Below are 57,671 nucleotides of genomic sequence, written 5' to 3'. Positions count from 1 at the left end.
CCTGGCTTTTCCCCGGGCGGCTTCGCGGCGTAACTGGATGCTCTCCTCGCCGCGCAGCAGTGGGCGACACTGTTCCTCGAGGCACAGGGCGCCGAAGCGCTCCATGTCTACCCGCAGGTAACCCCGGGCTACCAGTTGCCGGTATACGGAGCGCCACTGATTGGCATCCAGGTCCCTGCCGACCCCGTAGGTCGGCAAGCGGTGGTGCTCGAACTGGTAGATTTTCTCCGCCTCGCTACCGCGCAGCACATCCACCAGGTGGTTGACCCCAAAACGCTGGCCCGTGCGGTACACCGCCGACAGCGCCTTGCGGGCCGCCTCGGTGCCGTCCCAGGTGTCCACCGGCTCCAGGCAGCTGTCGCAATTGCCGCAGGGCTGCCGCAGCTGTTCACCAAAGTACTTGAGCAGGCTCTGCCGCCGGCAGGAGGTGATCTCGCACAGGCCCAGCATGGCGTTGAGCCGGTGCTGTTCCGCGCGCTTGTACTCCTCGTTGCCCTCGGAGGCGCTGAGCATCTGCCGGAGCTTGATCACATCCTGCAGGCCGTAAATCATCCAGGCATCGGCGGGTCCGCCGTCGCGGCCGGCGCGGCCGGTTTCCTGATAGTACGACTCTACCGTTTTGGGCATATCCAGGTGCGCCACAAAGCGCACGTCCGGCTTGTCGATACCCATGCCGAAGGCCACGGTGGCCACCATGATGGCGGCATCCTCGCGCAGGAAGCGGGACTGGTAATCAGCCCTGATGCCGGCATCGAGGCCGGCGTGATAGGGCAGGGCATTGAAGCCCTGCTGCTGCAGCCAGAAGGCAATGTCCTCAGTCTTTTTCCGTGACAGGCAGTAGACGATGCCCGCGTCCCGCGGGTGTTCATCCTGCAGGAAACGCAGCAGCTGCTGTTTTGCGTTCTGCTTGAGGCCGATGCGGTAGCGGATATTGGGACGGTCAAAGCCGGCGATGAATTGCCGCGCCCCGCTCAGGTCCAGGCGCTGGATGATTTCGCCGCGGGTACGCTCGTCGGCGGTGGCGGTCAGTGCAACCCGCGGTACATCCGGGTGGCGCTCGTGCAGTACACTCAATTGCAGGTAATCGGCGCGGAAATCGTGCCCCCACTGGGACACGCAGTGGGCCTCGTCAATCGCGAACAGGGCAATGGGGGAGCGCTGCAGCAGATTGTGGGTGCGCTCCTGGGCCAGACGCTCGGGGGCGATGTACAGCAGGTCCAGCTGCCCGTGCAGCAGGTCTTCCTCCACCTGCCTGGCCTGGCCCGGGTCCAGGGTGGAATTGAGGAATGCGGCGCGCACACCCAGCTGTCGCAGGGCGCTGACCTGGTCCTGCATCAGGGCGATAAGCGGTGATATCACCACCCCGCAGCCGGGCCGGGCGATGGCCGGGACCTGATAGCAGAGGGACTTGCCGCCGCCCGTGGGCATCAGCACCAGCGCATCGCCGCCGTCGATGAGGGTGGCGATAATCTCGTCCTGGGGCGGGCGAAAGCGGTCGTAGCCAAAGGTGTGCTGGAGAATGTTCAGGGCGCTGGTCATGGTCGGCCAGTATAAACCATCACCGGGCCGGGTACGGCATCATTTGTCGCGGGGTGGCTGGATGAGGCAGCAAATCCGTCTGGATTACCGCTCGCTGGAAGCGGGTCCGCTAACCGGGCTGCGGCGATCAGCAGGGCGGGGCGGTCAGGTCCTGGGGAGGATCGACGGCAAGACTGCCCAGCGCCAGCACCGCCTGGGTGCGCGAGTGTACGCCCAGCTTGCGGAAAATTTCCGTCATGTGGGCCTTGATGGTCGCTTCCTTGACCTCGAGTTCGTAGGCAATCTGCTTGTTGAGCAGGCCCTCGACGAGCATGGAGGCGACCCGGAACTGTTGCGGGGTCAGGCTGGCCAGGGCATCCGCCACATCCAGCGACTGCAGGCTCGCGCCGGCGGCCCCGGCGTCCAGCCCGGGGTGCAGCCCCCGCTCTCCCGCCATGACCCGGCCAATACAGTCCGCCATTGCCTCGACGCCGGTCGACTTGGACAGGAACCCCGCGGCGCCGTGATCAATCGCGCGGCGCACCGTTTCCGGGTGGAAATTGGCAGATACCATGATGGCCGGTGTATCCGGGTGCTGGCCGATAAACCACGACAGGGCGGAAAAGCCCAGGGCCCCGGGCATGTGCAGGTCGAGCAGGAGCAGGGACAGGGCGGGGTGCTGCTCGACCTGCTGCTGCAACTCGGCCACGCTGGCGGCCTGGTAAAGCTCGGCGTCGGGATAAATCTGGCTGAGCACCTGCTGCAGTGCGGCGCGAAAAAGCGGATGGTCGTCTGCAACCAGGATGCAAGGTGTATTAGAGCTCAAGGGATAAAGTCCGCTGTTATTATGCGGCCATTGTCGCGGAGCGGGGCTGGCCTGTAAAGCGCGGCAAAAAAACCGGGCACAAGGCCCGGCGAACACAGTGACCGCGATGGCCCGCTGTGGGGGGTAAACAGTGACAGGATTGAGTCTAGGCACAGCCGCACGATCCGGCATTAGACTTTAGTCGGGAAATGGGCGTGGACTGGACTAATGTCTAATAATTTTCCGGCCGGCAGGTTACATTATGTCGGCACCCCTCTGTCGAAAGGACCGAATAATGAAAACATCGCTTTCTGCGGCCGTGGCGCTGGGCACTGCCCTGGCGTCATCGCCACTGGCTGCCGCCAGCCTCACCATTCCCCTGTCTTTTGAATTCATTGCCCTCAATGGCCAGATGATCGAGCGCAGCCTGGTCTTTCACCAGGACGAGCTGCAGTTTGATGCAGGTCACCACGAGATCGCGCTGCGCTATGCGGACATGATGGAATCCGACTTCAACGACACCATGGAGTCGGTCAAGTCAGCAGCGTTTATTGTCACCCTGGACGCGTCCGATGACGCCGCCTACACACTGGCGCCGGCGGGAGGCGAGCCGGTCAGGGATCCGCAGGAATTCGCCCGTACGCCGGAGGTAGTGATCACCCGCGAGGACGGCAGCAGGGCGCAGTTCACCCTGACCCGGACAGAGGTAAGGCGTGATTTCGCCGCCAAGCTGTATGGCAGCGAGCAGGTAGCGTCGGCAGTGCCAGTCGCGCCGGCCCCCTCCGCGTCGGCGGACGTGGCCGAAGCGGTGTCCGGCAACGCCCCCGCGGCAGCCCCGGCGCCGATAGAAACTTCAGGGGCCTCCCCGGCGGAGATGCTGCAGCTGTGGTGGCAACGGGCTGACCAGCAAACCCGCAAGGAATTCCTGGGCTGGGCGATCGACCAGCTGTAACAGCGGCCGGTACCGGTTTATCCGCGCCGGAAGAGACAGCAACACAAAAAAGGGGCTGGCCCGCCGGGCCAGCCCCTCGCGCTTGCAGCGCGTTAGATGCCGAACTTGAAGGACACCTGGAAGTAGTTGGAGTCGCCGGTTTCGCCGAGGTCATCATCGACCGAGAACTGGCCCAGCTCGCCGCCTACTGACAGCGCGGGAGTCAGCTGGCGGATGAGGTTGACACCCCAGTGGGAGCGATCGAGTTCAAGCACATCGGTGGTCGCTTCACCGTAGTACAGGGTGCTGCGCCATTTGTCGCTCCACAGGTGGCGGTAGGCGATGGTGAAGGCCGTGGTGTCTTCGACTTCCTTGTCACCCGTTACCGGGTCAAGGACGATGTCGTTGACCATGCCCGCACCGACGTAGCGGCCGGATTCACCGACGTTGACCTGGAAGCGAATATCGTCCTTGCCGATATTGATCCGCCCGCCAACGTTACCGGCGATCGCCGTCTCGTCGACACCACCCTGCTCCAGTTTGCGCGCGAGCACCCCCGCCTGGACTTCACCCCAGTCGCCCTTGAAGGCGTAGGTGGCGATCAGGTCCGGAATGTCCTCGTCGTTATCGATGCCGGTAGAGCCGCCGCCGTTGGAGTTAACGCCGGTGGGGGTGTCGCCGCCCCAGGTTTCCGGGTTTTCCACGGCGATGCTGAACCCGCCGGTAGAGTAGCGAATCATCGGCTGGCGGATGAACACCTCACCGACAATCGGGCCACCGAAATCCAGGGCGTCAGGGAATGCCTTCAGTGGGGTGAAGGTTGACCAGAACTGGCCCGCGCGCCATCCCTTGTAGTCGATGAAGGCGTGGCGCAGGCGGGGGTTGGTGCCGTTGGTGGCCACCTCATTGCCGTCGCCGCCGTAGAAGTCCATCTCGATAAACGCGGTCACATCACCGTGGGTGTACTTGGTGTTGAAGCGTGTCTCTTTCACGTTGAAGTGGGTTTTTGAGGTGTCAGCAAAGCCCGGGTTGTTGCCGCGCCAGTAGTCCTGGTAGCCGACATCACCGTCTACATAGCGGACGTCGGCCTTGATGTAGCCGCCGAAGGTGAGCTGGTTACCGTCGCCGAGGTCGAATGTGTAGCCTGAGAATGCCTGCGGTGCGGCACAGAGTGCGACAGCGGCGGTGAGAGCTTTAATTTTTATGTGAGACATAACGTTCTCCGTGTGTGGTCGATTGACTGCGACAGAGTCCGCCGATTTCAGTCCAAAACCAATTGGACTTTGGTCGATGGGACCTTGGTCGGAAGGCGCTGCAGCCCGTAGACCAAGGTCTAATTTATCCGCGGGCAAGCGAAGTGTGACTATAAGCGGGTAAGTCGTCCGTGGTCTGGATAGACCAAGGTCTAAGGGTAAGAACAGGCGGCCGGGAGTACCATCCCGGTGGCAATAATCGATAACAACACCTGAAGGAGGTGTGTAATGTCCCCACTAAACGCAGAGCAGGCGAAGGCTTACTGGCGCCGCAACTTGTCCCTGATGGTCAAGTTGCTGGTGATCTGGTTCGTCGTCAGCTATGGCTTCGGCATTATCCTCGTGGATGTGCTCAACCAGATCCAGATAGGCGGCTACAAGCTCGGCTTCTGGTTTGCCCAGCAGGGCTCCATCTATGTTTTCGTGGTGTTGATTTTTTACTACGCCAAAAAAATGGGCGACCTGGACCGTGAGTTCGGCGTCGAAGAAGACGAATAGGGAGCTCTGAACATGGATCTGCAAACATTAACGTATATCGTAGTGGGCCTGACCTTCGCCCTCTACATCGGCATCGCCATCTGGGCCCGAGCGGGATCCACCAAGGATTTCTACGTGGCTGGCGGCGGTATTCACCCGGTACAGAACGGCATGGCAACGGCGGCTGACTGGATGTCAGCGGCATCCTTCATTTCCATGGCAGGCTTGATCGCCCTCAGCTACGGCGGCTACGGCGGTTCGGTGTTCCTGATGGGATGGACCGGTGGTTATGTGATTCTCGCCATGTTGCTGGCGCCCTACCTGCGCAAGTACGGCAAGTTCACCGTGCCCGAGTTTATCGGTGACCGCTTCTACTCAAAATCGGCGCGCGCGGTGGCGGTGATCTGTCTCATCATCTGTTCGGTGACCTACGTGATCGGCCAGATGAAAGGGGTGGGCGTAGCCTTCTCCCGCTTCCTGGAAGTGGATTACGACACCGGTCTCTACGTGGGCATGACCATCGTGTTCTTCTATGCGGTGCTCGGCGGCATGAAGGGTATTACCTACACCCAGATTGCCCAGTACTGCGTGCTGATCCTGGCCTACACCATTCCGGCTATCTTCATCAGCCTGCAGTTGACCGGCAACCCGCTGCCCCAGCTGGGCCTGGGTAGCAAACTGATCGGTACGGACATCTACCTGCTGGACAAGCTGGATATGGTGGTCACTGACCTGGGCTTCAAGGAGTACACCACGAATGTGCGCCTGAGCGGCATCAACATGTTCGCCTACACCCTGTCGCTGATGATCGGTACTGCGGGCCTGCCGCACGTGATCATCCGCTTCTTTACCGTACCCAAGGTGAAGGACGCCCGCTCCTCAGCGGGGTGGGCACTGGTGTTCATCGCCATCCTCTACACCACTGCCCCTGCGGTGGCTGGCATGGCTCGCCTGAACCTGATGCAGACTCTGGAACCCTCACCCGGTGAATACCTGGCGATCGAGGAACGTCCCCAGTGGTTCAAAAACTGGGAGACTACCGGTCTGCTGGCCTTCGAGGACAAGAACGGTGACGGCCGTATCCAGTACTCGGCGGATAAAGACATCAACGAGATGGTCAAGATCGACAACGACATCATGGTGCTGGCCAACCCCGAAATCGCCAAGCTCCCCAACTGGGTGATTGCCCTGGTGGCAGCGGGCGGCCTGGCGGCAGCGCTGTCCACTGCGGCCGGCCTGCTGTTGGCGATATCCTCGGCCATTTCCCATGACCTGATGAAGGGCATTTTCACGCCCAACATTTCGGAGAAGAGCGAGCTTATGGCGAGCCGTATCGCCATGGCGGTGGCGATTCTGGGCGCCGGTTACCTGGGGCTGAATCCACCGGGATTCGCCGCGGGTACGGTGGCACTGGCCTTCGGCCTGGCCGCTTCCTCGATCTTCCCGGCACTGATGATGGGTATCTTCTCCAAGGGTGTGACCAAGGAGGGCGCGATTGCGGGCATGGTAGCCGGTATCGGCGTTACCCTTTACTACGTGTTCCAGCACAAGGGCATCATGTTCATCCCCGGAACGGCCTGGGTCCAGCCCGGTGGCGACAACTGGTTCATGGGTATCGAGCCCAACGCCTTCGGCTGCGTGGGTGCGGTGGTGAACTTTGCGGTGGCCTTCGCGGTGTCCAAGGTGACAGCTGAACCGCCTGAGCATGTGCAGGAAATGGTTGAGCACATCCGGGTACCGGTGGGATCAGGAGAGGCCACTGGCCACTGAACCATCCAGCTTGTTATGCAGGAGGTGCCGTCATGCGGCGCCTCCTTTTTCGTTGTGACTTTTGCCCAATCTGTATTTTGCGGTCTTTTCGCTGCGTGCAGATTGTGCAACAGTCAGACGGCCGGAGACGCCGGCCGACAACCGTTTCGCTACAGGGGTGGCAGCGCTGCCATGGCAGACCCGGGAGTAACCCAGGCATATGTTCAAGAACAAACACGTGATTATCGCCATGATTGTGGCGCCCATTCTGTCCGTACTGGCCTGGTTCGCCGTTGGCCAGTTCCTGGGTGAGCAACCGCAAGCCGCCAAACCGGGGCAGTCCTACCCGCTGGTGGAGCAGAGTAACTGCCGCTACCGCAGTGGCGCCTGTGACCTCGAGAACGAGGACTTCAGGCTGCGCCTGACCCTGCAGCAGGGCGTGACCGGCCCTGAGTTCCTGTTGAGTTCCTCCCACCCGCTGGAGGGTGCGGTGCTGGCGGTTGTGGAAGGCGGGGCTGATGCCACGCCCGCGGCCATGCGGGCCAGTGATGGCCAGGGGCTGGCCTGGCGCATTGTGCTGGCGGAGGTGCCGGCGCCGGCAGATCGTATCCGTCTGGTGGCCCGGGCGGGGGGCAGCAGCTACTTCGCCGACGCGTCCACGGCTTTTTTACAGCCCGGAGATGATTGAGACAGATGAATTCCGACATGTCCCCAGCGACCGGCGCTGACGGCCACCGCGGGCAATATCCCGGGCTGGATACCCCCGAACTGGTTACCATTGCCGAATTCATCGGCCAGACGCTGCCATTCAATGAACTGGCGCCGGAAGTCTTGCACCCGGTGATCGCCAAAGTCCTGGTTCAGTACCATTGCAAAGGAGAGAGCTTCGATGCCAATACGGAAGCCAGCGGTTTGCGCATCCTGCGCAGCGGTGCGGTGGAACTCAGGGACAGTGACAATAAATTGCTCGACCGCCTCGGCGAGGGCGAAAACTTCCACATCGCCGGACTGAATGCCGAGCGGGGCGAGGTGATCGCCACCGTCATCGAAGACGCGTTGATCTATTTCATTCCCGACGAGGTGTACCGCTCCCTGCGGGACCAGGACCGGCATTTCGACCGCTATTTTTCCGGCCAGCGCAATCGTCGCCTGCGTCGTGCCGCGCGCTACCAGCCTGAACCCAATATCATGATGCAGGAGGTGCGCACGGTCATGAGCACCGATCTGCTGACGGTGCAGCCCGCTGACAGTGTGCAGTCGGTGGCCCAGGCGATGGCGGGGCGCCGGGTGTCCTCCGCCTTTGTCGTAGAGAACGAGCAGCTGCTGGGCATTGTGACCGACCGGGATTTACGGGTTCGTTTTGTTGCCACCGGCCTGCCCTCCGCGACCCCGGTGAGCGAGATCATGACCCCGGATATCGAGTGGGTGGAGGGCTCGGAAACCATCTTTGCCACTACCCTGCTGATGACCCAGCGGCGCTTTCATCACCTGCCGGTCAAAATCAACGGCGCGACCTGTGGCATTGTCACTACCTCTGACCTGATTCTCGCCAAGCAGGACGACCCGGTTTACCTGGTCCAGCATATTTCCCGCCAACATGATGTGCAGAGCATCAAGGAACTGGTGTCGGGCATGGCCAACCTGATGGTGCAGTGGGTGAATGCCGGCATGCGCGCACAGCAGGTCAGCCAGGTGCTGACCGCCATCTCCGACGCTATTACGGTGCGCCTGATTCAGCTGGCTGAAGAGCGACTGGGGCCGGCCCCGGTGCCCTGGTGCTGGACAGGTTTTGGTTCCCAGGCGCGCGCCGAGCAGCTCCTTGGTGCGGATCAGGACAACGGGCTGGTTATCGCTGACGCGGTGACTGCAGAGCAACTGCCCTGGTTTGCGCAGCTCGCCGACTTTGTCTGTGATGGTCTCGATGAGGTGGGGTATGTGTACTGCCCCGGCGGCATCATGGCGAAAACCGCGGAATGGCGCCAGCCGCTGGCGACCTGGCAGGAAACCGTGCGCAAGTGGGCTCGTGCGCCGACCCCGGACGCGGTGATGCGGGTCAGTATCTTCTTTGATATCCGCTGTATTTACGGCGACTGCAAACTCGCCAAGGCGCTGCAGCACACCATGCTGGAGCAGGCCTCGCGCAATTCCATTTTCCTTGCCGCGCTGGCAGCCAATGCCCTGGACAGCAAGCCGCCGCTGGGCATTTTTCGCCGTTTTGTGGTCGACCGGGACGGTGAACATCGCTCTGAGCTGGACCTGAAGAAGCGGGGCGTACTGCCGGTAACCGAAATTGTTCGCCTGCACGCCCTGGCCCACAAAATAAGCGCGGTGAACACCGACGAGCGCCTGAAGGCGCTGGCGGCCGACCGGCACCTGACAATCGCTGGCAGCCGCAACCTCGCCGATGCCCTGCATTTTATCCAGCAGTTGCGCATCAAGCACCAGTGCGAACAAATCGTCAAAGGCGAGACAGTGTCCAACTTCCTCAACCCCAGGGATCTGCCGAAAATGGCCAAGGAGCAATTGCGCGATGCCTTTACCATCATTGACGAAGCACAAGCATCAATCCGCCAGACCTACCGGGCGGGAATGGGATGATGTGGCGGCTGCAGCTGCGCCGGCTTCCCTACCGCAAGCGGGTGTCCGGCACAGCGCTGCGGGCCTGCTGGCAGGCGCCCTTGCCGTCCACTTCGAGCGACTGGCGGGAAGTGTCTTTCCTGGTGGTGGACGGGGAAATGTCGTCACTGGACGTAAGCGTCGGTGAATTACTCAGCGTCGGCTGGGTCGTTGTCGAGCGGGGTGCCATCTCCCTGGCCAGCGCTGAACATCACCTGATCCGGGCGGAGAGTTCGGTGGGCCAGAGCGCCACCATCCACAACCTGCGTGACCATGACCTGGTTGACGCCCACGAGCGGGAACAGGTGCTGTCCCATTTTCTCGAGGTCGCCGCGGGCAAGGTACTGGTGTTTCACAACGCGGCGCTGGACCTGGCCTTTCTCAACAAGATCTGCCGCCGCTATTTTCACGCCCCCATACTGATGCCGGTGGTCGATACGCTGCTGCAGGAAGAGACGCTGTTGCGGCGCCGGGGCCAGTCCCTCAAGCCCGGCGTCCTGCGTTTGCAGGCCTGCAGGGAGCGCTATAACCTGCCGCATTTCCACGGGCACAACGCCCTGGTGGATGCCCTGGCCACCGCCGAACTATTGCTGGCGATGGCCACGCATCGAGCCGCAGGCAAGGAACTATCGCTGGGCCAGTTGCTCTAAAACGGAGGAATGTGCGCCCCGCTGTCACCCAAGCGGGCCGTTCTTGCGTAACATAGTCATCCCCAAGTTGTTTGAACCTGCACAGGTGCTTATGTCCCGGTTGTTGAAAACTGTAGTGCTGCCGCTTTTGGTGCTGGCGATAGCCGCCGCCCTGTCGGTGGCGATGATCTCCTCCCGGCCGGAGCTGCCCCGGCGGCAAAGTAACGAGGTGGCACCGCTGGTGGAGGTGGTGACCGTGCAGCCCGGCGCTGTCGCAGTCAGCATCGAATCCCGCGGCCTGGTGACGCCCCGGCGCAGTATAGAGCTGGTCAGCGAGGTTTCCGGCCGCGTGGTCTGGGTAGATCCGGGCTTCCTGCAGGGCGAGGAGGTCAGCAAAGGCCAGTTGCTGCTGCGCATCGATCCCATTGATTACGAAGTGGCGGTCTCCGCCGCCGAGGCCTCCCTGGCCAGTGCCGAGCTGGCTCTCGCCGAGGTCAGGGCGCTGGTCAAGAAAGCGGCAATAGCGGAAGCGGAGGCGGGGGTTGCCGCCGCCCGTGACCGGCTGCGACAGGCACAGGTCGACCTGGCCAATACCGGAATCAGGGCGCCGTTCAACGCGGTGGTGGATATCAAGCGGGTGGACATCGGCCAGTACATTACCGCGGGCAGCTCGCTGATGAAGTTGCTCAGTACCGATATGGCGGAGGTTCGCCTGCCGCTGCTGGCAGCGGATGTGCCCTTCGTCGACTACGGCCAGCGCGATGACGGCAGCTGGCCCCAGCTCACCCTGTCTGCCACCTTTGGCAATGTACAACACAGTTGGCAGGCCCGTCTCGCCCGGTTGGAGCGGCGGGTCGACGAGGAGACCCGGGTGTTCTTTCTGGTGGCCCAGGTTGATGAGCCCTATAACCCGTCCCTGCACAGTCATGTTCTCGCCATGGGCCTGTTTGTTGAAGCCAGCTTCGCCGGCAAGCCGGTGCAGAATGCGGTGAAAATGCCGCGCTCCGCCCTGCATCAGTCCGCTTTCGTTTATGTACTGGAAGATGGCCGGCTGCAACGGCGCGCGGTGTCGCTGCTACGCCGTGAGGGTGACAGCGTGATTGTCTCCGGCCTGCGGCCCGGTGAGCAACTGGTGCTCACCCGGCTGGACCTGATGGTCGAGGGTATGTCGGTCAGGGCGCTCGACTGATATGGGGCAGGAAAAAGGCGCAATTGCATGGATGGCCAACAACCCGGTCGCAGCGAATCTGTTGATGATCGTGGTCATGATTGGCGGACTGGCGGCGATCACCGACCTCACCAAGGAAGTTTTTCCCACCTTCCCCACCGAGCGGGTGACGATTACCGTGCCCTATCCGGGCAGTTCGCCGGAAGAGGTAGAAGCCGGCATTGTCCGTATCATTGAGGAAGAGTTGCTGGACCTGGTGGGGGTGAAGGAAATTTCATCCATTTCAACCGAAGGCTCGGGTACGGTGACGGTGCAGATGGAGGCCGGCACACCCATGTCTCGCGCCCTGGTGCAAATCAAGACCCGGGTAGACGGGATATCCTCGTTTCCGGCCAATGCGGAAGAGCCGATTGTCGATGAGTTGTTGTTCCGCACCCGGACCATGAACGTCAGTGCCTACGGCGATCTCAACGAGTTCCAGCTGAAAGAACTGGCCGACACCCTGCGCGACGAGCTGCTGATGATTCCCGGGATTACCCAGGTATCCACCCGCGGGGTGCGCGACTACGAGATTTCGATAGAAGTCTCCGATACCGCCCTGCAGCGTTACGGGCTCAGTTTTGACGACGTGGTCAGCGCCATCCAGCTGCGCTCCCGGGACCTGCCTGGCGGTAAGCTGCGCACCAGTGATGGTTCCATCACCCTGCGGTCGGTGGGCCAGGCTTACACCGCTGCGGAATTTGCCGAGCTGAGCCTGGTCAATCGCAGTGACGGCACCTCACTGCGGCTGCGGGACGTTGCTACCGTGCGCGACGGATTCGAGGACCAGCCGGTACTGGCCCGGCTTAACGGCAAGCCAGCGGTCACCCTGGTGGTGGACCGGGTAGGGGAGCAGGACGTGCTGGCCATGACCGACCAGCTCAAGGCCTACGTCGAGCGCAAGCGGGCGGAGCTGCCGCCGGGGGTGGAAATCACTGCCTGGGCTGACCGCAGTGTCATCCTCAAGGGGAGGATCAACCTTATGCTCAAGAGCGCCGCCCAGGGGGCGGTGCTGGTGATGATTTTCCTGGCCCTGTTCCTCAACACCTCGCTGGCGTTCTGGGTGATTCTTGGCGTCCCCTTTTCCTTTCTCGGGGCCCTGCTGGTGCTGGATCTTTTCAACCTCGGGGTCACGATCAATATCTTTTCCGTATTCGGCTTCATCCTGGTCCTGGGTATGCTGGTGGACGACGGTATTGTCACCGCCGAGAGCGCCTATGCCCAGCTGGAAGACGAGCACAAGGGAGTAGACAGCATCGTCCGCGGCGTGCGCAGGGTGGCCGTGGCGACAATCTTCGGCGCATTGACGACGATGATTGCCTTCGCCCCCGCGGCCTTGCTGACCGAGGGGATAGGCCGGCTGGTGTCGGTGATTGTCCCGGTCGTGGTGCTCAGCCTGCTGTTTTCGCTGATTGAAACCAAGTTGATCCTGCCGGCCCACCTGCGCCATATCCGGATCGATCACAGCCCGCCCCGCAGAACGCCGCTGGGCTTCCTGAGTAGCCTCCAGCAGCGCTGTTCCGGAGGCCTGCTGCGCTTCAGCGAGGAAGTATACAAGCCCCTGCTGGCCCGGGCGGTTGAATATCGCTACCTCAGCCTGGCCATCTTCCTCGGCGGGCTGATGCTGTGCCTGGCGCTGGTCCCGGCCGGTATCGTCCGTTTCGTTTTCTTCCCTTCGGTGCCTTCGGACTCGATACAGGTTGAGCTGAAGATGCCCAACGGAACGGCCTGGCAAAAAACCCATGATTACGCGCTGCGGATCGAGCAGGCGGCCCGGGCCATGGACGAGCGCTATCGTGAGGAAACCGGCAGCGAGCAGGGAGTGATCCGGGAAATGCTGACCCTGTCCACCAGCGACACCGAATCCGAGTTGTGGCTGGACCTGCTGCCCAGCGAACAGCGCACGATATCCTCCGTGAAGATGGCCGGCTGGCTGCGCGAGGCCCTGGGCGAACTCAGCGGCATCCAGTCGCTGATTGTCGATGCCAACGCCGGCCCCGGCGGGTCGCCGGTGGACGTGGAGCTGTCCGGCAGCAATCTGCAGCAGTTGCGGGGCGCGGCCCAGGAGTTGAAGCTGGCGCTCACCCGCTTTGATGGCCTCTCCGACATTCGCGACACTTTTGATGCCGGTGGCCCCGAGCTCGATATCCAGGTGACGGCGGAGGGTGAGGCCCTTGGCCTGGGCCAGGTCGAACTGGCGCGGCAGGTGCGCCAGGCCTTCTTCGGTGCCGAGGTGCAGCGGGTACAGCGCGGTCGACATGAGGTGCGGGTTTATGTGCGTCTCCCGGCAGAGCAGCGCCAGTCGCTGGATGCCCTGCATTCCCTGTGGATCGATGTACCGGGCAGGGGCAAGGTGCCCTTCGATGTGGTGGGCAGCGCCCGGGAGCGCTCCGGGGTGAGCGTCATCAACCGCTTCAACCGCCAGCGGGTGGTGAACGTGTTGTCCGACCTCGACAAGTCCCGTCTGGAGCCGGGTGAGGTGAACGGCCAGATCGTGCGTGAGGTGCTGCCGCCGATTCTCGCCCGCTACCCGGCGGTCAGCCATCGGCTGGGCGGCCAGGCCGAACAGCAGGCGGAGTCCACCAGTTCCCTGGGGCTGGGATTTGTGGCGATCCTGGTGATGATATACGCGGCGCTCGCCGTACCCCTGCGCAGCTATGGCCAGCCGCTCATTATCATGGCGGTGATACCCTTTGGTCTCACCGGCGCGGTGCTGGGACACTTCCTCCTGGGCAGTGATGTGAGTATTCTGTCGATGATCGGGATGATCGGTTTGACTGGCATCGTGGTCAATGACAGCCTGGTGCTGGTCGACCACATCAATCATCGCCTGGAGAAAGCCAGCGAAACCTGGCAGCAGGCGGTAGTCAACGGCGCGGTGAGGCGCTTCAGGCCGGTGGTACTGACCTCCGTCACCACCTTTATCGGCCTGGCCCCGATTCAGCTGGAGACCGCGATCCAGGCCCAGTTTGTCAAACCCATGGCGATTTCAGTGGCCTTTGGTGTCCTGTTCGCCACCGTCGTCACCCTGGTGCTGGTGCCGGTCCTGTATTTTGTCGGTCACGACATCAAGCGCCTGTTTGTCAGGGAGGAGTAGCCGTGCTGACGCCATTTCACATCGCCGTTGCGGTGCGCGACATCGAGGAGGCCCGGGCGTTCTATGGCGCCGGGCTGGGCTTCGCCGAAGGCCGCAGCAGTGAACAGTGGGTTGACTTCAATATGTTCGGGCACCAGTTCGTGACCCATCTGGATCCGCGCCTGGGTCCCCGGGGCTCGGTGGCGTCCATTGCCAACGCGGTGGACGGGCATGGCGTGCCCGTGCCCCACTGCGGTGTGATCATGGAGTTCGAGCCCTGGCGGGAATTTGCCGAGCGGGCCAGGACTGTTGTCAGCCAGTTTATTATCGAGCCCTATATCCGTTTCAAGGGCCAGGCGGGCGAGCAGGGGACGATGTTTTTTGCCGATCCCTCGGGGAATGCCCTGGAATTCAAGGCCTTTCGCGATATCGACGCCGGGCTCTTTGCCACTCAGGGTCAGTCGCTGTAGACAAACGGCGCGCGCTGGAACCAGGTGGGGTCTGCCAGCTGGTCCAGCAGGAATTCAGCCAGTTCGCCGGCCTGCAAGCGAAAGCCTGCCGGTGTCCGCAGCGCGGCCCCTGCAGGTGCAGTGGCAGCGCCGGATTCAATCAGCGGGCAACGGGCGATGGTCCAGTTGATGTCTGTTGCGGCGAGCAGGGCGTACTCCCGCTGCCGGTCGCGCAGCAGTGTGGGGTAACGCAGCCGCGCCAGTTGCCGGATGCTCCAGCCGATGAAGTCTCGGCGGTCGTCTGGCGTTACCACGCCAGCACCGGAGACCACCAGGTAGCGATTGATGCCCTGTGCCCGCATGGCGGTCACAATATTGCGGCTGACCGCGGTGGTGAGGTCAGCGGGGGCCTGTTTGCCGGGCCCGATGGCGCTGATAACCACCTCGGCGCTGTCCAGCAGGTCGGCGATGACATCCGGATCCCTGGCGTCTCCCGCAACGACGGTAATCCGCTCACCCAGGTAGGCGAGTTTCTCCGGTGAACGCGCCAGCACGCGCAGCGGGTAGCCGCGCGCCAGCGCCTGCTGCAATATGTGGCCTCCGACCATGCCGGTGCCCCCCAGCAGGGCGATGGTGGTGGGCTGCGAGACGGGCGCAATGGCGGCGGCGATTTGCTGCGGTGGGAGCTTTTGCTGGCTGGCGCAGGCGGCCAGCAGCAGGCTCAATAACAGGGCAGCGCTGAATCGCGCCAGGCGTCTCATTGCGGCGGGGCGCACAGTTCCCGCCAGAACATACTCGCCGCCTGTTCGCAGACCGGATCCATCGCTTCCGGCTCCAGGTAAATGCCGTCGATCAGCAGGCGGCTGAGGCCGTGCAGGGTACTCCAGGTCACCTGGGCATAGCGCAGTGCATCCAGTTCCGGGTTGACCAGGCCCTGGTCCTGCCAGCACCTCGCCTGCTTGAGATAAAAGCGAAAGGCGCCGTGGGCTTCCGCCTGCAGGGCCGCGGTGATGTGGGGCGATTTCCACAGCTGGCTGCCGAACATCAGGTCGTAATATTCGGCATTCTCCACCGCAAACTGCAGGTAGTCGCGAATAAAGCGTGCCAGCCGGTCCCGCGACAGCTCCGCGCCGTCGATGGTGAGGATCCCGACGAAGCGGCTGAAACCCTCGGCCGCAATGGCGCAGAGCAGATCCTGCTTGTCCCTGAAGTGATGGTAGGGCGCGGTGCGGGATACCCCGGCCCTCGCCGCCAGGCGGCGCATGGACAGGCCCTGCTCGCCCTCCTCACGGAGCAGCAGGGCGGCCTCGTCCAGCAGCGTCTGCCGCAGGTCACCGTGGTGGTAGGTGGTTTTTGCGCTCATGGCGATAAGCTAGCAAGCTATCTTGACAGTGTCAAAATTGAGCGATACATTGCCGGCCCAAACTTGACATTGTCCAGATTCTGCCGGAGCCATTCATGAGCCAGTACCCGAACCTGTTACAGCCGCTTGACCTGGGTTTTACCACCCTCAAAAACCGTGTCCTCATGGGCTCCATGCACACCGGGCTGGAGGAGGCGCCCAATGGCCACCAGCGCATGGCGGCTTTTTTTGCCGAGCGCGCCCGCGGCGGCGTCGGCCTGATCGTGACCGGGGGCTTCGGTCCCAACAAGCGCGCCGCCACCCACGAACACACGAAAATGTTGTGGAGTGAGGCGGACTGCGCCGATCACCGGGTGATCACCGATGCGGTGCACGCAGAGGGCGGCAAGATCTGTATGCAAATCCTCCACACCGGGCGCTATGCTTTCAACGAGAATCCCATTGCGCCCTCGGCCATCCAGGCGCCGATCAATATGTTCAAGCCCAGTGCGGCGACCGGGGAAGAAATCGGGGAGCAGATCGAGGACTTTGTCCGTACCTCGGTACTGGCGCAAAAAGCCGGCTACGACGGGGTCGAAATCATGGGTTCCGAGGGTTACTTCCTCAACCAGTTCCTGGCCCGGCGCACCAATCACCGCGATGATGACTGGGGCGGCAGCTATGAAAACCGGATGCGCCTCCCGGTGGAGGTGGTAAGACGGGTGCGGGAAGCGGTGGGCGAGGCGTTCATTATCATCTACCGGCTGTCAATGCTGGACCTGGTGGAAGGGGGCAGTAGCGCAGCAGAGATCATCCAGCTGGGCAAGGCGGTGGAGAGCGCCGGCGCGAGCATCATCAACACCGGCATCGGCTGGCATGAAGCGCGCATTCCCACCATCGCCACCAAGGTGCCGCGGGCCGCCTTTACCTGGGTTACCGCGCGGTTCCGCAAGGAGCTCTCGGTACCGGTGGTCACCTCCAACCGGATAAATACCCCCGAGGTTGCCGAAGCAGTGTTGCAGCGCGGCGATGCCGACATGGTGTCCATGGCCCGGCCGTTCCTGGCGGATCCGGATTTTGTGCGCAAGGCCCGGGACGGCAGGGCGGACGAGATCAACACCTGCATCGGCTGTAACCAGGCCTGCCTGGACCATGTGTTTACCGGCAGGATGACCAGCTGCCTGGTGAACCCCCGCGCCTGTCACGAAACCGAACTGCTCATCCGGCCTGCCGCCGAGCGCAAGAGGCTCGCTGTAGTGGGCGCAGGGCCCGCGGGGCTGGCCTTTGCGACCACCGCCGCCGGCCGCGGCCACGAAGTCACCCTGTTCGATGCCGCGGATGAAATCGGTGGCCAGTTCAATATCGCCAAGCAGATTCCCGGCAAAGAGGAGTTTTACGAGACCCTGCGCTACTTCGCCCGGCAAATAGAATTGACCGGGGTGAAGCTGCAGCTGGGTCAGCGGGTCTCAGCAGCCGAGCTTGGTGGCGCCGATTTCGACGAGGTTGTGCTGGCGACCGGTATTGTTCCGCGGCGTCCTGACATTGAAGGGGTGGATCACCCCAGCGTGCTGACTTACCTCGATGTGCTGCAGGACAAGCTGCCGGTGGGCGACAGGGTGGCCATTATCGGCGCCGGCGGTATTGGCTTTGATGTCGCCGAGTACCTGACTCACGGAGAGGAATCGCTGTCCACCGACATCCGCCAGTTTATGGATGCCTGGGGCGTGGACATGAACCTGCAGGCCCGCGGTGGTATCGAGGGTGTGGAGCCGCAATTTCCGCCCTCGCCGCGGGAGGTCAGTCTGTTGCAGCGCAAGGCGAGCAAGGTCGGCGGCGGGCTGGGCAAAACCACCGGCTGGATTCACCGCGCCGGCCTGGAAAAGAAGGGAGTGCAGATGATTTCCGACTGCCAGTACCGGCGTATCGACGATGCCGGGCTGCACATCTCGGTCGGGGGGGTGGAAAAGCTGCTGGCGGTGGACAACGTGGTACTGTGCGCGGGGCAGGAGCCACGGCGCGAGCTGGCCGACGCGCTGGGTGGCATGCCCGTGCACCTGATCGGTGGCGCCGATGTGGCCGCCGAGCTGGACGCCAAGCGCGCCATCGACCAGGGTACCCGGCTGGCGGCCGCTATCTGACTATTCCGGGCCATGGCCTGTTTCGCGATGCAATTTTTTGCACAAAGAGTAACACCGTCTATGCTGTTATGACCTTGAAACGGCGGAACAGGCTATGGCACTTGCCCACGCAATCATGACATCACTGCTCGATGCCGACCTCTCCGGCTCCGAGCTGGCGCGGGATTTCGAGAAGTCCATGGGCTTCTTCTGGCAGGCCTCGCACCAGCAGATCTACCAGGAGCTGCGCAAGCTGGCGGGTAAGGGCTGGCTCAATAAACGCGAGGTCAACCAGTCGGGGAAGCCCAACAAGATTGTCTACGGCCTGACCCTCGCGGGCAGAGAGGCCCTCGCCGGGTGGGTGTACGGGCCAACCAGGGTACAGTCCGCCAAGGACGAATTGCTGCTCAAGCTCTATAACCTGGATGAGAACAACGCAGAGCACATCATCGCTGAGGTTAGCGCCCGCCGGGAAGAGGTGATGCAACGCCTGTACCTGTACGAGGCCGTTCGTCGCCGCCACTACCAGGATCCGGCGGCCCTGCCGGTGCGACACAAGGGCGTCTATCTGGCCCTGAAATCGGGTATTCACCAGGGGGAGCAGTTTCTCGCCTGGTGTGATGAGTCCCTGGCCCTGCTGGCCACCGTTCCCGGGGGCAAGAGCTGAGTCGCTTCAGTTCCCCCTGGGGCAGGTCAGTCAGTATGAGCTGGCGCCAAGAAGCCCAGTCCCGGCTCGGACATGTCCCGTACCGGGGGGCAGGACCGGGGGATGGTGTACAGCAGGCGCGGCAACGCAGCCAGGTGGCTGCCGAGCACGGGCTTGCCACTATTGAGAATGGCTACCGATATGTCGCGCTGGGGGTCAGCCCAGGCAAACACGTTGGATAAGCCCAGGTGGCCATAGGCATAATGACTGTCCCTGCCGTAAATCCCCGCGGGGCTGCCACCGAGCATAAATCCGGGGCTGTAGCGCATGGGGATCTTCAGAGAGGCGTCAATGCTGGCTTTGCCCGCCTCCTGGGTGGCCCGATGGACCGTTAGTGGGTGCATGATTGTAGTGTCGCCGTAGCGGCCATAGTCCAACAGCATCTGGAAAAACCGGCTGGTCTCCTCGGCGGTGGCATAGATGTTGCCCGCGGGCAGCACCGCCTGCTTGAACTCGGCGTCATTGATGAGGTCGATCACCGCCATGTACTCCATGCCCAGGGCATTTTTCAGTGTCGTGCCCACCAGTTTTCCCGGAACAAGCCCGGTGAAGCGATTTTGCGCCGCCCGCTCCAGGTCCCTGCTGGTGAGGCCGTAGCGGAAGAAGCGCATGCCCATGGGCTTGCGAATATAGCGCGCGAGATACTGCTGGATGGTCAATCCGGTGGTACGACGAATGAGTTCATCGATAAGAAAGCCACCGGTAATGGCATGGTAGGCGGAGGTGCGGCCCAGGTGATCGATTGGATCGGCAGCGCAGATGCGCGCCACGGCCTCTTCCCGCTCGAACAGCAATCGGGGATCGATGTTTTCGCCCAGCCCCGGAACCCCCGCCCGGTGTGCGAGCAACTGGTAAATAGTGATATAGCCCTTGCCATTGGCGGCGAATTCGGGGATGTAATAGCTCAGCGGGTCCATCAGGTGAATCTTGCCCTGCTCCGCCAGCAGGTGCACCAGCATGGCGCTGATCGCCTTGGAGGCGGAAAACAGGCAGACAGGCGTATCCAGGTCAGCAGTCTCGGCGTCCTCGCTGTTGGCGTCTCCGCGCCGGTAACCGATACTGCGATTGAGTAGCAGCTGGCCGCCACGCCGGACACAGAGGCTGAGCATGGGGTGCATCCCGGTGCGGTAGAGCCTGAGTGCGGCGTCCCAGATGAGCTCAACCGAGCGCTCAGTCAGCCCGCACTGTTCGGCAGGCACCTCGGCGGGATCAATGCGGATAATTTCGTCCAGATCCCTGGGAATCGCGATTCGGTTGAGCGTGTTATCAATCCTGTTTTGGAGTAATCGCAGGGTCACTGTTTTCTCCCGGGGCATTGCCCGCAGCGGCAAGGAATACCGCCAGTGTGAAGAAAGCCGCCGCCGGTAGCAACTGTAGAGCGACCCGGTTAAGGGAGGTAAAGTTAACCGCGCCGTGGGCATTGTCGGTAAAGAGATACAGGATGAGATAGAGGCTGATCGCCGCGAGCACCACGATGGCCAGCGGTATCAGCGTCCGCCCCCTGAACGGCACCAGCACCAGGGCGATGGTGAGCAGGTAAATCGCCAGGTGCCAGTTGTCATGAACCAGGCCGCTGAGGTAAATCGCAAGCCAGCTCTCGGGGCGGTAACCGAACGCCATGGAGGCCAGTGTATGGCCAGCGATGGCAAGCTCCGCCGGCAGCAGGTACAGCGTTAACAACAGGGCCAGCGCCAGCGCCGCCAGTAACGCGAACCCCCTGCGCAGCCCGGCAACTGCCAGCAGGATGCCGGGGGCCAGGCTCAGCAGCCAGTAAAAGCCCTCGTTTTTCACCAGCAGGCCACCGGCGGCGCTCACCAGCGCCAGCGCCAGTTGCCACTGCGCCCGCGACAGCAACCAGTTGCCGAAGGCAGCCACCGCGCCCAGGTAGGCCAGGGCCAGTAACAGGTCAGCGTAACCGGCCAGGGCCACCTGGGTGTTCAGGTAGGGCAGCGATAGCACCATATAGCAGGCGGCCAGGGCGACCGCGGCGTTGGCGCCGGCCTGGCGGGCCTGGGCGTAGAATACCAGCCCGATGCCCAGCCACATCAGCAGCCAGGGCGCGTTGACCAGGCTGTTGTCCCAGTAACCCAGGGCCACCGCCATCCAGGCCTGTAGCAGAGGCGTTGCAATGGGGTAGTCCGGGTGCATGTTGGTGAATACACCGGTACCGGCCGTCGCCAGCCATTGCTCGGGATCGACGTAGGGCACAGTGCTTTTCAGTTCGAAAAAAACTTTTGCCTGCCGGGCCCAGTGCTGCTTGGCGTCCCAGGCTGTCATTGGCCGGGTGAGCAGTTCCAGCCCCAGGGCAATAAGGCGGCTGGCGAGCAGGGCCAGGCACAGGACGACCAGAATGTGTTGCAGCCGCGTCAGGGGCAGCGACTGGCCGCCGTACCCGGAAGGCAGATAGCCTGGCCGCGCCGGGTATGCCAATGCCAGGGCACTGATACACAGGCTGCCGAGTGCCAGGCCGGCAAACGACCAGTCGATGCCGAGCAGGCTGTACAGGCGCATCAGTAGCGTTGTTGCCAGCAGGCCGAGCAGGCAGGCGTAGCCGCTGATCAGCGCCCACCGGGCAGGGGTGGCGGCGGGAATGAACCGCGTCAGCCAGGAGGCCGCGGGCAGCCAGCTGACGGCGAGGGCAAGCGCAACCATAAGCAGGCTCACGGCATGACCTCCAGCAGCAGGCCGCTGTTGTCCTGGTAGCGAATGGCGACTGGCAGCTGTTCGCCCTGGCGGTTCAGCAGCAGGGTTTCCCCGGCGTCCAGGCGCAGCGCGGAGGGAGGCAACAGCAGGATGAAATGACCCGGGGCCAGCCTGTCCAGGTCGGGCAACTCGGGACCGTGGCGATGCCAGTAGACATTGAGCGGGGCCAGGTAATAGGCCGCAAGCATGCCGGCCGTATCGGAACGCGTGGCGACGAATACCACTGCCCGGGGATCAGCGATGCGTTGTTGCGCCTCCCGGGCCAGGCTGCTGATCGCGGCATCTCCCGAGCGCGCGAGTTTTTCCTCATTGCCAGCACCGGCAAATGTCGTTGTGGTCAACTCCACCTGCCGCCACAGTCGCAGCTGCCAGAGACTATCCAGCGCCAGCCAGCCACAGAATACGAGCAGCCCGGCACCGGTCCAGCTGGCATTGCGGCGGGCCAGTAGCAGGTAGGCCAGCATCGCGACCAGCACCAGGGTGGCGAAAACCGGGGCGGGGTAGGGACCGGTACTGAATTCACGGGTGCCGGTATAGACGTTGATGTCGGCGGGTTTCCAGCCCCTGAAGGCCGCCCAGTTTTGCCACAGGTCCCGCAGATAATCCGCGATCCCGGGCTGCTGGATTGTCATTCCGCGAAAATTGATCGCCTGGCCGGGAGGGCCGCGGAACCCCAGTTGCAGCAACCGGGCCTCGCCCTGCCAGTGGCGATGGCCGGACATATCGATCACGGCGCGTGCATTGGCGCCGGGAACGTATTTGAACTGGCGCAGCCGGGTAGTGTCGATGCTGTTGCGCCATATAAGGAAAACCTGCAGCGGCGGCGCGCCATCAAAGTCGATCACTACACGGGGGTTTTCGGCCAACGGTAATTCCCGGTGCGGGAACTCCAGCAGGATTTGCCCGGCGGCGTTCGGCTGCAGCAGCATGCTGCCGTCCTGCTGCGTTGCCGTGCCCATAAGTGGTCGGGCCAGTTCTGGCGGCCATGTGTCAGCGCATACGCCGTGTGCCGTGCTGCCCAGGGCGAGCAGGATAAAGATTCGGCCAAATTGTTGCAGCACGCCTCGTATCCCCAAGCCCCGCCATTCATCATGCAGGAGCGTGAACGCCCCCGGGTCGAACTCAGGGTAACATTCAGGCCACGGGGAGTGTAGCGGGGGCTAGAACCGGTAACGGCCTATATCGATGCCGAAGGCCCCGGGTTCCAGGCTTCGGGCGATGGAGATGGGCTTGTCCTGGTAGCGCCCCTGGGTGTCCTGCAGGTCCACCAGTTTGGGCTTGGGGTAGTGCTGCTTGCTGCGATTGAGCACCAGGATGACCTTGGGTAGCAAGCGGCGGGTGCGGCTTTCCGCCACCACAATGCCCACCTCACCAGTGGTCAGCTCGACAATGGTTCCCGCGGGGTAAATGCCCACCGCCTGGATGAAGGCTTCCACCAGCTCCGCCTGGAACTCCTTGTCGCGGGCCTGGTAGAGCACTTTGATGGCATCGGCAGGCGCCTTGGCGTTGGCGTAGGACCGCTGCGAGGTAATGGCGTCGTAGGTGTCGACGATGGCGGCAATGCGGGCAAAAGCCGGTATTTCGTCGCCGCGCAGGCCCCGGGGATAGCCGCTGCCGTTATAGCGCTCATGGTGGAAAGCCACCATATCCAGCACGTCCTGGTTGATTATCCCGCTCTTTTTCACCAGGTGCAGGCCATGGGCCACGTGGTGGCGCATTTCCCGGGTTTCTTCCTGGGTCAATTCCCGGTCCGCCTGCAGTAATTCCGGATCCACCAGCAGCTTACCCACATCCATCAGCATGCCGCCGATCGCCAGCGAGCGCAGGTCGCGTTTGTGCAGGCCGATCTGTCGGCCCAGCGCCACTGCCCAGATGGCCACGCTCAGGGAGTGCTGGTAACTGTAGGCATCGTGTTGTTTCAGGCGCCCCAGCCAGAGGCAGGCATCGGGATTACGGCTGATACTGCCGATAATGGGGTCGGCCGCGGTTTTCAGGCGCAGTGCGTCCAGCTTGCCGGCATTGGCTACCTGGTCGAATATATCGGTGATGTCGTCGAGCAGGGTGTCCAGGGCGCGGCTGGCCCGGGGATGCTCTTCTTTCCACTCCGCCTGGTCGGAATAGGCCTTCAGCTCGCGGCCGCGGAATATCTCGGGCAGGGGGATGCGCCGCCGTTCACCATTGGCGTGGCGCGCAAGCTTGGCGCTGATGTAGACGCATTTATGCACGTCGACCCAGACGTGTTCGCAAAAATCGCGCACGCGCTGGATGTCGTCATCGGTTTCCAGCAGGAAACCCTGGGTAACAAAGGGGGTGCCCAGCCATTCCCGGTCCAGGCCGCTGATGAACATGCCCTTGGTGAGGTCCGTGGTGGGGACCTTCACTGTCTGCAGCATACTGCAAATCCCCCGTCTTGTTTTTGTCTAAATCAGAAAAATACCGGAAAGCCCAGCCAGGCGCTGTAAAAAAGTCAACTTTTCTGCAGATTTTCACAAACTGCGATGCCGGTCACGGATTGCCTCTGCCAGTGGCTGTATGCCCGCCCGTGCCGACGGGTCCCCGGGCCAGGTAAACCGTGAGCAAGCCGCCAACAATGACCAGCGCACTGCCGGACACCGACCAGACATCTGGCACCTGGCCCCAGATCAGCCAGCCCCAGAAGGCCCCCAGCACCACCGCCAGGTAGTTGATCGGCGCGATAGCGTGCGCCGGGGCGATGGCGTAGGCGCGGGTATAGAGGCGCAGGGTGATGTATATCGCCACGCCTACATAGAGCATGGCTGCCCAGTCCAGCCAGTGCAGCTTGTCGTAGTCAGAGGCGCTGAATGGCGCCACGCATGCCAGTGACAGCAGGAAGTAGTACAGGAGGATGCGTGAGGCAGGCTCGGTGCTTGCCAGCTTGTGGGTCGCGACCATGGAAATGGATAAGCAGAGGGCGGATACAAATCCGCCCGCATGCCACCAGTTGAGTCCCTCCGGACCCGGGCGAAGTATCATCAGGATGCCGGCGAAACCAATGAGCAGAGGACCCCAGGCGCTGGCGGCTATGCGCTCCCGGCTCCACACGTAGGCCACCAGCGGAACTGTCAGTGGAGCGCTCTGCCGCAACAGCACGGCGTCAACCATGGGGATGTGGGCCAGGGCGCCATAGAACAGGTAAAAACCCAGCACGCCGGCAGCCCCGCGAAAGAAATGCAGCCCCATACGGCCGGTTTTCAGGTTGGCCAGCCCGGGCCGCAGGGTGATGGGCAGGCACAGCAGCAGACAGACCAGATACTGCACAGTGACAATGGCCTCAATGCTTACCCGCGCAGAGGCGAAGCGGGTGGCCACAGCGGCGGTGCTGGCAATGACCACCATTAGCAGAGACAGCCACAGCGCCCGCCGGGTTTGGTTGTATGCTGTCATTGCCCGGAGGCGTAGCGCTCGCGGCGGACGTACTTCAGTTCCCGTTGCGCTGTTACCGGCGCCGTCTCCTCCAGCCCGTTGACCGCGGCGGTAAACGCCGGGGACCAGCTGCTGCCCACTCTTCGCGACCAGTCAGTGAGCGATTCGCCTGCGTTTATGCTGGCGATTCGCAGGCGCAGGCCGCCAATCGTGGCTGCCTGGGCGCTCGACAGGGGCGCGATGCCCATCACCGAGGTCTGCAGTGATTGCCGATGGGGCTCCCTGCCCATGGCCATGAAGGTGAAGCTGTGACTGCCGGAGTTCAGGAAGACGTAATACAGGCTCACCAGCCCGGCTTCGCCGTCGTCATCATAGCGCACCAGGTGAGCTGGCCACTGGCCGATCCTGAAGTCTCTGCTTGCCACCGGTTGCAGGCCGGTTCTATCGCGCATGCGGTTAATCAGTGCGGTCGCATAGGTGTCGGGGCTGAATTCACCGGGGTTCAGGCCCAGGGCCAGGTAGGCCTCGCCGTCTGGCTCCATGGCGCCGACAAAGCGCGGGGTGTTCACGGTCTGCCAGCCGGCGGGGAAGCTGACTGCCAGCCCGAGGTCGGCGCTCAGGAAAAGGTTGTCCCGGAATATTCCCTGTTGCGGGTTCTGTGGGCCCCACCAAAGGCCATCGAGATAGCGGTACAAAAGCTTCCTGTCGGCAAGGGCTTGGGCTGGAACCGTGTGCAGCTCCCGGGCCAGCCTGTCGATTTCCGCGACCCGCCTGGGCGTGGTCGGGTGGGTATCGAGGTAGGTGGCCTGGTGGTGCTCCCCGGTGAGCAGGAACAGGCTGTTTTCAATGCCCTCCAGGGCGTCCGCGAGAGCCAGTGGCTCGTAGCCGGCGGCACTCGCCAGACGCATACCGTAAGCGTCGGCCTCGCTTTCCTGGGCCCGTGAGTAGGAGGAGAGATAGAGCTTGCCCGCGTGTTCAATCGGCGCATTGATCATCTGGCCCAGGTCGCTGCTGACCACACCCACGGCGCGTCCGGGCAGGGTCAACAGCCCGGCGCCAAGGCTGCGACCGGCCTGGCGGACGTGGTGCCTGCGGGTCACGTGGCTGATTTCGTGGGCCAGTACCCCAGCCAGTTCAGCTTCATCGTTTATCTGTGCCATCAGGCCCCGGGAGACATAGATGAACCCGCCGGGCGAGGCAAAGGCGTTGGGCTCGGCCTGATCCACCAGGGCGAACTGAAACTGGTAGGGCGTGTCCTCCAGTGCATCCACCAGCCGTTGGCCCACCATGTCCAGGTAGCGCTCCAGTTCCGGGTCCATGTACAGGCCTATCTGGTCAGCCACCTGTTGCGACATCGAGTTTCCCGCCCGGGTTTCCAGCTCCGGGGTGATGACCGACGTCACGCACGCCGACTGCAACAGCAGCGCGCTAACAACAGCGAGCCGGGCGCTGAACCGGCGAGAAAGACCGGTGCCGGCGGCTCTGTCCAGCGTAAGTTCCCTGTGCAACTGTCGAAGCTTGCCCATATCAGCGCCCCATGCGGAACTGGTTATTGAGGAAGGGCCAGCCCAGGGACAGGTAAAGCGCATCCTGTGAGTCCTCGCTGCGACCGTAGGCGAGATACAGTGGCCCTAATGGCGAATCCAGCGCCAGGTAAATGCTGCCGCCAGTCATGAAATCGCCAGCATTGACATCGGGCCGCCGGGACCAGACCTCGCCGCCCTCGATGGATACGCCCAGATAAGCGGGGGCGTCAAAGGGCAGCACCGAGGTGCCTGACAGCCTGCGCTGGTACTGGGCCATGGCAAATGCCATCTGCCGGCCGGACAGCTGGTTCTGTGGCAGTCCCGACAGATTGAACAGGCCGCCGAGCTGAAAGTAGTTCGCGGGTGTATTCGGCGCATCCAGCGACTGGCCCGTGCGCCCGGTGAAGATCAGGGTATTGCGGTGGTTGGCGCCGAAGCTGAACGCGCCCTGGGCAATTGCCTGCCAGCGCTCGAAATTGGCGTCGGCGCCCAGTTCATCGCGCAGCAGCTGGTACTCGGCATACATGAAGCCACCGCGGGTCGGAAAGTAGGGGTTGTCCAGCCGGTCGTAGCGCAGGCTGGCGGCGATGCCGCCCTCGTGAAAACGGTCCTCTGGCAGGTCGCCGCCGATCTCCACATCGCTGCGGTATTCACCGACGTTGCGGAACAGGCCGAGGCGGAGCTGGGAGTTTTTGAACACGTTCCAGCCGGCATCCAGCTGGCTGGCCAGCCGACGCACCCGCCAGATGCCCACCGGGTCCCCGGAGCCGTACTCCGGGCCCAGGGTGGTGGTGTCATGGTCGCGATAGCCGAGGTAGGGAGCGATAAAGTAGCGGCCCCGCACCTCCAGCGGCTGGTAGAACTCCGTTTCCAGGATCATCAAGTCGCCGACCTGGCCGCGGGCATACAGTTCGCCCCCCAGGTCGGTAATGCCCTTCCACAGGTAGCTGGCGCCAATATTGATTTCACTGCTGCCATCCAGGGATGTCACCAGGTTGAGCCCGAACTTGAGATCGTTGTCGCCCCAGGTCTTGGCCGTGGCGTGAATTTCCAGCACGTTGCCGTCGCTCCCGGCGCTCACCACGTCGTAGTCAATAATCTGCCAGTGATCCAGCGCGTAAATATTTTCGATGTCGGCGCGCAGCTGTTGCCGGTCGAGCCGCTGGCCCACCTGCTGGGAAAGCTGCACCCGGATGACATCGCTGCGCAGGTGACTGTCATCAAAAATGTCGATACGGTCGATCACCGGCTCCCCAGGCGTGGCCATGTTGCGGTTCGCCAGATAGCGAGCCCAGGCCTCGCTGCCCAGGGCGAGGGGGCGCAGGGCGTCCTGCATGGCCATGGTCGCATCGTAGCCGCGCTGGTATATCTCGCTGCTTAACTCGAAGTCCAGCATGCCGATGCCGCTCAGGTCGGGGTTGATCAACAGGTCCCTGTCGGTGAGCAGGCCGAGTTGCTCGATGGAATTCTTGCGGGTGAGGAAGTTGATCATCTGGTCGCCCACGTCCAGCAGGTTGTTGATCTCGCTGCGATCGCGCAGCGGGGTGCCGATATCGATCACCACCAGGCGTTCACCGCCGAGGTCCCTGCCCACTTTGACCGGTATGTTCATCGCCAGGCCGCCGTCAACCAGCAGCCTGCCATCGTGCTCTACAGGCGCCAGCAAGCCCGGCAGCGACATGCTGGCGCGCATGGCGGTTACGATGTCGCCACCGCTGAACACATAGGCATCGCCGGTTTCGATGTCGGTAGCCACGGCGCGATAGGGGGTTGGCAGCCTGTCAAAATCGTCTATGTGGTCGGAGTTCAGGGACAGGTCCTTGATCATCTGCCGCACCTGCTGGCCCTGGACAATGCCCAGGGGAATGGAGAGCCCGCCCTCGTTAAGTGCCAGCGACAGCGAGGCGGGATAGTCGTAGTCATCCTCCTTGCGCCGCTGCGGCAGGCTGTCCCGGTCCACCGAGTCCTCGAAGGCCTCGTCCCAGGCCATGGTCTCGACCACCTCCCGCAGTTGCCGGGCGTCCATGCCCTGGGCGTAAAGCCCGCCCACCAGTGCCCCCATGCTGGTGCCGGCAATCGCTTTCACCGGCACCTGAAGCTCCTCCAGGGCGGCGATGGCGCCGACGTGGGCAATGCCCCGGGCGCCGCCGCCAGCCAGTACCAGGACCACCTCCTCGTCAGCCCGGACCGGCATGGATGACAGCAGGGCAATGGCGAGGCAGAGGACAGCAGAACGGGCTGAAAACATGGTGGGGACCGGGTCAGTGCAGAGCGGGCATTATCCCAGTCGCCGCTGCCCGGGTCCACGCTGGTCTGCCTGCCGGCGGCACTGTATTCCCGCGTTTCCTGGTGCATAATGGCGCGCATGTATCATCACTATTTTGGCCTCAACGAAGCGCCCTTCTCGATTGCCGTAAACCCGCGTTACCTGTTCATGAGCGCACGGCACCGGGATGCGCTTGCGCACCTGCTCTATGGCGTTGGGGCAGGGGGTGGTTTTATTTTGCTTACTGGCGAGGTCGGCACCGGCAAGACCACCATCAATCGCTGCCTGCTCGAGCAACTGCCCCATGACACCGACATTGCGATTATCCTCAACCCGGCGCTCAACGCGGTTGAGCTGCTGGCCACGGCCTGCGATGAGCTGGGAATCGGGTACGATGATGACAGGCAGACACTCAAGTCCCTGACCGATGCCCTGCACAGTTTCCTGTTGGACAATCACACCCGCGGCCGCAAAACCGTGCTGATGATCGATGAGGCCCAGCACCTGGATTTCGAGGTGCTGGAGCAGATTCGCCTGTTGACCAACCTCGAGACCAACAGCGAAAAACTGCTGCAGATTATCCTCATTGGCCAGCCGGAGCTCGCCCAGTTGCTGGCCCGGCCGGAGCTGCGCCAGCTCAACCAGCGCATCACCGCCCGTTACAATCTCGGGCCGCTCAACCGGGCGGAGACCGGGGCGTATATCAACCATCGCCTGCAGGTGGCGGGCATGGCCGCGGACCGGGTGATCTTCCCGCCGTCAGTGGTGCGGGGGATTTACCAGCGCACCCGCGGTATACCGCGGTTGATCAATGTTCTCTGCGACCGGATCATGCTGGGGGCATACGGCCGTAACAAGCACCGGGCTGACCGGGCGACCCTGCGCCTCGCTGCCCGGGAAGTGCTGGGCGAGGAGGGCGTAAAGCAGGTATCGTGGTGGCCCTGGGCGCTGGCCGCCCTGGTCGTAATGGGAGCCCTGGCTGCCTGGTGGGGAATGCAGTCAAACCCACCTGGGCGCGATGCTGACGCTATCGCCGGTGATGTACCGGCGATTGTGGCGCCAGCCGCCACCGAAATCGAAGCGGAGACTCCAGCCCCGGAGACTGCTGCCGCGGCAATGATCGCAGATGCTGGTTCAGCGGTGCCGGACTCCGCCCTCGCCAGCTGGTTGCTGGCGCCGGGAGATGCAACGGCCCTGTACTGGTCCCTGTTCAGCGACCGGCCGTTGCCGGACCGGTGGTGCCAGGAGCCGAATGGTGAACTCGCCTGCGTCGAAGACGAGGCCATGACCTGGGATGAGCTTGTCACGCTGTCGCGTCCCCTGCTGCTCGACATGGTAAGCCCCGAACGCTTCGCCGCCGGCGTGGTGTTGCTGGGGATCGAGGGTCGCCAGGCCTGGGTGGGCGGCGAAAGTGCGGTGGAGCTGGTTGCATTGGCGGACCTGGGCCCCCTGTGGACCGGCCGCTACCGCTTTTTGTGGCGGCCGCCGGTCGGCTTTGATCGCCCCCTGTCCGCGGGTGACAGCGGTCCCGCCGTGGCAGCGGTGGCGCAGCTGTTTGCGCAACTGGATGGCCAGGCGCAGGCGCTCGCCGGACAGCGCTTCAATGATTCCCTGAAACAGCGGGTAATGATTTTCCAGCGCGATATGGGTCTGGAGGCCGACGGCGTCGTGGGTGTGCAAACGCTGCTCAAGCTGAACCGCGAACTTGGCATTGATATTTCCGCCGCCGCTGCCAGGGCCGTCCTGCAGGCCAGGGCGGGTGCCAATTGATGAGGGCCTGCCGGTGTCGTTGATTCTGGATGCGCTGAACCGCTCCCGCAGGGAACAGGACGAGGTGCCGACCCTGGTCACCCGCCATGATTATGCCGACAGGCAACATCCGGCCAGAATGATCGTGCTGGCGACAGCCCTGGTGCTCGCCACTGCGGTGATTGCCTGGCTGCTGTGGGAACGGGGCAGCCTGAGCGATCCGGCAGCCGTGGCGAAAATCAGGGCCTCAGACGCTGCTGTACAGGACATGGCCGCGGCCGGCCCTGCGCCCCCGGCCGGACAGTTCAGCGGCGCTCCCGGCAAGGAACAGGCCCCGCCACAGCCCACCCCGCGGCCAGAACCGGCCGCACCTGAGCCAGCCACACCTGAGCCAGCCACACCTGAGCCAGCGCAGCCGGCGCCGCCAGCGGCTGCGGCGCCGGTGGCCCGAAGCAACAGCCGGGAGGACGTATCCTCGCTCTATCGCCAGCGACCGGCGCCGACAGTGCCGGTGGAGACCGGTCCCGCGTCATCGACAGAGGCGCCAGTGACCGCCGCCGAAGCGGCGATCGAGGAAACGGGGGTGGATATTGAAGAACTGGTGCGCGCGGCCGAGGACGAACTGCAGAACGCGAGGCTAGCGGAACATCCGGCGCCGTTTATTGTCGGGCTGTCGCAACAGACCAAGGACGCTATACCCAGCCTGTTCTATGAGCGGCACGACTATTCCGGCCGTCCGGGAGAGTCGGTGGTGGTGCTGAACGGCAAGGCCCTGAAAGTCGGGGGCAGCCCCGCTTCCGGCGTCCGGGTGGAAGAGATCCTGCCCGACTCGGTGGTGCTGGATTACCGCGGCACCCAGTTTCGTCTGCGCGCCCTGAACAGCTGGGTCAACCTGTAGCCATCTACAGCCCCAGGTAGGCTCTCATGATATGGAATATTTCCGGCTGGGTGACATAGCTCGGCACCTTCCCTCTGCCCGCTGCATTGGCATAAAGCGGCACTGCCGCGCCGGTGTGTTCTTCCATCATGAAAGTGGTGGTGGCGTAGTTGATATCCATCACGCTGCCCTCGGGAGTGGTGATGCGGGCCAGGTATCCCGGGGTATATATCGGGATGGGGTAACTGGCATAAAGGCTGACGTGGGGAATGAGCTGGGCAGCCTGGGAGTGGTCAGCGGTCACCAGGATCAGGGTGTTGGGGTGCTTGCGGGCAAAGTTGAGTGCGCTCTCCAGCGCCTCGTCGAGCTGCTCCACTTCGCCGATCGAGCCGCAGGGTTTGCGCTCGTGGGACTGCTTGTCAATGGATGCCGATTCCACCATGAGAAAGAAGCCGCGCGGGTTGTCAGCCGACAGCCGCGCCAGGGCGATATCGGTCATCTGGCGCAGCGTCGGTATGCCGACATTGCCCGGATTTGGCTCGCAGCTCATGGCAGCGGGAAGGGCCACGTCCCCCAGGTAGCCGTGCACCCGGTTGAGCAGACTGGGATCGGGCTGCTCCGCCTCCCGGCCATTCTCTCCCTGCAGGCGCACCGGCAGCGTGCCCTGAGCGAACAGCCCCAGCAAGCGCCCTTCGGGACGGGCGGTCGCCAGTTGTTCAGGTGTGGTTACCAGCTGGAAGCCACTGGCGGCGGCCTGTTGCAATACGGTTTGCTGCTGGCCCGCGGCCGTCACCGCGAAATGCTTGCGGCCGCCGCCGAGAATGACATGCAGTTTGGAATCCGCCAGTTGCTCGGCGACCGATCCGGGGCCGCCCCGCTGGCGGGCGTCCTGCGGGCAGCCACCGAGGTGGATGCCGTTGTACTCGATACGATCGACCAGCGTCGGGTTTTCGCACAAACGGTAGCTGAGGTGCGCGGCGAATGCGGCCGGGGTGGCATCGGTGACGCTGGCCGTGGTGACGACGCCGGCGCGGTAACCGGCGCGCAGCGCCAGCTCGGCAATGGTCGGGATGTCCTCGTCGCTGCCGGCGGTGGTCGCCAGCCTGCCCCGGCTGGTGACGACCCCGGTGGCCAGGCTGGTAGCGGTATTGGCGGAGTCCGCCACGTACACCGGCTTGCCCTCGACCCTGTCCTCGATGGTCAGCACCTGGGCGACACTGCGCAGCGGCAGTTTGTCCAGGGTCAGCCTGCCGGCGGCGCCCCGCAGGTAATTGCGGGCAATGGTGAGCTGCTGCTCGTCCATGCCGTCGCCAATAATAAGGATCACGTTACGGGACGGGTCCGCGGACTGGTTGCCAGACAGACTCCCCGGCACCTGGGACTGGGCATGGCTGGAACTGAGCAGGCAGGCGACAAACAGTGCCCGGTATAGTGGTTTCATGGTGTGGCCCCGAAACAGGATGCGAGTTTTCAGTGATACCACGTTGGCCCGGCGGATGCACGCGGCGCGAGCGGCAGGCGGATCTTCGCTCGCTTATCATCGCGGCCATCCTGTGGCAGGATGGGGTGGCGCCCCGGCGGCGGAAGCCAACATCGGCCAGTAAACACAAGCACAGCGGGATGAACTGGACACACCATACAGCGACCATCAACGGCATCCGCATGCACTATGTGGAAGAGGGCGAGGGTATGCCGGTGGTGCTGTGTCACGGGTTTCCCCATATCTGGTTCAGCTGGCATCGCCAGATTAGCGCCCTGGCGAGGGCCGGCTACCGGGTGATTGCCCCCGATATGCGCGGCATGGGGCAGACTGAAGCACCCGCCGAACCTGAGGCCTATGATATAGACCATATCAGCGGCGACTTGCTGGGCCTTGTCGACCACCTCGAGATTGAACAGGCGGTCTTCGCCGGGCTGGACTTCGGCGCCTTCGCCATTTACGACCTGGCCCTGAGGCACCCGGAGCGGGTGCGGGCAGTCATCGGCCTGGAGAACCCGGCGGCACCCCACAACCCGGAGGAGTCGCCGCTCACTGAATACCGGCGTATCGGCGAGCAGCATTTCCTGCATATTGAATACTTTCGGGAGCCACCGCGGGCCGACCGGGAACTGGCCGCTGAGCCACGACGCTTCCTGCACAAGGTGTTTCACACCCTCAGTGGTGCCGGCAATTACTTCGACTGTTTCCAGCACCCGCCGGGTACTTCCTATATCGACGCCATGGCGGAACCACCGGCTTTGCCCTGGCCCTGGCTGTCCGAGCTGGAGCTGGAATTTTTTGTCAGCGAATACAGTCGCAGCGGCTTTACCGGTGGCCTGAACTGGTATCGCGCAATGGATCTGAAGTGGGCCCAGCGCAAACCCTATGAGGGTGTGCAAAGTGATGTGCCGGCTTATTTCCTGGGCAGCGAACACGATGTCGATCTGGAGGGATTTCACGGCGATGACCCTATCAGCCAGATGCGGGCAATTTTCCCGGACCTGCGTCAGCTGCGGATGATTCCCGGCGCGGGCCATATGGTGCAGCTGGAAGCTTCGGACGCGGTAAACCGGATACTGCTGGATTATCTCGCGGAAATCGCGGCCGGGGCTCACTGAACTCAGGACACGGAGAGTTCGATGCCGATGCGGCGCAGATACGCCTGCTGGTTGAGGAGTTCGCTGTGGGTCAAAGGGTGCGCTTCCAGCCAGGTGTCCGGAAAACCCAAAGACAGTGAGTCTTCATCTGCCTGGACCGCAAATTCGGGCAGCTGTTCCAGCGTTTCCACGTACTTGAAGCAGACCGCCAGGCGGATGATGGTAAGCAGGTAGCACAGGCGTCTGCTGGTGCCCCGGGGGAGACCGTCGAGCAGGTCGGTGTTGATTTTGCCGCGCTGGCCCTGGGTGAGAATGGCCAGCTGTTCCTGTTCTTCCTGGGAAAACCCGGGCAGGTCGGCGTTACGTAAAAGGTAGGCGGTGTGCCGGTTAAAGTGCTTGTGGGAGATGGCCATGCCGATCTCGTGGGTGCGTGCGGCCCAGTGCAGCAGCTCCCAGTCCTCGTTCTCCAGCCGCCAGCTGCCGCGGGTTGCTGAAAACAGCGTGGCGCAGCGTCGCTCCACGATGGCGGCAGTGGGCTCGTCGGCCGAGTAGCGTTGCACCAGCGCATTGACGGTGCGTTCGCGCACGTCCTCGTGGCTCAGCCTGCCCATCAGATCGTAGATAACCCCCTCCCGCAGCGCTCCCTTGGAGGCGCGTAGCTGCGCGATACCCAGCGTGTCGAACAGGGCAGTGGTTATTGCCACGCCGGCAACAATTACGTTGCGCCGGCTTTCGCTCAGGCCATTGAGTTTTATCTCGTCGAAGTGGCAGAACTTGAGCAGCTTTTTCTCCAGCCTGGACAGCGCTTTGCGGCTGATGCCGCTTTCGCTCCAGCCGTTTTCGATGACAATGGCTTCAATGGCGTTGAGGGTGCCGGAGGAGCCGACGCACTCGGCCCAGTGATCGCAACTGTAGCGAGAGCGGATCCGGGAGGTCTCCAGTCGCGCCCGGTTGTAGGCTCGCTGGTAATTGGCGGTGTTGATTATGCCGTCGGCAAAATAGTCGCCGCTAAATGAAACGCAGCCCATTTGCAGGCTTTCCAGTCGTTGCGGCTCAAAGCGCTGGCCGATAATAAACTCGGTGCTGCCTCCGCCTATGTCGATCACCAGTCGCGAGTGGGCATCGTCGGCCAGGGTGTGCGCCACACCCAGGTACACCAGCCGGGCTTCCTCCCGTCCGTAGATTACGTCGACCCGGGTGCCGAGGATGTCCCGGGCGGGCAGGGTGAAATCGAGCCGGTTCTCTGCCTGGCGCAGGGCGTGGGTGCCCACCACGCGTATCTTTTGCGGCTCGACACTGCCCAGCAGCTGGGCGAATCGCGACAGGCAGTCCAGGCCCCGGTCGATGGCCTCTCGCGACAGGCGGTCGTCAACGAGACCGGCGCCCAGCTGGACTTTTTCCGCCAGTACCTCCACCGGCCGCATCTCGCCGTGTTCGGTTTTGGCGATGATCAGGTGGAAGGAGTTGCTCCCCAGGTCGATGGCGGCGAGCAGGCTGCCATCCGGAAGGTGATCTCTTTGGTCGGCGTCCAAGGTGTTTCGGGTCCTTGTTCGAGGGTGCAGCCAGTATGGTAAATGATTACCGCCCGGCCTGCATTTGAGCCGCCGTCCGTGCGGTCGGTGCCTGGTCGATACAGTTTTGCCCCCGCTGCGGTGCCGCCAGGCCCGCTCAGGGGATGACGACCCTGGGAGTGCGCGCCGGCATACGGGTGGTCAACTCGTAACCGATGGTGCCGGCATGGGCGCCGATCTCCCCCACCGGCAGTCCTTCACCCCAGAGCACCACCTCGTCGCCCAGCCTGACCTCGGGCAGGTCGGTAACGTCTACGGTAATCATGTCCATGGAAACCCGCCCGGCCAGCGGCGCGCGCTGGCCCCGGACCAGCACCGGAGTGCCGTTGGCCGCCTGCCTGGGATAGCCGTCGCCATAACCGATACTCACGGTGGCAATCCTGGACGGGCGCTGCGCGGTCCAGCTGGCGCCGTAGCCCACTGATTCCCCGGCGTCGACCTCGCGCAGGGATATCACCGAACTGCACAGTGTCATGACCGGTCGCAGTGGCGCCGCGTTCGGGTGGGGTGCGGGAAAGGGGCTGTCGCCATAGAGCATGTAGCCCGGGCGTATCCAGTCGTAATGCGAGGCCGGCCAGCCCAGCACGGCGGGGGAATTGGCGGCGCTGCGCAACACGCCCAGTCCGGCGGTGGCCTGCTCGAAAAGGGCCAGTTGCTCATTGGTCTGCTTGCTGTCGAGGTCGTCAGCGCTGGCGAAGTGGGTGCAGGCGACAATCTCCGCCTGGCAGTTGCCGCAGGCGCTGAGCCGCTGATGGAAATCGGCGGTCTCCGCTGCGGGCACGCCCAGGCGGTGCATCCCGGTGTCGACCTTCAGCCAGCAGCGCAGCGGCGCCGGCAGGCGTGCCTGTTCCAGCCACTGCAACTGCTGCCCATTATCGATGGTAATCCAGAAATTTTCTCGCGCTGCGATGTCCAGTTCGCTGGCTTCGAACACGCCCTCAAGCAGCAATACCGGCGCCACCAGACCCGCGGCCCGCAGTTCCATGGCCTCGTCGATGGTGGCGACGGCCAGCGCATCCGCCTGCGGCGCCAGTGCCTGTGCCACGGTGACCGCCCCATGACCGTAACCGTTGGCTTTGACCACTGCCATCACCTTCGCGGCGGGGGCCAGTCTCCTGGCATGGGCCAGGTTGTGACGCAGTGCCTGCAGGTTAAGCCTGGCCTGGTTAGCGCGCGCCATCAGAAATCGAACTTGTGCTCAGTGTAGAGACCTTGCGCAGCCAGCCAGACATCACCGATTTCGCCATTGCCCACCGGCCTTCCGTCAATTTCGATGACTGGTGCGATCTCCTTGGAGGAAGAGGTAATCCAGACCTCGTCCGCGTCCTCCAGTTCTGCCAGTTTTACCACCCGTTCGTGCACCGGTATGCTGCCGTCCCGGCGCAGGATTTCCAGCAACATCAGGCGGGTGATGCCGGGTAGTTTCTGGTGGTCCAGCAGTGGTGTGGCGACGATGCCGTTCTTGATCACGAACACATTACAGGCTGCCGCCTCGGTGATTTCTCCCTGCTGGTTGTAGAGAATGGTTTCCGAATGTCCGCGGGAGTGGCCGTGCTGGTAGTGCATGACATTGCCCAGCAGGGCGGTGGATTTGATATTGCAGCGCCGCCAGCGCAGGTCTTCAGCGGTGGATACGGTATAGGGGGAAGCCGCGCTTTTTTCCGGCCGGGGGGCTGGCGGGATATCAAAGGCGAACGCGTAGAGCGTCGGCGCAATGTTGTCCGGGTAGGCGTGATGACGCTTGCTGTCTGCCCCGCGGCTGACATGGAAATAAATGCCCAGGTTGCCGCCACCGTTGCGCTCGATCAGTTGTCCGGCGATGTTGCGCCAGGCGCTATGGTCTACCTTGAGCTTGATCTCAATGGCGTCCAGCCCCTCCTGCATGCGCTCCAGGTGGGGGGTTAACCCCACCAGCCTGCCATCGTACGAGGGCACCACTTCATATATCCCGTCGCCGAACAGGAAGCCCCGGTCCATGGGCGAGATTCGCGCCTCTTCCATCGGCATGTAATCGCCGTTCAAGTACACAATGCTCATCTTGTTTACCTTTTCAGTGGCCCAGTCCGGCGGGCGGTCGTTAAGTGGATCAGGAGCTGACAAAGCCGGTGAGTGCCCGCAGCTCATCGATAACCTTTTGGCCCTCGGCCGCGTCCAGACCGTCTTCGGTCAGGGTGTTTGCGCGAGTAACGCCATCCACGCTGCCATGTCCGGAAAGATACTCGAGTATGGCCAGCGGGGATATCTCTGCCAGCAGGTCGCGCTGCCGCCACAGGCCCAGCAGGGCGATAAGGCCATAAGCCCCCCAGTTGGAGACGTCGGCCACCAGCAACACGTCACAACCGGTTTCGGCGGCATTGATATCCAGGTCGGCGATCGCCGCGCGGATATTACCCATGCCGATTTCATTGCCACCGTCGCCGATTGCGATGGTGGGGCAGCGGGCCCCCGTGATGTAAGCATCGAAACAGGCGCTGTGGGGGGTAATGTCCTCACCGCGCATATTGTAATAACGGCCATCGGCACTGAGCCCCGGACGCTCAATCGAGATCACCGCGTCGGGCTGGAGTCTTGCCAGGTTGGCTGCCGCCTCGGTCTCGGCAGCTCCCGGTGAGCGGGCATGCAGTTCAAGCAGGCGGTAGTCGGACTGCAGGCAACTGGAGAGCGGCCGGTCGCAGGCAAGCCAGGGTTCGGCCCCGAGTTTTTCCAGTGCCTCATAGAGGGCGATGGCCCCCACCGGGCCATCGGTTTCAAAGGTGCCGCTTACCGGAAATCCGGTGCCAATGATGACCACGCCGCTGACATCGCGGAGCATCCGGGCAGCCCGCAGGTAGTAACCGGGCGTCAGTGCGCGCCTGGCATGCTGCATGTTGCGCAGGTTGCGGGCCACCAGCGCGGCTTCGATGGCGGTGCTGAGCGAGGTCTCGTTCAAGCGCTGCGCTCCATCAGCGGCCGGCGGCGGACCAAGCTGTCCGCCAGGTGCAGGGCGTTGTGGGCCCCGTGGGGGCTGAGCGGGGCAAAGTGAACGGTACCTCCGGGCCGCATCTGCGCCAGGCGCGCGCAATCCAGCGACAGGGCGGAACCAATCTTGGGGTAGCCGCCGATAGTCTGGCGGTCGTTCAGTAACACGATGGGCTGGCCGTCGGCGGGCACCTGGATAGCGCCAAAGCAGATGCCCTCGGACAGTATGCCGTCGATGTCACATTCGATAGCGGGCCCCTCCAGCCGGAAGCCCATGCGATCACAGCGATCAGACACGGTATAGGCGTGGCTGAAAAAGCGCCGCTGCTGGTAACGGCTGAAGTGCTTCTGCTGGTAGCCGGGGATCACTCGTAGCGTGATTTCCTGCTGGTAGCGGGGGCGGTGATCCTCGCGCAGATAGAGCCGTTTGCGGGCGCTTACGGTCGGGCACGGCAACTCGTCACCGGCGTGCAGTTTGTCGCCCGCCAGGCCGCCGATTTTTTCCCTCACTACCGTGGCTGTGCTGCCAAAGGAGGGTTCGATATCGAAGCCCCCAGCCACCCCCAGGTAGGCTCGTGACCCTGTTTCAGCAAATTCCACGGCAATGCGGTCACCCGCCTTCACTGGCAGCACTTCCCACTGGGGTTGCTGCCGGTCGTTGATACGCAGGGGCATCACCGCGCCGGTCAGGCAGATAAATGTATCGACGCCTGCTTCCAGCTGAATGCCGCCAAAACTTATTTCCACCGCCGTGCTGCCCGACGGGTTTTGCAGCAGGCGATTGCAGTAGGTGAACGCCTCCGGGTCCAGGGGGCCGCCATTGGTGAGCCCGATGCGGTGTTGCCCCATGCGTCCGCTATCCTGCAGCAGGCTGAGTATGCCGGGTTGCACCACCCTGAGGCTCACAGCTCACCTCCGAGGGCCAGGAAACGGCTGCGGTCGACGGGCTCGAAGCGCACCCGGTCACCCACGCTCACCGGCATGGTGGGGGTGGCATTCGGGTCAAACATGCGTAAGGGACAGCGCCCGATCAGGTTCCAGCCACCGGGTGACTGCGCCGGGTAAACGGCGGTCTGGCGATCGGCGATGGCTACGGCGCCGCGGGGTACCTTCTGCCGCGGCGTCGCCAGGCGAGGGGCGGCAATGCGTTGGTCAACCTGTCCCAGGTAGGCAAAGCCGGGGGCGAAGCCGATGGCGTAAACGCGGTACTCGCAGCCGCTGTGCAGCGCTATCACTTCATCGACACTCATTGACGCCCTGGCGGCCAGGGCTTCCAGGTCCTCGCCCGCTTCCGGGTGATAGTAGACCGGCAGCACCACTTCCTCGCCCTCGGCAGCCGCGGCGGACTCCAGAGTGTCCAGGCTATGGTGGATGCGCTGGGCCACCGACAGGTGGTCGGTAGTCATCGGGTTGTAGACCACCAACAGCGAGGCGTAGGAGGGTACCAGGTCGACTAGGTCCTCTCCCAGGGTGGCTTCAACCGCTACCGCCGCCGCCTGTACGCGCGCCGAAACCTGCGGCGAGGTCTCATCGCCCAGATACAGCATCAGCGCGTTTTCGCCGGCAAAATGCAATTCCACGATGGATCAGTTTCCCTGGATCAGTGCGCGTATTTCGCGAATGGCCTGCACCCCTTCCGGGTTGTCACCGTGAACGCACAGCGTGTCGACCGACAGCGCCAGCCGGTGGCCGCTAACGGTTGTCACCGTACTCTCGGCGACCAGTTGCGCCACCTGCGCCAGCATTTTCTCCCGGCTGTGGACGGCGCCCGGACGGCGCCGGGACAGCAGTCTGCCATCGTCGTCATAACAGCGGTCGGCGAAGGCCTCAAACAACAGCTGCAGGCCCAGACTGGTGGCTTCCTCGCGGTGCTTCTGCGCGTCCGGTGTCGCCTGCAGCATCAGTGGCAGCCGGCAGTGATACTCCGCCATGGCGCGCATGATGGCGCGCCGAATCGGCTTTTTCGCCATCATGTCGTTGTACAGCGCGCCGTGGGGTTTGACGTATCCCAGGACCAGCCCCGCCGTACGCGCCATGCCTTCCAGGGCCGCGATCTGGTAGTGCATGCTGGCGACGATCTCATCCTCGCTGAGTGCCATCGAGCGGCGTCCGAAACCCACCAGGTCCGGGTAGGCCGGGTGGGCGCCAACCTGGACACCGTGTTCGGCGGCCATGGCCAGGGTGTTGCCGATGGTGAAGGGGTCACCGCCGTGGAAGCCGCAGGCAATATTGGCCTGGTCGATATGGGGCATGACCTCGGCGTCCAGACCCATGGTCCAGCTGCCGTAGCTTTCGCCCAGATCACAGTTTAAAAGCATGCTTGTCTCACCTGTTTACAGCACCGCCAGTTGACTGTTGCGCAAATCCGTCACCAGCATATGCCCGGGACTGTGGGTAATGGCGAAGGGAGGGCGGGCCTTCTCCAGCGCCACCTGCGGTGTGACCCCGCAGGCCCAGAACACGGGCATTTCGCTTTCCTTTATGGTGACAGCATCCCCGTAATCCGGTAGGTCCAGATTGCCGATTCCGATCAGGCCAGGGTCGCCCAGGTGAATGGGCGCGCCGTGTACCGAGGGAAAGCGGGTGCAGATCTGCACTGCGCGTATTGCGTCAGCGGCCCTGAATGGACGCATGCTCACCACCATCTTGCCCTGGAAGGGGCCGGCCGGCGAACAGTCGATATTGGTGCGATACATGGGGACGTTCACGCCCTCGCTGACATTGCGCACCTCAAGACCATCGGCCAGCAGTGCCTCCTCGAAGGAAAAGGAACAACCGAGGGCGAAGACCACGAGGTCATCCCGCCAGTGGCTGCGGATATCGGCCACTTCCCCGGCGAGTTCACCATCGCGGAAGATCCGGTAGCTTGGCACATCGGTGCGTATGTCAATATCCCCCAAAAGAGGTAAGCCGGTGTCACCGGGTTGGTTGGAGCTGGCGATCAGCGGGCAGGGCCGCGGGTTGGCGAGGCAGAAGCGCAGGAAGTCATTAGCCCAGTCGGCAGGCAGTATGGTGAGGTTGCACTGGACAAAGCCCGGCGTGCAACCCGAGGTGTTGCCGCTGAATTCGCCGCTGCGTACAGCCTGGCGCAAGATCGCCGGTGAATTGTGCTGGTTCATAGGGAGTACCGATTTCAGGCCTGGTAGGCAAGTTTGGCACAGATTCAGATATCTGGATAATGACGGCACCCGAACTATCTGTCTGGACCCCGATTATGCTGCAACAGTTACTGGACGTGCTCGCCCTGGAAGACCTTGGTGGTGACGAATTCGCCGGCACTATCATGCACCCGAAGGGCTTCCGGGTATACGGCGGCCAGGTGCTGGCGCAGGCCCTGTCCGCGGCCCAGTACACCGTTGACCCGCTTCGCACCGTGCACTCGCAGCACGCCTATTTCCTGCGTGAGGGCAAGACCGACCGGCCCATTCACTACCGGGTGGAGCGCGCCCGCGATGGCGGCAGTTTCAGTTCACGGCGGGTAGTCGCCTCCCAGGACGACCGCCCTATCCTGGTCAGTTCGCTTTCCTTCCAGTTGCCCGACGAGAGTTTTGATTTCCAGGAGCCGCTGCCCGCTGTCTGTGGGCCGGAAGGGTTGCCCTCGGAGCGCGCCCTCGCGCTGGCCAGTGGCAACCTGAATGAGAACTTTATGATTACCACCGGCGAAGACCTGGATGTGCGCATGGTGTCCCCCATAGACTGGGAGGTCCCCGCGCAGCGCGAGGGCAAATTGCAAAGCTGGATCAGGACCGCCGGCGCGCTGGCTGACGACCCATCGCTGCACCGCAGTATCCTCACCTATTGTTCCGACACGATGCTGCTGGATGCAGGCCTGATCCAGCATGGCCGCACTTATCGCGACAGGGATCTGCAGGTGGCCAGCCTTGACCACGCTATCTGGTTCCACGCTGATTTTCGGGCGGACCAGTGGTTGCTTCATAGCGCGGAACTTGAACGCAATAGCGGGGGTCGAACTCTGGTCCGTGGGCGCTTTTACACGCGTGCGGGAATACACGTGGCCACGGTGATGCAGCAGGGCCTGATGCGCAAGCGCTGAGCCAGTTGCGTTGCCGGTCAAGACCCTTTAGTGTCGCAGGGATAGTTATCATCGCCGCAGGAGCCGCCAATGCCGCACCCCAGTAAGACTGCCGAAACATACCCCCACAAGCCCGCAATCATCATCGGCGCCTCCGGTGAAATGGTGACCTACCGGCAACTGGACGAGCGTTCCAACCAGGGCGCCCAGTTGTTCCGCTCGCTGGGTCTGCGGGCGGGGGACCACATCGCAATGCTGATGGAGAACAACGCGCGCTTTATGGAAATCTGCTGGGCAGCCCAGCGCGCCGGGATCATTTTCACGCCGATTGCCACCCATTTAAAGCAGAGTGAGGTCGCCTATATCCTCGCTAACTGCGGGGCCAGGCTGTTCATCGGTTCGCATAAACTTGAGGACACCGCCCTCGGTGCCCGTGAGGCTGCCGGCGACGTGGAGTTTTTCTATATGGTCGGGGGCATAGCGGAAGGGTTCGAGTCCTGGGAGGAAGCCCTCGTGGAGCAGCCGGAAACGCCGGTCGACGATGAGAAAAACGGTGTTCCCATGCTCTATTCCTCTGGCACCACCGGCCAGCCCAAAGGTGTGCTGGTGCCGCCGGCGGACGACGATGTCAACACGCCGCCAATGGCCACGGCCCTGGGGCAGTTGTTCGGCTTTGGCGAGGAGACGGTTTACCTGTCACCGGCACCGCTGTATCACGCGGCGCCGCTGCACTACAACATGATGACCCTGTACCAGGGTGGCACCAGTGTGATCATGGAGAAATTCGATCCGGAGGCGGCGCTGGCCCTGATCGAGGAACACCGGGTCACCCACAGCCAGTGGGTCCCCATCATGTTTATCCGCATGCTCAAGCTGCCCCAGGAGGTCCGGGAGCGCTACGATGTCAGTACCATGCAGTTCGCCATTCACGCGGCGGCGCCCTGTCCGATCGAAGTCAAGCAGCAGATGATCGACTGGTGGGGGCCGGTCATTGTCGAGTACTACGCGGCCAGTGAAGGCATTGGCGCCACCCTGATCGATTCCGCGGCCTGGCTGACCCACAAGGGCTCGGTGGGACCTGCCGTATCCGGCCAGATCCACATCCTCGACGAGGAGGGCAATGAGCTGCCCCCCGGAGAGACCGGGACTGTGTATTTCAGCGGTGACCAGGCGGTCTTTCACTACCATGGGGAAGAAGAGAAAACCGCGGGCGCCTACAACGACAGGGGCTGGGCGACCACCGGTGACGTGGGTTACGTGGACGAAGACGGGTTTCTCTATCTTACCGATCGCAAGCATTTCATGATTATTTCCGGGGGCGTCAATATCTATCCCCAGGAAATCGAGAACCTGCTGATTACCCACGAAAAAGTGGCGGACGTGGCGGTTTTCGGCCTGCCCTGCGATGAGTTCGGGGAGAAGGTGCAGGCGGTGGTGCAACCGATGAACTGGGCGGACGCAACCGACGAGACCGCATTCGAGATCATGGAGTGGCTGCGGGAGCGGCTGTCACACGTCAAGCTGCCCAAGGCCCTGGACTTCCACCCCAGCCTGCCGCGGCTGGACAACGGCAAGCTTTACAAACGTCACCTCATGGACGAATACAAGGGCGGCACCCGCTCGGACGACAGCAGGGACTAGCCTGGCTGCGGATTGCCCGCCGCGCTGGCTGCCAGGCTCGCGCGGCCAGATACTGCCGGAGCGGAGAGCGGGGACGGCAAAAGCAGGAGCGCTTGACGGCGATCAAATTACAATGTGTTCGCTGCCTACAATTTGCTTTATGCTATGTCCAGACGCAACCTGTTGAAGCGTTACCAGCGAGGTATCTCCGTGAGAAAATCGAGCAAGCTCAAGCGGCTGCAGAAGCAGATGGACAAGGCCACCAGCTACGACGAGTGGCGGGCAACTGCTATCGAGCACGACGAACTGAGCGGCGCCAGGCGCTGGCGTGAGGTCGATCAGACCCGAAAGTATGACTTCGCCCAGATTCGCCTGCGCCTGGACCGGCTGCGCAGCCTGCGGGCCCGGCAGGACTTCCAGGGCCTGCTTTTTACTCTCAATGAGGGTATCCACGGCAATATGGGCGGCATGGGCAGGGCCACCCTTTACCGCCGGGCCAACTTCGGCACCAAGCGCCTGATCGAGCAGTATATCGACGAAATCGATGACTCCCTGCGCTACCTGGCCGAACTGCCGGCGGATGTCATCGATGTGCAGGACAAGCTGGACTTTTTCTACCGCGCCAATATCTGCTTTGGCCGTTCGGCGCTGATGCTGAGCGGTGGTGGTGTACTCGGTTTCTATCACCTGGGGGTGGTTAAAACCCTGCTTGAACAGGGCCTGCTGCCGCGGGTCATCTCCGGCTCCAGTGCCGGATCCCTGGTGGCGGGGGTGGTTGGTACCCATACGGACAAGGAACTCGAGCACTTCTACGAGCCCGCCAACGTGCATTTTGAGGCCGAGCGTGAGGCCAACGCGTTTTCGCGGATGTTTTTCGGCGCCAATCCGCAGATTGACGTGGGAGACCTGGAGAACCTGATCGCCCGCATGATTCCGGAAATGACCTTCCAGGAGGCCTATGAGAAGACCGGCCGCCAGATCAGTATCACCGTGGCCCCGGCCGAGCCCCACCAGCGGTCGCGCCTGCTCAATGCCATTACCTCGCCCAACGTTTTTGTGCGCTCTGCCGTTATGGCGTCCTGCGCCGTCCCGGGGGTGTTCCCGCCCGTCATGCTGATGGCAAAAAACGTGCACGGCGAGGCCCAGCCCTACCTGCCTACCCGCAAGTGGGTAGACGGCTCCATTGCCGACGACTTGCCGGCCAAGCGGCTGTCCCGGCTGTACAGTACCAACCACTACATTGTGAGCATGGTTAACCCCATCGCCACGCCCTTTATCGATACCGAGGGTGAGCGCAGTGCCCTGGCCCGGTCGCTCAGCGGTTTCGGTGCCGGCGTCGGCCGCGAGTTGCTCAACCTCTACCGCGGTATGGTGCAAGAGCAGGGAGACAACTGGCCCCGCTTCAACATGGCGATGAACACTGTGCACGCCCTGATGGACCAGGAGTACAGCGGCGATATCAATATTGTGCCGAGTTTCCGCTGGTATAACCCGGCAAAGCTGTTGTCTCACCTGTCACAAAACGATTTGGTCGAGCTGATGCAGGAGGGGGAGCGCACCGCCTATCCGCAGGTGGAAACCATTCGTCTTTGCACCCTGATCAGCCGCACCATGGAGAAAATCCTGCAGCGCTTTGAAACCGGCGACCTGCGACCGGACGCAGCGAAGTACAAGCGCCCGCGCATGTCCCGGCGCCGCCCGCCACCCACCCGCGCCGATCGTCAGGCATTGCGCGAGCACCGGGTGGAGTCCGCGCCGGCGCGCAAAACCAGCGCCCGCAGCAAGGCAACGCGGAAAAAGCCTGCCGCCCGTGGCGGCGCTTCACGCAAGGACGATTCCTCCCCGAGCAGGGCCGCCTGAGTCCGGCGATTCCGGGGGGCGTGGCCGGGCTGCTTCCTGGCGGGCGCCAGTCTGCTATAGTTAGGTCCGGCAGCAACACAAGGAGCCCACGTCATGCCCGCCCCCAATACGATCAGCGACTGCATGCGCCGCAACCCGTTGACCATCCGCATGGATGCCAACCTGGTGCAGGCGATTGAAACCATTGTTGAATACAAGCTTACCGGGCTGACCGTAACGGATGACGACGGCAACGCGGTGGGTGTGCTGTCCGAGCTGGACTGCATACAGGGCGTCTTGACGGCCCTGTATAACGAGGGTGACCCGGAAGGCGTCCTGGTCCGGCAGTTCATGAGCACAGATCTTGCCACCTGCGCCCCCGGCGACGGTATTGTCGAGGTGGCCCAGGCCATGCTTGATACCCGGCAGCGGCGTCGGCCGGTGCTGGAAAACGGCAAACTGGTAGGACAGGTCAGTTCCAGTAATATTCTCTGGGCGCTGATGGAGCATTCCAGGCGCAAACTGTACAAGACCCGCAAGTAAGCGCCAGGATCAGCCGATAGAGCGATCGCTACTCGGCCAGTAGGGCTCGCGCAGAACCTTCTTGAGAATTTTGCCCGAGGGGTTGCGCGGCAGTTCATCGACAAGCTGCAGCTGCCGGGGAATTTTGTAACCGGCAATTTTGTCACGGCAAAAATCAACCATGTCGTCGAGCGCCAGCGCCGCGCCGGGCTCGACGACGACAAAGGCGAGCAACGCTTCCCCGAAGCGTTCATTGGGCACCCCGATGACCGCCACGTCGGCAACGGCCGGGTGCATGGCGAGCGCGTTTTCGACTTCAACCGGGTAGATGTTTTCGCCGCCGCTGACCACCATGTCCTTTATCCGGTCCTTGAGAAAAAGGTAGCCCTCTTCGTCCATGTAGCCGGCGTCACCGGTATGTACCCAGCCATCGGTAAGGTTGGCCGCGGTAGCTTCCGGGAGGTTGTAATACGCCAGCATGTTGGTGTCTGACTTGAGCCAGATTTCGCCGATTTCCCCCGGCGGCAGTTCGGCGCCCGCGGCGTCCACCACTTTCGCCTCGGCGCCGACGGAACTGCGGCCACAGGAGCGCAGCAGTTCCGGGCGCCCGTCCAGCGCCGCCCGGTGATCATCCGCCGACAGGTTGATCACGGTACCGGTGGTCTCGGTCATGCCGTACATCTGCACAAAGTCGCACTGGAAGACCGCCAGCGCCCGGCGCAACACGGACTCGGATATGGGCGAGGCGCCATAGAATATTTGCCGCAGCTGGCTGAAGTCGCGCTGCTCGATGTCCGGCAACTGGAGGCAGGCCATGATCATCGCCGGGACCATGAAAATATTGCAGACCGGATGGTTTTCCATATCGGCGACAACCAAGGCCGGGTCAAAGCTCCGGTGCAACAGGGTATGCATGCCCATGCAGACATTGTAGATGATGGATCCCGCGCCGCCGATATGAAACATCGGTGCACAGGTGATGGTCGCCATGCCGGGATCAGGCCGGTGCGGCGAGGCGGTATTGTTCATGGTGACCAGCGACAGCAGGTTGAAGTGTGAAATCACTACACCCTTGGGATTGCCAGTAGTACCGCTGGTATACAGCTGCAGCAAGGCCTGCTGTGGTGCCGGCTGGGCACCGGGCCTGGTGCTGTCCTGGCGCGCCAGCCACTGGCCCCAGTTACGGGCAGTAGCAACACCGTCTGCCAGGACCGTGATGTCGTCGGCTAGCTGCGACTGCAAGCTCGCCAGGCAATCCGCCATGCCATCGAGGGCTAACAGTACCCGGGCATTGGCGTCGTTGATGATAAATGCCAGTTCGGCCGGTGCCAGGCGGTAGTTCAGCGAGACGCAGACCGCGCCAATCTTGCTCGCAGCCATGAACAGGATGAGATGCTCCAGGCTGTTCTCCCCGAGTATCGCCACCCGGTCGCCGTGGTCCATGCCCAGTGCGCGCAGGCCATTCGCCGCCTGGTTGGCGCAGTGGTTCACCTCACTGTAGCTGCTGGTCTGGCCGTTCTGGCTCAGGCAGGGGAGTTCCGGCCTGTTGCGTGCGTAGTACTCGAGATAATGGTGGACAAGCATGGCGGCAGATTTCCAGTGTTATTTTAGCTGGCAGAAAGTCTGTGCGCCTGGTCCGGGCTTGTCAATTGACCCTTGTGCCAGAGCGTGTCCGGCGGCCCCGGCTGTAGTAATATCGGCGCTGGCCGCGGGCCTGATAGTCTTGCCACCGGGAGCACCAGAACGTTGACAGCCAGTTATGCCGATGACTCGGTGGACAGGATGGCCGAAAGGCTGCGGGAATCCCTGGCCAATCGCGGCCGGGCAATCGATGCCTATTTTTACCGCTCGCCGCTGGTTTACCAGCGGGAACTGGATCACCTGGTCCTCCGCAGCTGGATTTACGCCTGCCACGTTTCTGAAATTCCCCGGCCGGGAGATTACCAGCTGGTCGCGCTGGGGGAAGACTCGATTATCATCAGTCGTGACGATGAGGGCGGGATCCATGCGCTGATGAATATCTGTCGCCACCGCGGCGCCCGCCTGTGTCAGGAGCGCAGCGGTAATCGCAGTACTTTCGTGTGCCCCTATCACGGCTGGGTCTATGCAAGGAATGGCGATCTGCGGGCCGCCCGCCATATGGAAATGAAGACCGGCTTTGACAAGGCTGACTATGGTCTGCGCAGGGCGCGCTGCGTGGTCTATCAGGGCCTGGTATTCGTCAATTGCGATGCCAGCGCCGGCGACTTTCTCGGCCCCTTGCGCAAACTGGAGCGGCAACTGGGCGCCTACGATCTGGCCAGTGCCAGGGTTGCCCACCGGCAAACCTACCCCATTGATGCCAACTGGAAACTGGTACTGGAGAACTACCTCGAGTGCTATCACTGCGCCACTTCCCACCGTGCCTACGCCCGCATGCACACACTCAAGGACCTCGACTGCAATACCCGCGAGCGGGTCCGGGCCATGCGCGAGCGCAGCGAGCGAGTGACCGGTGTTGAGGGCATGGCCGAGGAATACCGGGCCATTTACGGTGATGCAGAGAGTTTCGGCGCCTGTGTCCAGGCCAGTCGCTACGCGCTTTACGATGGCTATCTCACGGGCAGCGAGGACGGCCAGCCGGTTGCGCCGCTAATGGGCAAGATTAAGGGCTATGATGGCGGCTGCGGCGACCACCAGCTGGGACCGCTGGGCTTTATGCTTAATTACCCCGATTACTGCGTCCTCTACCGCTTCCTGCCGCGGGGCCTTACCCGCACCGATATGGAGCTGGTGTGGTTGGTGAACGGTGATGCCGAGGAGGGCGTCGACTACGATCGCGACAGCTTGACCTGGCTGTGGCACCGGACAACGCTGGAGGATGAATATATTATTTCGCGCAACAGCGAGGGGGTGAATTCCCGGTTTTTCATCCCCGGCCCCTACCACCCCGAATTCGAGTACACTCTACAGCTGTTTATCGACTGGTACCTGAAGTGCATGCAGGACAGCCTGTTTCCGTCCTGCACCAGGGACCCCAACCCCCGGACCCCCCATGAGTGAAAGCCCCAGTAAATCCAGCCTGACCCTGATCGTGTCCTGCCCTGACGAGGTCGGCATTGTCGCTGCTGTCTGCCAGTTTATCGCCGAGCGTGGCGGCTCCCTGCTGGAGTCCAACCAGCACACCGATATCGACCAGGGCTGGTTTTTCCTGCGCAATGTCATCGATGGCCATACCCTGGCGGTCGACCAGCAGACTTTCTGTGACGAGTTTGCGCCGCTGGCGGAACGCTTTGCCATGGACTGGTACCTGCGCGATAACAGTTCACCGCGGGGAGTCGTTATTATGGCCAGCCATGCCTCCCACTGCCTGGCCGACCTGCTGCATCGCTGGAAGAGCGGCGAACTCAATTGCAGCATACCCTGTGTGATATCCAACCACGATAATTTGTGCAGCATGGTCGAGTGGCATGATATTCCCTTTCACCACGTACCCGTTCCCCGCGAGGGCAAGGGTGAGGCCTTCGCCGAGATCAGCGGGCTGATAGAGCGCTACCAGGCCGATACCATCGTTCTCGCCCGTTACATGCAAATCATCCCCCCGGCTCTGTGCCAGGACTATGCCGGGCGCCTGATCAATATCCACCACAGCTTCCTGCCGTCGTTCATCGGCGCCAACCCCTACCAGAAGGCCTACGACCGCGGGGTCAAGCTGATTGGCGCGACCTGCCACTATGTCACCGAAGACCTCGATGAGGGGCCGATCATCGAGCAGGATGTGATTCGTGTCAGCCACAGTTGCGACAAGGACGACATGGTCCGCCTGGGGCGGGACGTCGAACGGTCAGCCCTGTCCCGCGGTCTGCGCTATCACCTGGAGGACCGGGTCATTATCCGCGGCAACAAAACCGTGGTGTTTAACCCGTGAACCAGCCGTTATCGCCGGCGCGTTCCGCGCAGGCTGTTTGCCCGCTGGACTGCGCCGATACCTGCAGCCTGTCAGTGGACGTGGCCGGGGGGCGGCTGGCAAAAGTTCGCGGCGGCAACGCCAATCCGTTCACCCGGGGCAAGATCTGCAGCAAGGTCGCCAGGGCGCTGCCGCGGCAGGTACACGGCCCGGACCGCTTGCTGACCCCGTTGTTGCGCGACGGGCCCAAGGGCGCGGGGGGCTACCGCCAGGCCAGCTGGGCCGAGGCACTGGATGCCATTCACCGGCGGTTTAGCGCCATTATCGACCGCTACGGCCCCCAGGCAATCGCCGGGCTCACCTACGCTGGGCCCATGGGCCTGCTCTCGGCCGGGTCCATGGACCAGCGGTTTTTCAACCGGCTGGGCAGTAGCAGGGTGGATACCACCCCGCTTTGCACGGCGGTGTCCAGCGCCGCCTGGGACAGTGTCTATGGCGATGCCAGCGGGATATCCTACGAGGAACTGGATCACTCGAGGCTGATTGTGGTCTGGGGTAACAATATCACGACCTGCAACCTGCACCTGGTCAAGCGGCTGCGCGCAGCGCGCAAACGCGGTGCCCGCCTGGTGGTGATCGACCCGAAGAAAATTCGCATCGCCGACGAGGCCGACCTGCACCTGGCCCTGATGCCGGGTACCGACGTGGTGCTGGCCTACGCCGTGGCCGCCGAGATGCAGCGCCGGGGTGGACTGGACCGGGAATTTATCGCCCGGTATGTACACGGTGCCGACCGCTTCCTCGAGGAGGCCAGCCGCTATTCCCTGCAGAAGGCCGCCAGCATCTGCGGTCTCGATCCGGCAGATATCGCCGAGTTCGCCCGCATGTGGTGTGAACTGTCGCCGGCGGCGATATCCCTTGGGGTGGCCCCCGAACGTAACCGCAACGGTGGATCCGGCGTGCGCGCGGTGCTGGCCCTGCCGGCGCTGAGCGGCAATATAGGGTTGCCTGGAGCCGGTGTCTGCGATGTCTCCGCTTACTTCCCGATCAACCGTGAGCAACTGGCGCGCCCGGACCTGCGGCGGGAGGCAGTACGCCAGTTCAACACCCTGGACCTGGCGGATCACATCCTCAATCCCGGTGACGAGCTGCCGCTGAAGGCGCTGTTTATCTACAATCACAACCCGCTGGCGGTGAACCCCGATCAGGGCAGGCTGCACGCCGCGCTGGCCAGCGAGGATCTGTTTGTGGTGGGCTCGGAAATCAGCATGACCGATACCATGCGCTGTGCCGATGTTATTCTGCCAGCCGCGAGCCATCTGGAAATTGCCGACCTGTACAAGTCCTATGGCCACCAGTATCTGCAGAGCACGGTACCGGTGTTGCCACCGCAGGGAGAGGCCGTCGCCAACACCGAGCTGTTTCGCCGTCTGGCGGCGCGTTTCGGCTTTGATGAACCCTGTTTCCGCGATACCGACGAGCAGTTGGTGGACCAGGCGATCAACCCGGGAGCCCTGGGACCCGGCGTGGCGTCAGCCGGCGCCATCCCGCCCGGTTCGTCCGTCGACATGGCCGTCTCCCGGCCGTCGAGCCTGTTGCGGGGCGCGCAGCCTTCAACCCCCAGTGGCCGGATCGAACTGTATAGCGAGCAACTGGAGCAGGCCTGCGGCATGGGTCTGCCACGCTACCAGACGCCGTCGGGAGAGCGCGACTTCGTCCTGGTCACCCCGGCCTCGGAACAGCGGATCAACTCAACCTTTGGCGGCATCTCCGGGCAGGATACGGACCTGCAGGTGGCGATCAATCCCGGCGACGCCAGCGACCGCGGCCTCGAGGGCGGGCAGTGGGTACGGCTGGTTAACGATCTGGGCAGCGTCAAGCTGCCGCTATTGGTCAGCGAGCGAATACGCCGGGGCACACTGTACGTGCCCAAGGGGGCCTGGATGCGCGATGCCGTCACCGGAATGACGGTTAACGGGCTTATTCCCGGCGCCAAGGCCGACCTCGCGGGTGGCGCCTGTTACTACGACTGCCGGGTCGATATCGAGGCACCTCGGGTCCCCGACCGGGGTTAATCAGCCGGGAACCTGGCCCCGCTGGCCGCCACTATTGTTGGGGCGCCCAGCGCCAGGGAGCGGCGGGCTGGGGGGGAGTCACCGGGGAAGAAAAAACCTGGTGGGGCAACCAGGTAAACAATCAGGCATCCAGCGCCTCGGCAATATACCCTGCTACCAATCCCGGGTCTTCCATGGGGATGAAGTGACTGCGCTCTGGCAGGTAAACATCCCTGCAATCCGGCAGCATGCCGGCGATAGCCGGCCAGGTGGGTGAGTCGGAAAAGTCCCCGGGTTGCTCCCCGGAGTACTTCGCCCGCAGCAGGGTCACCGGAATTCGCAGTTTCTCCAGTTCGCCCAGTACGGCATCGCTGTAGGCCTGGGAGATGTAGACGGAAGCCTCGTTCAAGGGGTCGCACAGCAGTTGCCGGTAACCTGCCTCGTCAGCCGGGTGCAGGGCGTAGTCGCAGTAGTCCCTGAGCACCTCGGGTTGCCAACTGCGGAACGGGCTGCGGTCCTGGAAGTGGCGGAACATTTCATCGGCATCCTGCCACCGGTTTTTGCGCCGCGCCACAGGATGATCACTGGCGCCCATGTCGGCAGCGGTGCGCTGCGCCAACTGATAGAACTCCGGCGAGGTGATAACCGGATCGATGAGAATGGCGTGCCGGAACCTGTTTAGGTTGGCCACCGCGGCGCGAGCCAGCAGGTAGCCGCCAACAGAGTGCCCCACGCCGATGGTGTTGCGCAGGTCCAGCCGCTGCACCAGGGCGCTGATATCCGCGGCCAGGACATTCCAGTCCACCTGGCCCAGACTGCCGCTGCGGCCGTGGTAGCGCAGGTCTACCGCGTAGATGTGGCGGCCGGGAAGCCGGGTAACGACCTGGTTCCAGCAGCGGCTGTGGAACCCGGTTGCGTGGAGTAACAGCACCGGGTCACCTTCACCCGGCCACTCCACTACCGCCAGTTCCACATCGCCTATATCGAGATGATACTCGCGTGTATCCAGCATCGATTAGATCAGATCCGCTCGATGATGATTGCCGGCGCCATGCCGCCGGCGGCGCACATGGTGACCAGGCCGAACTGCTTGTCCTGGCGTTCCAGTTCGTCCAGCGCGGTGTTGATAAGCAGCGAACCGGTAGCGCCGATAGGGTGGCCCAGGGCCATGGCGCCACCGTTGACGTTCACCTTGCTGCGGTCCATACCCAGGTCGCGCATGAATTTCTCTGATACCACGGCAAAGGCCTCGTTGATCTCCCATACATCGATATCGTCGACTCCCAAGCCAGCCCTGGCCAGCACCTTGCGAGCTGCCGGTACTGGCGCGTTGAGCATCAGGGTAGGGCAGTCGCCCTGGTTGGCCATGGCGACGATGCGGGCGCGGGGCTTCCAGCCCTGGGCCCTGGCGTAGTCGGGAGAGGACAGCAGGATGGCGCCGGCGCCATCGACAACACCGGATGAGTTGCCGGCGTGGTGCATGTGCTGGATTTCAACGTCCGGATATTTCTGGTTGAGCAGTTTGCGGAAGGTCAGGCCGCTCTCGTCCAGGGGGTAGTCGGCGACGGCCGCGAAGGAAGGCTGCAGCTCGGCGAGGCCTTCCAGGGTGGTCTGGGGACGGGGGAACTCCTCCTTGTCCAGCACCAGGTTGCCGTCGATATCGTGTACCGGCACCAGGCTCTTGTCGAAACGGCCCTCGGCAATCGCCCTGGCGGCTTTTTGCTGGGTTTCATAGGCCTGCCTGTCCAGGTCCTCACGGCTGATGCCCTCGATAGTGGCGATGGCATCGGCACAGACGCCCTGGTGCGGCTGGGGATGCATGGCACGCAGTTTCAGGTTGCCATTGTCCATCAACATGGAGGGTGTAGCGCCTTCCTCGCCGTAGGTGGACATCATTTCGGCGCCGCCACCAATCACTACGTCTTCTGTACCGGACATGATGTTCATCGCCGCCAGATTGACCGAGGTGATGCCGGAGCCGCAGAAGCGATCCAGGGTCATGGCGGATGAAGTGATGTCGTAGCCAGCTTCCAGCGCCGCCATGCGGGCCAGGTCGCCGGACTGGCGACCGCGCTGGGAACTGGTACCGAAAATAATGTCGCCGACCTCGGCGGTGTTGATGTCATTGCGGTCGCGCAGGGCGCCCAGTACTACCGCGCCCAGGTGCTGCGGGTGCTGCCCGGCCAGCGCGCCCTTGCCTTTCTTGCCAATGCCGCGGGGGGTGCGGCAGGCATCAATAATCCATGCGTCTCTCATCATCGGTTCCTTATTTACCTTTCCAGTTGGGCGCGCGTTTCTCCGCGAATGCTGTGGCGCCCTCGATGGCGTCCTCGCTGGTGAAGACCGGGTTGGCCAGTTCCTGCTGTTTGGCCCACATTTCCTCGCTGGACCAGTCTTCCTGCTCCAGCATGATCTGTTTGCTGACCCGCACCGCCAGGGGACCATTAGCGGCGATTTTCGCCGCCAGTTCGCGGGCGGCCTCGAGCGCTTCACCCTTGGCTACCACACGGTTGATCAGGCCCATGTCCAGCACCCGCTGGGCATCGGAGAAGTCGCCGAGCAGGGCCATTTCCATGGCCAGGCGAGGCGGGATCTGGCGCGGCAGCTTCATCAGACCGCCGGCACCGGCCACCAGGCCACGCTTGACCTCGGTGATGCCGAACTGGGCATCCTCGGCGGCGACAATCAGGTCACAGGAAATCATCAGCTCAAGCCCGCCGGCCAGGGCGAAGCCTTCCACCGCAGCGATCAGGGGTTTTTGCGGTGACTTTTCTGTCAGGCCGCCGAAACCGCGCCCCGGAATCACCGGCAATTCGCCGGTGACAAAGGCTTTCAGGTCCATGCCGGCGCAAAAGGTGCCGCCGGCGCCGGTCAGAATCGCCACCCGGATATCGTCATTGCTATCCAGTTCTTCCAGTGCTGCCGCCATTCCCTCGGCCACCGCAAGATTCACCGCGTTTTTTGCCTTCGGGCGGTTGATGGTGATGGTCATGACACCGTCGTCAACGTCTACCAGTACCAGCTGTTCGTCAGTCATGCTGTTGTCTCCGCAAATGAGTTGCCCCGGTCATCGGGTTTTCAGGGTTGAAAATCAGTCAGTCGATCATTGCCACCGCGGTCTGGGCCAGCGGCACTACCAGCTCGCCACGGGAGCTGGCCTCGGCGCTGGAGGCGTTGCCCATTTCCGCCCGCTTGGCCACGCCCTGCACAATGGCAGCGAGGCGGAACATGGAGAAAATAATATAGAAGTTCCAGTTGTCGATACCTTTGCGGCCGGTGCGCTCGCAGTAGCGGGCGATGTATTCCTCATCGCTGGGGATACCCAGCGACCGGCGGTCAACGCCCTTCATGCCGGAGATGCCCGCATCGCGGGGCAGCATCCAGGCCATGCACTGGTTGGCCAGGTCCGCCAGCGGATTGCCCAGCGTGGACAGTTCCCAGTCGAGCACGGCGATTGCCCGCGGCTCGGTGGCGTGGAACATGAGGTTGTCCAGTCTGTAGTCACCGTGTACCAGGCTGACCTGGCCGTCATCTTCCGGCATATTGGCGACCAGGTAGTCCACCAGTCGCTCCATTTCCGGGATCTCGCGGGTTTGCGAGGCCCGGTACTGCTTGCTCCAGCGCCCCACCTGGCGCTCGAAATAATTGCCTGGCTTGCCGTAGTCGGACAGGCCCACCGCATCGACATCGACGTTGTGCAGGGCAGCCATAGTGGCGTTCATGCTGTCAAAAATAGCCGCGCGCTCCTCGTTACTGGCCGCCTCGGGTACGGTGGGGTCCCACAGGATTCTCCCTTCCAGGTATTCCATCACGTAAAACATGGAGCCGATCACGGACTCGTCTTCACACAGCACATACGTGCGGGGTACCGGCACCGGCGTGTCCTGCAGGGCGCTGATGACCCGGTACTCGCGGTCAACCGCGTGCGCTGATTTCAACAGCTCGCCCGGTGGCTTCCGGCGCAGCACCCAACTCTGGTCGCCCGCGGTCAGCTTGAAGGTGGGATTGGACTGGCCACCGGGGAATTTTTCTGCGCTGATCGGGCCGCTAAGCCCGGGCAGATATGCTGCCAGGTATTCACCCAGCCTGGCGGTATCGAAATCTTGTGCGGTCATATTTTCTCTGTATTTGTATGGAATTGTCGCGGACGGGACATAACGGGGGCAAAGTCTGTGGCCTGCCCGGTTGACTGCCAATGACGCAGAACAACAAAAAAGTAGACCATAGGTGACAGTCTGTCAGGGTCCGCTCTGTTATCATTTGCGGATGTCCCGCAGCCACTCCCTGTTACCTTGATCGAGCCCATCGCCGAAAACCGGCGCCAGCAGGTGCTGGAACGCACAGAGTACTACCTCCGCCTGGCCGAGGACGTGCTGGAGCGGCCATTTGAGCGGATCCCCGTACGGTTTGATTTGCGGGGCACCAGTGCCGGTATGTTCCGGGCCCAGGGCCGCAAGCGCGAAATTCGCTACAATCCCTGGATATTCGCCAAGTACTGGCAGGTCAACCTCGACAGCACGGTGCCGCATGAGGTGGCCCACTACATCGTCCATGAGGTATACGGCCCGGGAACGGTGCGGCCCCATGGCGAGGAATGGCGGGCGCTGATGCAGTTTTTCGGGGCTGATCCCGAGGTGACCTTCAAGGCCGACCTGGAGGGCATCCCCCAGCGGCGCCAGCAGACCCACCGCTACCGCTGTGACTGTCGCGAGCACCAGGTTTCCACTACTCGCCACAACCGTATCCTCAGGGGCAGCGGCACCTATGTGTGCCGTTATTGCAACGGCCGGCTGGTACTCAGCCCCCGCTGACGTTCAGGTATCGAGTTCCAGCTCGACGCCGCTGTAGCTGTTGTTGTCGGCCTCCAGCCGGCCCTGCTGGTTGATAACCGCGCGGTCCGCTGTGATCCCGGCCTGGTTTACCAGGTAGTCTTTCACGGCCACGCCGCGATCCCGGGCCAGCTGCAGCAGTTGTTCATCGCTGACCGGCATGGTGGCGCGAACCGCCGCCAGTTGCTCGGAGAAGGGGATATTCTCGCCGCTCTGGCCCAGTTCACGGTAGCGTGCCTTCACCGCCTCAATGTAAGCGCTATCCCGGCGGCTGATATCCTCAGCTGGCACCCCTTGCTCCAGCAGCTGTGCTTCCAGCACGCCGCGCTGCAGTCGCTCACGATCCAGTTGGGGATTGACCCGGCCGCTTATTACCAGGTTGAGGTTGGGCCGCTGGCTGAG

The 57,671-nt window shown here is 63.0% G+C and carries 49 protein-coding genes (2 of these 49 cut by a window edge); 22 read left to right on the top strand and 27 right to left on the bottom strand.

What is annotated here, in order from left to right; all coding sequences use genetic code 11:
• Positions 1 to 1,539 carry the 5' portion of a DNA helicase RecQ gene (gene recQ / locus DWB85_RS11640; RefSeq protein ID WP_117954751.1) on the bottom strand. 276 nt of this gene lie to the left of the window's left edge, so 1,539 of the gene's 1,815 nt are visible here — the first part of the coding sequence; the start codon lies at positions 1,537 to 1,539; its stop codon lies beyond the left edge, outside the window.
• 127 nt (positions 1,540 to 1,666) lie between these two features.
• On the bottom strand, positions 1,667 to 2,344 hold the full coding sequence (locus DWB85_RS11635; RefSeq protein ID WP_239017305.1) for a response regulator transcription factor: 678 nt from the start codon (positions 2,342 to 2,344) through the stop codon (positions 1,667 to 1,669).
• A gap of 274 nt (positions 2,345 to 2,618) precedes the next feature.
• Here DWB85_RS11635 and DWB85_RS11630 point away from each other — a divergent pair, with 274 nt between their 5' ends.
• Positions 2,619 to 3,275 (top strand): DUF2057 domain-containing protein, encoded by a 657-nt coding sequence (locus tag DWB85_RS11630; protein WP_162846100.1) that lies wholly within the window; start codon positions 2,619 to 2,621, stop codon positions 3,273 to 3,275.
• A gap of 92 nt (positions 3,276 to 3,367) precedes the next feature.
• Here the strand turns inward: DWB85_RS11630 and DWB85_RS11625 are convergent, their stop codons facing one another.
• Entirely contained in the window at positions 3,368 to 4,468 is a 1,101-nt protein-coding gene (locus DWB85_RS11625; protein WP_117954744.1) for a porin, read from the bottom strand.
• Positions 4,469 to 4,735: 267 nt separating this feature from the next.
• Here DWB85_RS11625 and DWB85_RS11620 point away from each other — a divergent pair, with 267 nt between their 5' ends.
• The 8 genes from DWB85_RS11620 to DWB85_RS11585 all read left to right on the top strand — a co-directional run bounded on the left by DWB85_RS11620 (position 4,736) and on the right by DWB85_RS11585 (position 14,731).
• The gene (locus DWB85_RS11620) at positions 4,736 to 5,005 is read left to right on the top strand and encodes a DUF4212 domain-containing protein (RefSeq protein WP_117954742.1); all 270 of its coding nucleotides are present in this window, start codon (positions 4,736 to 4,738) and stop codon (positions 5,003 to 5,005) included.
• A gap of 12 nt (positions 5,006 to 5,017) precedes the next feature.
• Positions 5,018 to 6,754, top strand: coding sequence for a sodium:solute symporter family protein (locus tag DWB85_RS11615; protein ID WP_117954740.1), 1,737 nt, complete (start codon positions 5,018 to 5,020; stop codon positions 6,752 to 6,754).
• Between the two features lie 199 nt (positions 6,755 to 6,953).
• Positions 6,954 to 7,421, top strand: coding sequence for a hypothetical protein (locus DWB85_RS11610; RefSeq protein WP_117954738.1), 468 nt, complete (start codon positions 6,954 to 6,956; stop codon positions 7,419 to 7,421).
• Positions 7,422 to 7,438: 17 nt separating this feature from the next.
• On the top strand, positions 7,439 to 9,331 hold the full coding sequence (locus DWB85_RS11605) for a DUF294 nucleotidyltransferase-like domain-containing protein (protein ID WP_162846099.1): 1,893 nt from the start codon (positions 7,439 to 7,441) through the stop codon (positions 9,329 to 9,331).
• Positions 9,328 to 9,999 (top strand): 3'-5' exonuclease, encoded by a 672-nt coding sequence (locus DWB85_RS11600; protein ID WP_239017304.1) that lies wholly within the window; start codon positions 9,328 to 9,330, stop codon positions 9,997 to 9,999. Before DWB85_RS11605 ends, DWB85_RS11600 begins: the two co-directional genes overlap by 4 nt.
• A gap of 100 nt (positions 10,000 to 10,099) precedes the next feature.
• On the top strand, positions 10,100 to 11,167 hold the full coding sequence (locus DWB85_RS11595; protein WP_162846098.1) for an efflux RND transporter periplasmic adaptor subunit: 1,068 nt from the start codon (positions 10,100 to 10,102) through the stop codon (positions 11,165 to 11,167).
• Between the two features lie 31 nt (positions 11,168 to 11,198).
• Positions 11,199 to 14,282, top strand: coding sequence for an efflux RND transporter permease subunit (locus DWB85_RS11590; RefSeq protein WP_239017303.1), 3,084 nt, complete (start codon positions 11,199 to 11,201; stop codon positions 14,280 to 14,282).
• A gap of 2 nt (positions 14,283 to 14,284) precedes the next feature.
• The gene (locus DWB85_RS11585; RefSeq protein WP_117954728.1) at positions 14,285 to 14,731 is read left to right on the top strand and encodes a VOC family protein; all 447 of its coding nucleotides are present in this window, start codon (positions 14,285 to 14,287) and stop codon (positions 14,729 to 14,731) included.
• Here the strand turns inward: DWB85_RS11585 and DWB85_RS11580 are convergent.
• Both DWB85_RS11580 and DWB85_RS11575 read right to left on the bottom strand, forming a co-directional pair.
• Complete coding sequence (locus DWB85_RS11580) at positions 14,719 to 15,486, bottom strand: NAD(P)-dependent oxidoreductase (RefSeq protein WP_133300607.1); 768 nt, start codon at positions 15,484 to 15,486, stop codon at positions 14,719 to 14,721. The genes DWB85_RS11585 and DWB85_RS11580 overlap by 13 nt on opposite strands.
• Entirely contained in the window at positions 15,468 to 16,073 is a 606-nt protein-coding gene (locus DWB85_RS11575) for a TetR/AcrR family transcriptional regulator (RefSeq protein ID WP_117954723.1), read from the bottom strand. The genes DWB85_RS11580 and DWB85_RS11575 overlap by 19 nt, the downstream gene beginning before the upstream one ends.
• Before the next feature lie 95 nt (positions 16,074 to 16,168).
• Here DWB85_RS11575 and DWB85_RS11570 point away from each other — a divergent pair, with 95 nt between their 5' ends.
• On the top strand, positions 16,169 to 18,190 hold the full coding sequence (locus DWB85_RS11570) for an NADPH-dependent 2,4-dienoyl-CoA reductase (RefSeq protein WP_117954721.1): 2,022 nt from the start codon (positions 16,169 to 16,171) through the stop codon (positions 18,188 to 18,190).
• Positions 18,191 to 18,284: 94 nt separating this feature from the next.
• On the top strand, positions 18,285 to 18,836 hold the full coding sequence (locus DWB85_RS11565; protein WP_117954718.1) for a PadR family transcriptional regulator: 552 nt from the start codon (positions 18,285 to 18,287) through the stop codon (positions 18,834 to 18,836).
• Positions 18,837 to 18,862: 26 nt separating this feature from the next.
• On the opposite strand, the gene DWB85_RS11560 is transcribed toward DWB85_RS11565, so the two are convergent.
• From DWB85_RS11560 to DWB85_RS11535, 7 genes are all read right to left on the bottom strand, one after another.
• Complete coding sequence (locus DWB85_RS11560) at positions 18,863 to 20,173, bottom strand: serine hydrolase domain-containing protein (RefSeq protein WP_162846097.1); 1,311 nt, start codon at positions 20,171 to 20,173, stop codon at positions 18,863 to 18,865.
• Complete coding sequence (locus DWB85_RS19545; RefSeq protein ID WP_162846096.1) at positions 20,142 to 21,539, bottom strand: hypothetical protein; 1,398 nt, start codon at positions 21,537 to 21,539, stop codon at positions 20,142 to 20,144. The genes DWB85_RS11560 and DWB85_RS19545 overlap by 32 nt, the downstream gene beginning before the upstream one ends.
• Entirely contained in the window at positions 21,536 to 22,507 is a 972-nt protein-coding gene (locus DWB85_RS11555) for a hypothetical protein (RefSeq protein ID WP_162846095.1), read from the bottom strand. Before DWB85_RS11555 ends, DWB85_RS19545 begins: the two co-directional genes overlap by 4 nt.
• 231 nt (positions 22,508 to 22,738) lie before the next feature.
• The gene (locus tag DWB85_RS11550; protein WP_117954712.1) at positions 22,739 to 23,971 is read right to left on the bottom strand and encodes an HD-GYP domain-containing protein; all 1,233 of its coding nucleotides are present in this window, start codon (positions 23,969 to 23,971) and stop codon (positions 22,739 to 22,741) included.
• Positions 23,972 to 24,083: 112 nt separating this feature from the next.
• Positions 24,084 to 24,983, bottom strand: coding sequence for a DMT family transporter (locus DWB85_RS11545; protein WP_117954710.1), 900 nt, complete (start codon positions 24,981 to 24,983; stop codon positions 24,084 to 24,086).
• Positions 24,980 to 26,488, bottom strand: coding sequence for a M48 family metalloprotease (locus DWB85_RS11540; RefSeq protein ID WP_162846094.1), 1,509 nt, complete (start codon positions 26,486 to 26,488; stop codon positions 24,980 to 24,982). Before DWB85_RS11540 ends, DWB85_RS11545 begins: the two co-directional genes overlap by 4 nt.
• 1 nt (position 26,489) lies before the next feature.
• Positions 26,490 to 28,736 (bottom strand): patatin-like phospholipase family protein, encoded by a 2,247-nt coding sequence (locus DWB85_RS11535; RefSeq protein WP_117954704.1) that lies wholly within the window; start codon positions 28,734 to 28,736, stop codon positions 26,490 to 26,492.
• Between the two features lie 117 nt (positions 28,737 to 28,853).
• On the opposite strand from DWB85_RS11535, the gene DWB85_RS11530 reads away from it, so the two are divergent.
• Together DWB85_RS11530 and DWB85_RS19540 are read left to right on the top strand one after the other, a co-directional pair.
• Positions 28,854 to 30,524: an ExeA family protein gene (locus DWB85_RS11530; RefSeq protein ID WP_117954851.1), complete on the top strand. Its 1,671-nt coding sequence runs from the start codon at positions 28,854 to 28,856 to the stop codon at positions 30,522 to 30,524.
• Positions 30,514 to 31,401, top strand: coding sequence for a general secretion pathway protein GspB (locus DWB85_RS19540; RefSeq protein WP_162846093.1), 888 nt, complete (start codon positions 30,514 to 30,516; stop codon positions 31,399 to 31,401). The genes DWB85_RS11530 and DWB85_RS19540 overlap by 11 nt, the downstream gene beginning before the upstream one ends.
• 4 nt (positions 31,402 to 31,405) lie before the next feature.
• On the opposite strand, the gene DWB85_RS11515 is transcribed toward DWB85_RS19540, so the two are convergent.
• Positions 31,406 to 32,821 carry an alkaline phosphatase gene (locus tag DWB85_RS11515; RefSeq protein WP_117954849.1) on the bottom strand — a complete coding sequence of 472 codons (1,416 nt, stop codon included), beginning with the start codon at positions 32,819 to 32,821 and terminating at the stop codon, positions 31,406 to 31,408.
• 179 nt (positions 32,822 to 33,000) lie between these two features.
• On the opposite strand from DWB85_RS11515, the gene DWB85_RS11510 reads away from it, so the two are divergent.
• The gene (locus tag DWB85_RS11510; protein ID WP_117954698.1) at positions 33,001 to 33,978 is read left to right on the top strand and encodes an alpha/beta fold hydrolase; all 978 of its coding nucleotides are present in this window, start codon (positions 33,001 to 33,003) and stop codon (positions 33,976 to 33,978) included.
• A gap of 2 nt (positions 33,979 to 33,980) precedes the next feature.
• Here the strand turns inward: DWB85_RS11510 and DWB85_RS11505 are convergent, their stop codons facing one another.
• The 8 genes from DWB85_RS11505 to DWB85_RS11470 form a co-directional block, all read right to left on the bottom strand.
• Positions 33,981 to 35,489, bottom strand: coding sequence for a Ppx/GppA phosphatase family protein (locus DWB85_RS11505; RefSeq protein WP_117954696.1), 1,509 nt, complete (start codon positions 35,487 to 35,489; stop codon positions 33,981 to 33,983).
• Positions 35,490 to 35,625: 136 nt separating this feature from the next.
• Complete coding sequence (gene alr, locus DWB85_RS11500) at positions 35,626 to 36,708, bottom strand: alanine racemase (protein ID WP_117954694.1); 1,083 nt, start codon at positions 36,706 to 36,708, stop codon at positions 35,626 to 35,628.
• Complete coding sequence (locus tag DWB85_RS11495) at positions 36,708 to 37,565, bottom strand: aminotransferase class IV (protein ID WP_117954692.1); 858 nt, start codon at positions 37,563 to 37,565, stop codon at positions 36,708 to 36,710. The genes alr and DWB85_RS11495 overlap by 1 nt, the downstream gene beginning before the upstream one ends.
• A gap of 49 nt (positions 37,566 to 37,614) precedes the next feature.
• On the bottom strand, positions 37,615 to 38,457 hold the full coding sequence (locus DWB85_RS11490) for a glutamate cyclase domain-containing protein (RefSeq protein ID WP_117954690.1): 843 nt from the start codon (positions 38,455 to 38,457) through the stop codon (positions 37,615 to 37,617).
• On the bottom strand, positions 38,454 to 39,392 hold the full coding sequence (locus DWB85_RS11485; RefSeq protein ID WP_239017301.1) for a 5-oxoprolinase subunit C family protein: 939 nt from the start codon (positions 39,390 to 39,392) through the stop codon (positions 38,454 to 38,456). Before DWB85_RS11485 ends, DWB85_RS11490 begins: the two co-directional genes overlap by 4 nt.
• Positions 39,389 to 40,066: a 5-oxoprolinase subunit PxpB gene (gene pxpB / locus DWB85_RS11480; protein ID WP_117954688.1), complete on the bottom strand. Its 678-nt coding sequence runs from the start codon at positions 40,064 to 40,066 to the stop codon at positions 39,389 to 39,391. The genes DWB85_RS11485 and pxpB overlap by 4 nt, the downstream gene beginning before the upstream one ends.
• A 6-nt stretch (positions 40,067 to 40,072) precedes the next feature.
• On the bottom strand, positions 40,073 to 40,804 hold the full coding sequence (locus DWB85_RS11475; protein WP_117954686.1) for a 5-oxoprolinase subunit PxpA: 732 nt from the start codon (positions 40,802 to 40,804) through the stop codon (positions 40,073 to 40,075).
• 15 nt (positions 40,805 to 40,819) lie between these two features.
• Positions 40,820 to 41,605, bottom strand: coding sequence for a putative hydro-lyase (locus DWB85_RS11470; RefSeq protein ID WP_117954683.1), 786 nt, complete (start codon positions 41,603 to 41,605; stop codon positions 40,820 to 40,822).
• Between the two features lie 95 nt (positions 41,606 to 41,700).
• Between DWB85_RS11470 and DWB85_RS11465 the strand changes: the two genes are divergently transcribed.
• The 4 genes from DWB85_RS11465 to DWB85_RS11450 all read left to right on the top strand — a co-directional run bounded on the left by DWB85_RS11465 (position 41,701) and on the right by DWB85_RS11450 (position 46,521).
• The gene (locus DWB85_RS11465; protein ID WP_162846092.1) at positions 41,701 to 42,540 is read left to right on the top strand and encodes an acyl-CoA thioesterase; all 840 of its coding nucleotides are present in this window, start codon (positions 41,701 to 41,703) and stop codon (positions 42,538 to 42,540) included.
• Positions 42,541 to 42,609: 69 nt separating this feature from the next.
• The gene (locus DWB85_RS11460) at positions 42,610 to 44,160 is read left to right on the top strand and encodes an acyl-CoA synthetase (RefSeq protein WP_117954679.1); all 1,551 of its coding nucleotides are present in this window, start codon (positions 42,610 to 42,612) and stop codon (positions 44,158 to 44,160) included.
• Positions 44,161 to 44,304: 144 nt separating this feature from the next.
• Complete coding sequence (locus DWB85_RS11455; RefSeq protein ID WP_117954845.1) at positions 44,305 to 45,999, top strand: DUF3336 domain-containing protein; 1,695 nt, start codon at positions 44,305 to 44,307, stop codon at positions 45,997 to 45,999.
• 93 nt (positions 46,000 to 46,092) lie between these two features.
• Complete coding sequence (locus DWB85_RS11450) at positions 46,093 to 46,521, top strand: CBS domain-containing protein (RefSeq protein ID WP_239017300.1); 429 nt, start codon at positions 46,093 to 46,095, stop codon at positions 46,519 to 46,521.
• 9 nt (positions 46,522 to 46,530) lie between these two features.
• Here DWB85_RS11450 and DWB85_RS11445 read toward each other — a convergent pair whose 3' ends face one another.
• Positions 46,531 to 48,084: a long-chain-fatty-acid--CoA ligase gene (locus DWB85_RS11445; RefSeq protein ID WP_117954677.1), complete on the bottom strand. Its 1,554-nt coding sequence runs from the start codon at positions 48,082 to 48,084 to the stop codon at positions 46,531 to 46,533.
• A gap of 162 nt (positions 48,085 to 48,246) precedes the next feature.
• Here DWB85_RS11445 and DWB85_RS11440 point away from each other — a divergent pair, with 162 nt between their 5' ends.
• The 3 genes from DWB85_RS11440 to DWB85_RS11430 are packed head-to-tail and all read left to right on the top strand — an operon-like array spanning position 48,247 to position 52,461.
• Entirely contained in the window at positions 48,247 to 49,542 is a 1,296-nt protein-coding gene (locus DWB85_RS11440; RefSeq protein WP_239017299.1) for an aromatic ring-hydroxylating oxygenase subunit alpha, read from the top strand.
• A complete protein-coding gene (gene purU, locus DWB85_RS11435; protein ID WP_117954675.1) occupies positions 49,535 to 50,407 on the top strand; it encodes a formyltetrahydrofolate deformylase in 873 nt (290 codons plus the stop codon). Before DWB85_RS11440 ends, purU begins: the two co-directional genes overlap by 8 nt.
• A complete protein-coding gene (locus DWB85_RS11430) occupies positions 50,404 to 52,461 on the top strand; it encodes a molybdopterin-containing oxidoreductase family protein (protein WP_117954673.1) in 2,058 nt (685 codons plus the stop codon). The genes purU and DWB85_RS11430 overlap by 4 nt, the downstream gene beginning before the upstream one ends.
• Positions 52,462 to 52,582: 121 nt before the next feature.
• On the opposite strand, the gene DWB85_RS11425 is transcribed toward DWB85_RS11430, so the two are convergent.
• From DWB85_RS11425 to DWB85_RS11410, 4 genes are read right to left on the bottom strand one after another with little or no spacing between them, the layout of a single operon-like run.
• On the bottom strand, positions 52,583 to 53,452 hold the full coding sequence (locus tag DWB85_RS11425; RefSeq protein WP_117954671.1) for an alpha/beta fold hydrolase: 870 nt from the start codon (positions 53,450 to 53,452) through the stop codon (positions 52,583 to 52,585).
• A gap of 8 nt (positions 53,453 to 53,460) precedes the next feature.
• Positions 53,461 to 54,696 (bottom strand): acetyl-CoA C-acetyltransferase, encoded by a 1,236-nt coding sequence (locus DWB85_RS11420; RefSeq protein ID WP_117954669.1) that lies wholly within the window; start codon positions 54,694 to 54,696, stop codon positions 53,461 to 53,463.
• A gap of 10 nt (positions 54,697 to 54,706) precedes the next feature.
• A complete protein-coding gene (locus tag DWB85_RS11415; RefSeq protein WP_117954667.1) occupies positions 54,707 to 55,477 on the bottom strand; it encodes a crotonase/enoyl-CoA hydratase family protein in 771 nt (256 codons plus the stop codon).
• 58 nt (positions 55,478 to 55,535) lie between these two features.
• Complete coding sequence (locus tag DWB85_RS11410; RefSeq protein WP_117954665.1) at positions 55,536 to 56,555, bottom strand: phosphotransferase family protein; 1,020 nt, start codon at positions 56,553 to 56,555, stop codon at positions 55,536 to 55,538.
• A gap of 177 nt (positions 56,556 to 56,732) precedes the next feature.
• Between DWB85_RS11410 and DWB85_RS11405 the strand changes: the two genes are divergently transcribed.
• Entirely contained in the window at positions 56,733 to 57,251 is a 519-nt protein-coding gene (locus DWB85_RS11405) for a SprT family zinc-dependent metalloprotease (protein ID WP_117954663.1), read from the top strand.
• Between the two features lie 3 nt (positions 57,252 to 57,254).
• On the opposite strand, the gene DWB85_RS11400 is transcribed toward DWB85_RS11405, so the two are convergent.
• Positions 57,255 to 57,671 carry the end of a DUF748 domain-containing protein gene (locus DWB85_RS11400; protein WP_117954661.1) on the bottom strand. It continues 2,412 nt past the right edge of the window, so the window shows 417 of its 2,829 coding nt (coding positions 2,413-2,829); its start codon lies off the right edge, out of view; the stop codon is at positions 57,255 to 57,257.

The sequence above is a fragment of the Seongchinamella sediminis genome, from assembly GCF_003457605.1.
Taxonomy (GTDB): Bacteria; Pseudomonadota; Gammaproteobacteria; order Pseudomonadales; family Halieaceae; genus Halioglobus; species Halioglobus sediminis.
This window is presented reverse-complemented; position numbering and strand designations above follow the sequence as displayed.

Coding starts and splice junctions, on each gene's coding strand:
- DWB85_RS11495 (WP_117954692.1), bottom strand. CDS start 37,565: ATGAGCATTGTGTACTTGAACGGCGATTACATGCCGATGGAAGAGGCG.
- DWB85_RS11445 (WP_117954677.1), bottom strand. CDS start 48,084: ATGCTTGTCCACCATTATCTCGAGTACTACGCACGCAACAGGCCGGAA.
- DWB85_RS11475 (WP_117954686.1), bottom strand. CDS start 40,804: ATGCTTTTAAACTGTGATCTGGGCGAAAGCTACGGCAGCTGGACCATG.
- DWB85_RS11565 (WP_117954718.1), top strand. CDS start 18,285: ATGGCACTTGCCCACGCAATCATGACATCACTGCTCGATGCCGACCTC.
- DWB85_RS11545 (WP_117954710.1), bottom strand. CDS start 24,983: ATGACAGCATACAACCAAACCCGGCGGGCGCTGTGGCTGTCTCTGCTA.
- DWB85_RS11605 (WP_162846099.1), top strand. CDS start 7,439: ATGTCCCCAGCGACCGGCGCTGACGGCCACCGCGGGCAATATCCCGGG.
- DWB85_RS11570 (WP_117954721.1), top strand. CDS start 16,169: ATGAGCCAGTACCCGAACCTGTTACAGCCGCTTGACCTGGGTTTTACC.
- DWB85_RS11465 (WP_162846092.1), top strand. CDS start 41,701: ATGCTGCAACAGTTACTGGACGTGCTCGCCCTGGAAGACCTTGGTGGT.
- DWB85_RS11425 (WP_117954671.1), bottom strand. CDS start 53,452: ATGCTGGATACACGCGAGTATCATCTCGATATAGGCGATGTGGAACTG.
- purU (WP_117954675.1), top strand. CDS start 49,535: ATGAGTGAAAGCCCCAGTAAATCCAGCCTGACCCTGATCGTGTCCTGC.
- DWB85_RS11535 (WP_117954704.1), bottom strand. CDS start 28,736: ATGTTTTCAGCCCGTTCTGCTGTCCTCTGCCTCGCCATTGCCCTGCTG.
- DWB85_RS11575 (WP_117954723.1), bottom strand. CDS start 16,073: ATGAGCGCAAAAACCACCTACCACCACGGTGACCTGCGGCAGACGCTG.
- DWB85_RS11455 (WP_117954845.1), top strand. CDS start 44,305: ATGTCCAGACGCAACCTGTTGAAGCGTTACCAGCGAGGTATCTCCGTG.
- DWB85_RS11555 (WP_162846095.1), bottom strand. CDS start 22,507: ATGCTGCTGCAGCCGAACGCCGCCGGGCAAATCCTGCTGGAGTTCCCG.
- alr (WP_117954694.1), bottom strand. CDS start 36,708: ATGGCGCGCGCTAACCAGGCCAGGCTTAACCTGCAGGCACTGCGTCAC.
- DWB85_RS11600 (WP_239017304.1), top strand. CDS start 9,328: ATGATGTGGCGGCTGCAGCTGCGCCGGCTTCCCTACCGCAAGCGGGTG.
- DWB85_RS11510 (WP_117954698.1), top strand. CDS start 33,001: ATGAACTGGACACACCATACAGCGACCATCAACGGCATCCGCATGCAC.
- DWB85_RS11460 (WP_117954679.1), top strand. CDS start 42,610: ATGCCGCACCCCAGTAAGACTGCCGAAACATACCCCCACAAGCCCGCA.
- DWB85_RS11515 (WP_117954849.1), bottom strand. CDS start 32,821: ATGAAACCACTATACCGGGCACTGTTTGTCGCCTGCCTGCTCAGTTCC.
- DWB85_RS11625 (WP_117954744.1), bottom strand. CDS start 4,468: ATGTCTCACATAAAAATTAAAGCTCTCACCGCCGCTGTCGCACTCTGT.
- DWB85_RS11630 (WP_162846100.1), top strand. CDS start 2,619: ATGAAAACATCGCTTTCTGCGGCCGTGGCGCTGGGCACTGCCCTGGCG.
- DWB85_RS11415 (WP_117954667.1), bottom strand. CDS start 55,477: ATGACTGACGAACAGCTGGTACTGGTAGACGTTGACGACGGTGTCATG.
- DWB85_RS11540 (WP_162846094.1), bottom strand. CDS start 26,488: ATGGGCAAGCTTCGACAGTTGCACAGGGAACTTACGCTGGACAGAGCC.
- DWB85_RS11590 (WP_239017303.1), top strand. CDS start 11,199: ATGGCCAACAACCCGGTCGCAGCGAATCTGTTGATGATCGTGGTCATG.
- DWB85_RS11620 (WP_117954742.1), top strand. CDS start 4,736: ATGTCCCCACTAAACGCAGAGCAGGCGAAGGCTTACTGGCGCCGCAAC.
- DWB85_RS11470 (WP_117954683.1), bottom strand. CDS start 41,605: ATGAACCAGCACAATTCACCGGCGATCTTGCGCCAGGCTGTACGCAGC.
- DWB85_RS11420 (WP_117954669.1), bottom strand. CDS start 54,696: ATGAGAGACGCATGGATTATTGATGCCTGCCGCACCCCCCGCGGCATT.
- DWB85_RS11615 (WP_117954740.1), top strand. CDS start 5,018: ATGGATCTGCAAACATTAACGTATATCGTAGTGGGCCTGACCTTCGCC.
- DWB85_RS11410 (WP_117954665.1), bottom strand. CDS start 56,555: ATGACCGCACAAGATTTCGATACCGCCAGGCTGGGTGAATACCTGGCA.
- DWB85_RS11550 (WP_117954712.1), bottom strand. CDS start 23,971: ATGCTGCAGACAGTGAAGGTCCCCACCACGGACCTCACCAAGGGCATG.
- DWB85_RS11530 (WP_117954851.1), top strand. CDS start 28,854: ATGTATCATCACTATTTTGGCCTCAACGAAGCGCCCTTCTCGATTGCC.
- DWB85_RS11450 (WP_239017300.1), top strand. CDS start 46,093: ATGCCCGCCCCCAATACGATCAGCGACTGCATGCGCCGCAACCCGTTG.
- DWB85_RS11610 (WP_117954738.1), top strand. CDS start 6,954: ATGTTCAAGAACAAACACGTGATTATCGCCATGATTGTGGCGCCCATT.